The organism is Flagellimonas alvinocaridis, assembly GCF_004916895.1.
In the GTDB taxonomy this organism is placed as follows: Bacteria; Bacteroidota; Bacteroidia; order Flavobacteriales; family Flavobacteriaceae; genus Flagellimonas; species Flagellimonas alvinocaridis.
On sequence record NZ_SNTZ01000002.1, the window covers coordinates 230,687 to 287,173 of the forward strand.

The window sequence follows — 56,487 nt, forward strand, 5'->3', positions numbered from 1 at the left end:
TGGGGCAGTAGGAATGGCATCTTCTTTTGGGGTGAGCGACAGGGTTATTGGGATAACGGTGGTTTCTGTAGGTACCAGCATCCCAGAACTGGCGGCTTCTGTAATTGCAGTGTTGAAAAAGGAAAAAGCTATTTCGTTGGGGAATTTGATAGGGTCCAATATTTTTAACCTTTTGGCGGTTTTGGGGATTACTTCGATAATCACCCCAATAACTGTTGTGGACCAAGGCCTGCTCTCAAGTGATATTTTTTGGATGTTGGGTATATCCTTTCTGATACTTCCCTTGGTATTTTTTCCTAGAGGCTTACGACTTGGATGGCGGGACGGTCTAGTGCTTCTTGCCTTTTATGCGTCTTTTGTATACATCACCATAAATTAAAAAACCGCCCCATGGGGCGGTTTTTATATAGTCAACAATTAATCTATGCATTATGGGGCATGCTACATTATACCTTGGCTGATTTTACCGTGGTGATAATTCTGGCAGCTACTCTATATGGATCCGCATTGGAAGCAGGTCTTCTATCTTCCAACCATCCTTTCCATCCCTTTTCAACGGTTAGGATTGGAATACGAATGGAGGCTCCTCTATCTGAAACTCCGTAGCTGAAATCGTGGATGGAAGCTGTTTCGTGCTTTCCAGTCAATCGTTGGTCGTTGAACTCACCGTAAACGGCAATGTGCTCAGAAGCAACTGGTCTAAAGGCTTCACATATTTTTTCATACACTTCTTTGGAACCACAGGTTCTTAGTGTGCTGTTAGAGAAGTTGGCGTGCATACCGGAACCGTTCCAATCTCCTTTAATGGGTTTTGGGTGGTATTCAATATAGTAATCATACTCTTCGGTCAATCTGTCCAATAAATAACGGGCTATCCAAATTTGGTCTCCGGCATTTTTGGCGCCTTTGGCAAAAATCTGGAATTCCCACTGGCCACAGGCTACTTCTTGGTTGATACCTTCAAAGTTTAGGCCAGCTTCTATACAAAGATCCGCATGTCTTTCAACAATTTCCCTGCCATGAGTGTTTTTTCCACCAACAGAGCAATAGTAAAGACCTTGCGGTCCAGGGTAACCTCCAACAGGGAAGCCTAGAGGAAGTTGGGTGTGGGTATCCATAATAAAATATTCTTGTTCGAAACCGAACCAGAAATCATCGTTCTCATCATCAATGGTGTTCCTTGAGTTAGAAACGTGAGGTGTACCATCAGAGTTCAATACCTCAGCCATTACCAAATAACCATTCTTTCGAGCTGGGTCAGGGTAAATGGCCACAGGCTTCAATAAACAGTCAGATGAACCACCTTCTGCTTGCTGGGTAGAACTCCCATCAAAAGACCAAATGGGGCAATCTTCCAATTTCCCGCTAAAATCGTCCTCAATTTTAGTTTTGCTTCTCATGTTGGCCGTTGGCTCATAACCATCCAACCAGATGTACTCTAATTTAGATTTGCTCATAATCGTGCTAGTTATTTGTTCTCAAATTTATGATTGACAAAAATATATTTTTCATCCGAGAATATATCTTTTGCAGGGTTAAAATGACAAAATCAACGATAAAATTTTTGTTGCCCCTGTTTTTGAGGGGGTAATATGAAAAAAAAGTATTTTTCGTCCGTAAAATTATTAAATTGTTAATTGTAGCTTTGCATATTAAATCGCTTACCGATGCCAAAAATGAGATTCAATGCTCTGACAGAGAGCAGAAAAAGGGAACACATTACCATTGATGAAGCTGGGAAACGTTCCGAACTGTTCGGAAAGAATGTGTTCAACGAGGATAAGATGCTCCAATTTTTGACCAAGGAGGCTTTTGACAATGTAAAGTCGGCCATCTTTCAAGGGAATAAAATTGATAGAAAAATAGCTGACCAAGTGGCCGAAGGGATGAAAGCTTGGGCGTTGTCCATGGGAGCTACGCATTACACACATTGGTTTCAACCCTTGACGGGTGCTACGGCAGAGAAACACGATGCTTTCTTTGATATTTTGCCTGATGGAAGAGCCATGGAAAAGTTTGGTGGTGCCCAATTGGTACAGCAAGAACCTGATGCGTCCAGCTTTCCCAGTGGAGGAATCCGAAACACTTTTGAGGCTCGTGGATATACGGCGTGGGACCCAACATCGCCGGCATTTATTTATAAAACAACCCTCTGTATTCCAACCATTTTTGTGGCGTATACGGGAGAGGCCCTAGATAATAAGGCGCCGCTCTTGAGGGCGTTGCATGCCATTGACCAAGCGGCAACGGATGTTGCACAGTATTTTGACAAAAACGTACGCAAGGTCTATGCTACCCTAGGTTGGGAGCAGGAGTACTTTTTAATGGACAAAGCGCTGGTTCAATCCCGATTGGACTTGGTAATGGCGGGTCGTACCCTTGTGGGCAATCTCGCGGCTAAAGGACAACAATTGGATGACCATTATTTTGGAGTGATACCGCCAAGGGTGCTAAGTTTTATGAGTGACTTGGAAAAACAATGCACTAAATTGGGTATTCCAGTAAAGACACGTCATAACGAAGTGGCACCAAACCAGTTCGAGCTGGCTCCTGTATTTGAGGAAGCCAATCTTTCTGTTGATCATAATTTATTGCTGATGGATGTCATGGAAGAGATTGCGGACAGACATGATTTTAGGGTGCTTTTTCATGAGAAGCCATTTGAAGGTATCAACGGTTCTGGAAAACATAACAACTGGTCATTGGCAACAGATACAGGGGTGAATCTGCTAAGCCCGGGTACCACACCGATGAAAAACCTTCAGTTTTTAACATTTTTCGTGAACACCATCAAGGCGGTGGACTCGTATGAAGAATTGTTGCGTGCCTCCATTGCATCGGCCAGTAATGATCACAGATTGGGGGCCAACGAAGCACCGCCTTCCATACTTTCCATTTTCATTGGCAAACAGCTGAGCGATGTGTTGGACGAATTGGAAGGGGTTTCCAAAGGAAAACTGTCGCCAGAGGAAAAAACAGAACTCAAGCTAAATGTGGTAGGGAAGATTCCAGAGATACTTTTGGACAATACGGACCGTAATCGTACTTCCCCCTTTGCTTTTACAGGGAATAAATTTGAGATGAGAGGTGTAGGTTCCAAGACCAATTGCGCCAAACCCATGACCATACTCAATACCATTGTGGCTAAACAGCTCACCGAATTTAAAAAGGAGGTGGATGCGCTTATCGATAAAAAGAACCTTAAAAAGGATGAGGCAGTTTTCAATGTTTTAAGGGAATACATAAAAACCTCCAAGCGTATTCGTTTTGAAGGTGACGGGTATGGAATAGAATGGCAGGAAGAGGCCAGAAGGAGAAAATTGAGCAATAACAAGAACACTCCGCAGGCATTGCAAGTAATTACTTCCAAGGAAAGCATTTCCCTGTTCAAGGATATGGGAGTTATGAGCGAGGTGGAACTCAAAGCCCACCAAGAGGTGGAATTGGGAGCCTATATATTTCATATTCAAATAGAAGGGCGGGTGTTGGGTGAAATGGTCTACAACCATATCATACCGGCTGCCATTAGGTATCAGAACGTTTTGTTGGAAAACGTTTCCGGATTAAAAGAAGTCTATGGTGCTGCCCATAAGAAGGTGGCGGAGACTCAGCTGAATATTTTGGAGCAGATTGGTGAGCACATCATGGAAATCAAAAAATTGACAGACGAAATGACCGATGCCAGAAAACGGGCCAACGGACTTTCCACCGCACATAAAAAAGCACAAGCATATTGTGACAATGTGAAACCTTATTTTGATGTTATTCGTGCACAGTCCGATAAACTTGAAAAACTTATTGCGGACGATTTATGGCCATTTACCAAGTACAGGGAACTATTGTTTGGAAAATAGGAAAGAAGGAAAACAGACCTAGCGATTAATTCGTGGCTTTCCGTTATTTTTGCCCAAAGCTTAAAAATGTCATCTGAAACCAGTAAAAGATATGCGCAGCGAGGAGTTTCGGCCTCTAAGGAAGATGTGCACAATGCCATTAAGAACATTGACAAAGGCCTTTTTCCACAGGCGTTCTGCAAAATAGTCCCTGATTATTTAACAGGAAGTGAAAAACACTGCTTGGTAATGCATGCCGATGGTGCCGGGACCAAATCTTCCCTGGCTTATATGTATTGGAAGGAAACCGGTGATATTTCGGTTTGGAAAGGGATTGCCCAAGATGCCTTGATCATGAATGTGGACGACCTTATCTGCGTAGGGGCCACAGATAACATTATGTTGTCTTCCACCATAGGAAGAAACAAAAACCTGATTCCCGGAGAAGTCATTTCGGCTATAATCAATGGAACAGAAGAGCTTATTTCTGATTTGGACAAGCATGGAATCTCCATCCGTTCCACAGGTGGTGAAACAGCGGATGTTGGCGATTTGGTCCGAACCATTATTGTCGATTCCACAGTAACCGCCCGGATGGAACGTTCCAAAGTCATAGATAATGCCAATATTGAGGCGGGAGATGTTATTGTAGGGCTAGCCTCTTTTGGGAAAGCCACTTATGAAAATGAATATAATGGCGGAATGGGAAGCAACGGGCTTACCTCGGCCCGCCATGATGTTTTTGGAAAATATTTGGCCCAAAAATATCCGGAGAGCTATGATGCGTCTGTTCCAGATGACTTGGTGTACTCTGGACAGGTGAAATTAACGGACACGGTGCCCAATTCTCCATTGGATGCTGGAAAATTGGTACTTTCTCCCACAAGAACCTATGCGCCAATCATCAAAAAAGTTTTGGAAAAATATACTGCCGAGCAAGTTCACGGTATGGTGCATTGCAGCGGTGGGGCACAGACGAAGATTCTCCACTTTGTGGATAACCTTCATATCATTAAGGACAATATGTTTGCCGTACCTCCGCTTTTCAAACTGATCCAGGAGCAGTCCGGGACCGATTGGAAGGAAATGTACCAAGTGTTCAATTGTGGGCACCGGATGGAGTTGTATGTAAATCCTAAAGTAGCTGAGGATATTATTTCCATTGCAAAACAATTTGATGTAGATGCTCAGGTCATTGGTAGGGTTGAGGCATCGGAAGACAAGAGACTTACCATTCAAAGCACGTACGGAAAGTTTGAATATTAGGCATACGAATCAGCTTAATTTCACGTTCTTTTTATAAACCTCATGCTATGGAAAGGAAGGAATTTCTAAGAAGTTTAGGGGCAGGTGCTGCATTTGCCTTAACTTTTCCCTGTTTACAAGGGTGTTCAAAAGATGGAGAACTGGAAACCTTTCCAGTATCCGAAGGTGTGGACTTTACCATAGATTTGACTTCCGCGGAAGCGGCACCGTTGGCAAACAATGGCGGTTACATTTCGGTGAAATCATCGGCCAACCTAACCTATTTGGATATTGTCGTGGCCAGAAACCTTCAAGGGGAATTAATAGCGGCCAGTAAGATTTGTAGTCACCAAGGAACCGAAGAAATACGATTTATTTCTGAAGACGGTGGTGTTTTTCATTGCAGCACACATCAATCCCGATTTGCACAAGACGGGACTTCCTTGAACTTGAGTACAACCAGCAACCCCCTTAAAATATTCAATACCGAACTCGACGGCTCCATACTTCGGGTTTTTGAGTAAGTAGTTTTATTATAAGTCCCAAATCATGAAACAGTTCCTCATAATTATATTCCTACTTGTTTTTGGAAGCCTGCAGGCCCAAGAATGGCAAAGTAGTTTTGATAAGGCTGTTGGTTTGGCAAATAAAGAAAACAAACCTATCATTTTAGTGTTTTCGGGTTCCGATTGGTGTGCTCCTTGCATACGACTGGAAAAGAATATTTGGCAGTCCGAAGAATTTAAGTTGTATGCCAGCGAACATTATGTACTCTATAAAGCGGATTTCCCAAGGAAGAAAAAAAATGAACTCCCTTTGGAATTGTCGGAAACCAACGCAGCTCTTGCTCAAAAGTTTAACCCTAAGGGCCACTTTCCGTTAGTTGTTGTTTTGAATAAAGACCAGTCAGTCTTGGGTAAAACCGGGTTCAATGTCAAAGCATCGCCCAAAAAATACATATCCATATTGAACGGCTTTATCCCATGAGAAAATTGTGTGTCCTTTTGTTCAGTTTTTCTTGTCTGCTGTCCATTGGGCAGTTGGAGCGAAGGGATATTACGGTTAAAAAGACCATGAAATTGATGGGTACCCGGTTCGAGATTACCGTGGTGGCCCCAAACGAGGAAATAGGCTATTTGGATATTGATGAGGCTGTTTCGGAAATTGAACGGATCGAGAAAATAATATCTTCTTGGGACCCCAATTCCGAAACTTCAAAAATTAATCAGAATGCGGGAATAAAACCCGTTAAAGTAAGTCCGGAACTCTATGGGCTTATTGAGCGATCCATAAAAATTTCGGAGATAACGGATGGGGCATTTGATATTTCCTATGCTTCCATGGATAATATTTGGAAGTTTGACGGTAGTATGGACAGTATCCCATCAGAAAAGGCAATTCAAAGTTCCATAACCAAGATTGGGTATCAAAAAATACTATTGAATCCCGATGAGCGGTCGGTTTTTTTAAAGGATCCTGGAATGCGCATCAGTTTTGGTGCCATTGGGAAAGGGTATGCTGCAGATCGGGCCAAGGAGCTTTTGTCCTCCAAAGGGGTGAAAGGAGGGATTATAAATGCTTCCGGCGACCTTACCACTTGGGGAACCAAGGTGACTGGGGAGAAATGGTTGGTGGGTATTGCCAATCCGTTGAGCAAGGACAAGGTGTTCAGTTGGATGCCCATTATAGAGTCTTCGGTGGCCACTTCGGGCAATTATGAAAAGTTTATCATGTTCAAAGGAAAAAAATATTCCCATATCATTGACCCAAGAACCGGATATCCCACAACAGGAATCAACAGTGTGTCCATTTTTGCCAAACAGGCCGAACTTTGTGATGCTTTGGCAACAGCTGTCTTTATCATGGGAAAGGATAGCGGAATCCACATGATCAATCAAATAGATGGAGTTGAGGCCGTTGTGGTGGATTCCAATAACAAAATACACAAGAGTTCTGGAATCATTTTCGATACGAATCCCTAAATTTAACTATGGCTAAGCTTGCTTTTTTCTTTTTGTTGTTGATTTGTTCCAGCTCCTGTGTAGTAGTTCGGGAATACGATAAGGTATACTTGAGCGATGCCGAAATGCAATTGAGCGCACGGCCTTGCGAACGTTTTGAAACGAATTTCCATATCTATCGGGAAGCTTCTTCGGGAGCCAACGGAGGAAAAACAGGCGGCGGTTGTGGATGCAATTAAAGTGACGATGACCAAAATCTGCGGTGGTTTACCCAAAAGTTTGCCCACTTTCTTTTTGCTATTGTTGGGTATCTCCACGGTAATGGCACAACAAGACAATACTACTTACAAAAGGCGGGTGTTGGAGACCAGTGAGGTTGATTTGCTGTTTAGTTATTATAATCAGGATGGTAATAATGCCGCGGTAACAGGAGGAGAAGGTACCGAAGAACTCACCGATGCCACCTCGAGCATTGTACTACGCATGCCCTTGAACGAAGATGATGTGTTAACGGTAGATGTTGGGTTGTCTGCCTATACGTCTGCTTCATCCAGTAATGTGAATCCACTGGATGGCGGGGTCAATGTTACCCCTTTTGATGCATCAACAGGGGAATCGCGTAAAGATGTATTGGCCTATATCAACCCTAGTTACCAGCATACTTCGGAAGACCGGAACACTATTTGGAGTGCCAATGCGTATTTTTCATCGGAATACGACTATTTCTCAATTGGTTTTGGAGGGAGCTATACCCGATTGTTCAATGAAAAGAACACAGAGTTGAGTCTGGGCGGAAATGTTTTTTTGGATAAGTGGAATGCTATTTACCCCATTGAGCTACGACCAGGGTTTTTTGATGATAGGGTAGAGGGGAATGGTTCCTATGCTCCCACTTTTACTGAATTTGATAAGGAAAGTCGGAACTCCTACTCGCTTTCTTTGAGTTTTTCCCAAATTTTAGGGAAAAAGTTACAGGGAGCCCTTTTTATGGATGTGGTTTCCCAGAGCGGTTTGTTGAGTACACCTTTTCAAAGAGTTTATTTTGGGAATGCTTCCGATTTTTTTATTGATGATTTCCAATTGGCGGATGATGTGGAACAGTTGCCGGACAGCAGATTGAAGCTTCCGTTTGGAGGGAGGCTCAATTATTATGTGAACGATTTTTTGGTGCTCCGGTCCTACTATCGCTTTTACTGGGATGATTGGGGTATTACTTCGCATACGGCCAATCTGGAACTTCCCTTTAAGTTATCGGATAAGTTTACGCTCTATCCTGCGTATCGCTATTACACCCAAACGGCGGCGGATTATTTCTATTCAAAGGAAGCCGCCCTCTCCACCTTTGAATTTTATACTTCGGACTACGATTTGTCCAAATATGATGCCCATCAGTATGGAGCGGGAATCCAATACAAAGACATCTTTGCCAATACCAAGGTGTTCAGTTTCGGATTGAAGACTATAGACCTGCGCTTTAGTCAGTATGATCGAAGCGATGGTCTCAATGCATTCATTGTTACTTTGGGGACCACTTTTGTAGGGAACTGATACACTTCTTGGAAATACAATCCAACCAAAAATCGTAAATTCGCAATCTTAACGAGGATGGATCTATGCTAGACAAGCTCAACATTGTAAAACAGCGTTTTGATGAGGTTTCGGACTTGATCATTCAGCCTGATGTCATTGCCGATCAGAAGCGGTACATTAAGCTGAACAAGGAATACAAGGACCTGAAAGTACTCGCGGATAAACGTGAAGAGTATATCAACCTTACCAACAATATTGAAGAGGCTGAGGAAATCATCGCAGATGGAAATGATGCCGAAATGGTGGAAATGGCCAAGATGCAGTTGGAGGAGGCCAAAGGGGCTTTGCCCAAGTTGGAAGAAGAGATAAAGTTCTTGCTCATCCCAAAAGATCCGGAAGATGCCAAAGATGTGGTCATGGAGATCAGGGCAGGCACTGGAGGCGATGAGGCCAGCATCTTTGCGGGAGACCTGTACCGGATGTATGCCAAATATTGCGAATCCAAAGGGTGGCGTACCAATATTATCGATTTAAGTGAAGGAACCAGTGGGGGATATAAGGAAATCCATTTTGAGGTTTCCGGGGAAGATGTGTATGGTACCTTAAAGTTTGAGGCAGGGGTACATCGGGTACAACGCGTACCACAGACCGAAACCCAAGGTAGGGTGCATACCAGTGCGGCTACGGTGATGGTGATTCCCGAAGCCGAGGATTTTGATGTGCAGATAGACCCAAAAGATGTCCGGATTGATTATTTCTGTTCTTCAGGTCCAGGTGGACAGTCGGTAAACACTACCTATTCCGCAGTTAGGTTGACGCACATCCCCACAGGGTTGGTGGCGCAGTGTCAGGATGAGAAGTCCCAGCACAAGAATAAAGATAAGGCCTTTAAGGTGCTTCGATCTAGATTGTATGACATGGAGTTGGCCAAAAAACAAGCCGAGGATGCCGCTAAAAGAAATTCCCAGGTAAGTAGTGGTGACCGTTCGGCAAAGATCAGAACATACAATTATCCCCAAGGCAGGGTAACAGACCATAGAATTGGCCTTACCCTTTACGATTTGCAGAATATCATCAATGGAGATATCCAAAGAATAATTGATGAGTTGATGCTAGTGGAAAACACCGAGAAATTAAAAGAAGCTTCGGAAATTTTTTAACGGTTAGAAGCAAGGCGAGAATACCTGTCCATGAAAATAGAGCACTTAATTTCACAGATCCATCAAAAGAAATCCTTTCTATGCGTTGGATTGGATACAGATCTAGATAAGATTCCCCAACACCTGCTCAAAGAGGAGGATCCCATTTTCGCATTCAATAAGGCCATCATAGATGCTACCCATACATACTGTGTGGCCTATAAGCCCAACATTGCATTCTATGAAGCGTATGGTCTCCAAGGTTGGAAATCCTTGGAAAGGACCATGGGCTATTTAAATGAGATGCATCCTGAAGTTTTTACCATTGCCGATGCCAAGCGGGGAGATATTGGAAATACATCCACAAGATATGCCAAGGCCTTTTTTGAAACCTTGAATTTTGATTCGATTACCATTGCACCATATATGGGCCGTGATTCCGTGGAGCCATTTTTGGATTTCGAGAATAAGCACGTCATATTGTTGGCATTGACATCCAATCAAGGGGCTTTTGATTTTCAGACCAAGAAAATTGGAGATAAAGAACTTTATAAAGAAGTTTTGGAGATATCTAAAACGTATAAAAATTCAGAAAGGTTGATGTATGTAGTGGGGGCTACAAAAGCCACTTATCTAGAGGGAATTCGGAAAATAGTACCGGAAAGTTTTTTGTTGGTGCCAGGAGTAGGGGCACAAGGAGGAAGCTTACAGGAAGTCTGCCAATACGGAATGACCCAAGAGGTTGGGCTATTGGTCAACTCTTCCCGAGGAATACTGTATGCTTCCCAAGGGTTGGATTTTGCAGATGTTGCTGCAAACAAAGCTAAAGCCATTCAAATGGAAATGGCCATTGAATTGGAAAAACTGCTTCAAAAGTCTTAGCTCAAAGCTTCCAATATCTTTTTGATGCCTTGGGCCTTTCTTCTGAAAAATTCACCCAAATGAGTATCCATGGATGATACATTGGCTGCTTTTTCAAGAAAGTTGTTGTATCTGAACTCCAAAATGGAGATTGCCTGATTTCCGCTAGTGATCGGGGTCACAGTTCCGACTCTACAATACTGATTGTTCATATTACAAGATTTGTTATAACAAAGATACGTCCAAAACGGCTCAGTGGATTATACGATGTGGCGGTATACGTCTATAAATCAGGTACTTTATCTAAAATTTAACATTGCGGGATGTTTTGTTCACACCCCTTTACATTTTTTAAGGAATTAATTAACGTACCTTTAGGAGAGCCACTTGAACATTTTTGGAATACAAAAGACTGCCTTATGCGGAGATTGGTGCTGTCCTTTATCTTGTTGTCCACTTTTTATCTAAATGCCCAAAAAACTGCTGGGTGTAATTGCTGTTCAAATGATCAAAAAGCTTTTGATTTTTGGGTGGGCGAATGGACGGTTACTAATTTCGCCGATGGTACTCCTGCAGGTAAGAGTAGTATTAACAGGGAAGAAAATGGATGTGTGATTCGTGAGAATTGGGTCAGTGCCAACCCGGGATATACTGGTACCAGCATCAACTTTTTCAACATAGCCGATCAGCAATGGGAACAGTTATGGGTGGACAATACCGGTACGCACCTAAAATTAAAAGGAAACAAGGTCGGCAATCAAATGATTCTTACTTCAGAAGAGTTTATGAAAGATGATGGTAAAATGTATAGAAACCGAATCATCTGGACCAAAAATATGGATGGTACCGTGCGGCAACTTTGGGAGGTTTTACAAGGGGACGATCTTGTATCCACGGCATTCGATGGACTTTACAGAAAGAATTAGCATGGTCGCTTAGGGGTATAAAAAAACCGGTGCATGCACCGGTTTTAAAACTAACTAACTCAAAAAAATGCTAACTCAGATAATTATAATTCTTTGCAAAATTCCCGCTTAACCGTGGGATAAAGGTTAAATTAACTTTAGGAATTTGTTATAAATGTCTCATTTTATTGAAATTATAACGACAATAAATTTCTATTATTGTGTAATTCGAAAAAAATTATGATTAATCTTGCAAAGCAAATACCTTTTTTAACAAATCGGTGGTCCTAGAGGAAATTTTTGTCCGAATTTCCTTCTCTTCCACGGCAATCATGGTATATACTCCAGACAAGGCTTGGGTGGTAGTGTAGTCGGTTAAATCTGGGTTTACGTTGTTGGTAAGCGGCAAATTGTTGTACTTGGTAATGATGTTGCTCCAGATTTGGTCAGCCCCCACTTTTTGAAAAGAATTTTTGATGATAGGATTAAACTTTTCGTACAATTTTGTTTTGGTTGAACCTTCCAAGTACTGTGTGGCGGCATTGTCGCTTCCCAATAGAATCTGTCTGGCATCATTAAAGGTGATTCCCTTAACGGCCTCCACAAAAATAGGAGTGGCTTCACCCACGGCATCCTCTGCCGCACGGTTGATGATTCTTAAACCTTCATCGGCCAGATTGCCAAGACCCACATCGCGAAGGGTTTTGTCTACCTTCTGAAGCTCTTGGGGTAAAAGGATTTTTACCAGTTCATTCTTAAAAAAGCCATTCTCAAGGGCCAACTTGTCCACTTGTTTTTCAATACCCATGTTTAGGGCTTCCCTAAGACCTTGGGCAATTTCTGCGTTTCCAATTCCTGTGGTTCCTTGGGGCAATTGGTTTACTACTTGTTGCAGTTCGGTGCATCCCACAAACTGAAATAGGAGAATGCATAGCAGTGTTCGTTTCATGGTATTTTTTTTATAGTTATGGAGTGAAAATATAGAATATTAGCCCTTAACAAGGTTTGTGGGATGCAATTTTTAAGAAAAAATCACCGTCTTGTTGTTGTAGACCATGGTTTTTCGGGCTACGTGCAACTGTACGGCACGGGAAAGTACAATACGTTCCAAATCTTTACCCTTGGCAATAAAATCTTTTATGGAATGCGAGTGGGAAACAGCCGTAACATCCTGTTCAATAATAGGGCCGGCATCCAAATCTTCAGTTACATAATGACTAGTGGCCCCAATAATTTTCACACCACGTTCAAAAGCGGCATGGTAAGGTTTAGCTCCTACAAAGGCTGGCAAAAAGGAATGGTGGATGTTAATGATTTTTTGAGGATAGGTATCAATCAATCTTGGGGATATAATCTGCATGTAACGTGCCAATACGATAAAATCCACTTGGTGTTCCTTTAATAGTTTGAGCTGTTCGGCTTCGGCATTCTCCTTGGTTTCCTTGGTGACAGGAACATGGTAAAACGGAATCTTGAACTGTTCCGCCACATAGGCCAAATCTTGGTGGTTGCTCAGGATAAAAGGAATATCAACCAATAATTCTCCGGATTTGAAACGGCTCAATAAGTCATAAAGGCAATGGTTGTACTTGGATACAAAGATGGCCATTTTTGGTTTGTAGCCTTCAAGATAGGCATCCCACTCCATATTGAATTCCTTGGCAAGCGTAGCGTCAAATTCTGTCTTGAAACCATCCAAAACAATTTCTTTTTCAAACTCACTTTGCAAACGCATAAAGAAAACCCCCGCTTGTTTGTCCACATGCTGATCCAAATACACAACGTTTCCTTCTTGCTGATGGATAAAAGTGGTTACTGATCGTATAATACCGGATTGGTCAGGACAATGGATAAGTATAGTGAGCTTCATGGACGAATTTAGACCGATAAAATTATAACATTCAGAAAAAGCAGACCAAAGGACCAAAGTTTTTTGTAATATTCTAAGTGAAATCGATTTTGATTTGCATTTTCTGTAAATTGCATGGCGGAAAAAGACCTTTTATTGATAATGGAACAAATCAAACCCTATTCGCCTAAAAATAAAATCAGGATTGTAACTGCAGCTTCGCTTTTTGATGGGCATGATGCAGCCATTAATATCATGAGGCGTATTATCCAATCCACTGGTGTCGAGGTGATTCACTTGGGGCATGATAGAAGTGTGGCCGAAGTGGTAGATTGTGCCATTCAGGAAGATGCCAATGCCATCGCCATGACTTCATATCAAGGTGGGCATAATGAGTACTTCAGATATATGTTTGATTTGCTCCAGGAAAGGGGGGCTGGCCATATCAAGATTTTTGGAGGTGGTGGAGGTGTGATACTTCCCGAGGAAATAAAAGAATTAATGACCTATGGAATAGAGCGCATCTATTCACCTGATGATGGTCGCCATATGGGATTGCAGGGGATGATCAATGATTTGGTGCAGCGCTGCGATGCCCAAGTCCCGGATTTAATACTTCCCAAAGGGAAAAAGGTCGGAAAAGTACTGGAAGGGAAAGATGTCAATTCAATTGCTAGATTGATTTCCTTGGCAGAAAACAGACATGACGAGTTTGAAAAATATAAAGATGAAATACTGGACGGAGCTACACAAGTCCCCGTTTTGGGAATAACTGGAACAGGAGGTGCTGGGAAATCCAGTTTGGTAGACGAGCTGGTCCGCCGCTTTTTGACGGATTTTCCCGAGAAGCATGTGGGCATTATTTCTGTGGACCCATCCAAACGAAAAACCGGTGGAGCACTTTTGGGGGATAGGATCCGGATGAACGCCATAAATAACGAACGGGTATATATGCGGTCGTTGGCCACCAGACAGTCGAATTTGGCCCTTTCCAAACATGTATCGGAAGCCGTTCAGGTTCTTAAGGCCGCAAAGTATGATTTAATTGTTTTGGAAACCTCCGGAATAGGTCAGTCAGATACCGAGATTTTGGAACATAGCGATGTGTCTCTTTATGTGATGACTCCGGAATTTGGAGCTGCTACCCAGTTGGAGAAGATAGATATGTTGGACTTTGCGGATGTGGTGGCCATAAATAAGTTCGATAAAAGGGGAGCTTTGGATGCCCTTCGCGACGTAAAAAAGCAATACGCGCGAAACCATAGGCTATGGCATGCCAAGGAAGAGAACCTTCCCATTTTTGGGACCATTGCTTCGCAATTCAATGATCCTGGGATGAACAATCTTTACAAAAAGGTTATGGATACTTTGGTGGAAAAGGCAGGTTCCAAATTGGTTTCAAATTTTGAGGTGACCCAAGAAATGGCCGAAAAAATATATGTAATTCCACCATCCCGCACCCGGTACCTCTCAGAAATATCCGAGAATAATAGGTCTTATGATCTTAAGGCAATCAATCAAGCCAAGGTCGCCCAAAAGCTGTACGGTATTTTTCTCACCTTGGCCAGTATTTTGGATATGGACCAAAGTAAAGCCGAGGAACTTTTTTTGGGTAAATCAGGTCTTAATGAGGATAATGTTCTTTCCCATTTAACAAGTGCCGATGAAAAGAGCTTATTGAATATATTGATCAAAGAGTTTGATAAGGTGAAGATGCACCTCCTGCCACAGCATTGGGAATCGATTTTAAAATGGCGGGATACGGTTGCCCAATATAAATCCGAGGTCTACTCCTTTAAAGTGCGGAATAGAGAGGTGAAGATAAAAACCCATACCCAATCACTTTCCCATAGTCAAATCCCAAAAGTGGCCTTGCCCAAATACAAGGCATGGGGTGATATTCTCAGTTGGATTTTGCAAGAGAACGTGCCAGGAGAGTTTCCATATACTGCTGGACTGTATCCTTTCAAGCGGGAAGGGGAGGACCCTACAAGAATGTTTGCAGGGGAAGGTGGCCCGGAACGTACCAACAGAAGGTTCCATTATGTAAGTTTGGATATGCCTGCAAAGCGTCTCTCCACAGCTTTTGATTCTGTGACATTGTATGGAAATGATCCTGACCACAGGCCAGATATTTATGGGAAAATTGGCAATGCCGGAGTGTCCATTTGTTGTTTAGATGATGCCAAGAAACTCTATTCCGGGTTTGATTTGAGCAATCCCATGACTTCTGTGAGTATGACCATCAATGGGCCGGCTCCGATGTTATTGGGCTTTTTCATGAATGCTGCCATTGATCAAAACTGTGAGAAGTACATCAAGGAAAAAGGACTCGAAAAAGAGGTAGAGAAGAAGATTGAGGACATCTTCAAAAAGAAAGAAACAGCCCGTCCCACGTACTTGGGAGACCTTCCCGAAGGGAACAGCGGGTTGGGGTTGATGCTTTTAGGGGTCACTGGAGATCAGGTGTTGCCCAAAGAGGTGTATGAAAAAATCAAGAAGGATACCCTGAGCCAAGTTAGGGGAACGGTACAGGCAGATATTTTAAAGGAGGACCAAGCGCAGAATACCTGTATTTTTTCAACCGAATTTGCCCTGAGGTTGATGGGGGATGTGCAGGAATATTTCATTGACCATCAAGTGCGTAATTTTTACTCGGTCTCTATTTCAGGATACCATATAGCCGAGGCCGGTGCCAATCCCATCACACAATTGGCTTTTACCCTCTCCAATGGGTTCACTTATGTGGAATATTATTTGAGCAGGGGAATGGACATTGATAAGTTTGGTCCCAATCTATCGTTTTTCTTTTCCAATGGGGTGGATCCCGAATATGCTGTGATAGGAAGGGTGGCCCGAAGGATTTGGGCCAAGGCACTCAAGGAAAAATATGGGGCCAACCCTAGGGCCCAAATGTTGAAGTACCATATACAAACTTCGGGAAGGAGCTTGCATGCCCAAGAAATTGATTTCAACGATATTAGAACTACGCTGCAAGCGCTCTACGCCATTTATGACAATTGTAATTCTTTGCATACCAACGCCTATGATGAAGCCATAACCACTCCTACCGAAGAATCTGTCCGAAGGGCCATGGCCATACAATTGATCATCAATAAGGAATTGGGATTGGCCAAAAATGAGAATCCACTTCAAGGGTCTTTCATCATCGAGGAGTTGACAGATTTAGTGGAAGAGGCAGTATTGTTGGAGTTTGATAGAATTACGGAACGGGGCGGAGTATTGGGCGCCATGGAGACCATGTACCAACGTTCCAAGATTCAAGAGGAAAGTCTTCATTATGAAACCTTGAAACATTCCGGGGAATATCCCATTATTGGGGTGAATACTTTTTTAAGTTCTAAGGGATCCCCCACCATTTTACCGGCTGAAGTGATTAGGGCAACGGAAGAAGAGAAGAAAAACCAAATTGATACTTTGAACAACCTCCACACAAGGGAACGTGGTGCGGCAGAAAAGCATTTGTTGGTGCTACAACAGGTCGCAGTTCAAAATGGAAATATTTTTGAAAAACTAATGGAAGTCACCAAATACTGTTCTTTGGGGCAAATCACAAAAGCCTTGTTTCAAGTGGGAGGACAATACCGACGTAATATGTAAAAAGGGAAAACTAGTCGTTTCTATTGTGAAAAGACTTTCGCCACTTTTTAAAGGAAACCCTAAAAATTTTAATTTCCTTCCGAAGCAGGTTTAGATATTCCTTTTCCTTTACACCATCACGTTCCAAACCATTGCAATAGGCTAAAATATTGCGGGTCATAATGTTGATGTAGCTAAGACTTCGCATCCGAACGGAATAGGAATTGCTCAAAGCAGCTTGCTCCACTTCTTTGGTAATGAGCAGTGCATCGTTTTTAAGGGATTGGGAAATGTCATCCCGAAAATTATCGATCTTACGCAACGATAGAATTTCCTTATTATAGGAAAAATACGAAGCCACAGCTTCGCTCAAATCTCGCAAAGCCAAAGAATTACGGTAGACAACCAGTGAATTTAGAGAACTCTTCTCCATGTTTTCATAGCAATTTTGTCCTATAAAATTACGCACGAATTAAAAATTGTTACTTTGTTTTCAAAAGAGAAAAAGTTATTTTACCTTTAAATATAAATTTTGAAAGCTATTTTTCTTTACATATGAAGGTCGATGAACTTAATTGGCAAATCTTGGGGTATTTGCAGCGAAATGCCAGGGAATCTTTTGCCAATATTGGGCGTAAAGTTGGTCTTACACCGCCGGCGGTTGCAGAGCGTGTAAAAAAGATGGAGGACTTGGGAATCATTGAGGGCTATGGTGCCAATATCTCTTACGTTTTGGCGGGTCATCAGCTTAAGGCAATTATTATGTTGAGGGCCTTTATGGGAAAACTGAAGCCTTTTTTGGACAAGGTGAAGTCATTTCAAGAGGTGGTAAACTGTTATCGGATTACCGGGAACGAGAACATTATCATGGAAGTGGTGCTTCGGGACCAGGCCCATTTGGAAAAATTTATTGACGAACTTATTGTGTACGGAGAATGTAGAACCCATATAGTATTAAGTAATGTTGTGGCCCATGCCCCAATAAAGAATGGCAAGTTGATCAAGTAAATTCCGATTAATGCATGGGTAATTGGAGTTCTTAACCTTTTTTGGCTAGATTTTTGTTGCAATAGAACTATGAAAAAACCATACTTATTACTTTTTCTCTCAGGTATTCTGCTGACCTCTCTTTCAGCCCAAACCATAACCTTAAAAAAGGGGGAAATCATTGAGTCAATCCCGGCAAACGATTCCATTTCAAGTACTTTTTCGCTCTATCTTCCCACATATTTTACTACAGACAAGCAATGGCCTTTGTTGATGGTATTCAATTTGGAAGGTAAAGAAAAACAAGCCATGTCCATGTTTTTATCATCCGCTGAAGAGGAAGGCTATGTCTTGGCTGCGCCTAGGGTGTTAGATAGTATTTCATTGACCAATAATATGTTGGCAACGGCAGGTTCACTGGAAAGTATAACAGGCATGTTGCCTATTCAAAATGGGAGATTGTATGCGGCAGGTACAGATTCTGGAGGACGTTTTGCCAGTTTGGTGCCCACTTTTATCAAACAAGTAAAGGGGGTGATTTCCATAAGCGCATCACTCGCCAATACAGACTTACTAAATATAAAGGAACCCTTCCATTTCATTGGGATGGTCAACAAGAACCATTTTAATTACCCAACACTATTGTCGGATGAGAAAATATTGGACGCCTATAAATTTCCCAACCATATATTGTTGTTCGAAGAAAAAAGCGATTGGCCAGAAAAAGAATACCTGAAAAAAGGAATGCAGTTGTTCACTCTGCAGGCCATGGGAAGAAAATGGATACCCAGGGATTCTGCTTATGTGGAAGCAGCTTTTCAAGAAGATTTGGAGAAGATAAACAGTCTTAAAAACTCTGGAAACTTTCTTGTGGCCGAGCAGTATTTAGGTGAAATGATGGGCATGTACGGGGCGCTGAAAAATTTGGATTCACTTCGGAAAGTACAAAAGGAACTAAGAAAGAATAAGCAGTTTAGGGCCATGAGACGTGCCGAAAATGCCGCTTTTTTGAAGGAAACACTTTTAAAGGAAGACTATCAGTATTATATGGAAGAGGATTTGCTTACCCATAATTTTAAGAATTTGGGTTGGTGGAACTATCAAATGACCGAGATAAACAAGTTTATCACAAGTTCCAACCCCTACGACGTGGAAATGGGAAACCGTTTGTTGGGTTTTGTGAATGCATTGGCAGCAGACAACATTGAAATGGTCCAGACGAATGATGTTGTAGACCAAGATGCCCTTGCTTTTTTATATATGCTAAAAACGATCACGGAACCCAATAACTTCGAATTTTACCTCAAGACTATTTCCTTAAGCGCTAAGAACGAGGATTTTGGGACTTCTCTCTTCTACTTGGAGGAGGCTTTGAAAAAAGGATTCAAGGATAAAGAGAAGTTGTATGGATTGGAGCATACGGCCCTATTAAGGATAACCCCTGAGTTTAACACCTTGGTCTCCAAATATCTAAAAGACGCCCTTTACGATATTATTGAGGAAGAATAAGTTTTGGAACATCGTCAAGTTTCCAATCAATGACCAACCCGCCTGCTATGGATTCGGCAATTTCCTTTCCATATAGAAATTCGCATAGGTAGAGAGCCGCTTCAAAACTTTTTGCCCCACCTGCCGAGGTAATGAACTTTCCATCATGGACAAACAAAACGCTATCCTTGACATTGAGATGGGGGAACATTTCCCTGTACTTCCCAATATCACTTGGGAAAGTTGTGGAAACCACACTATCCAAAACTCCCGATTTGGCCAATACAAAGGCTCCATCACAATGCGAGGTCACAAATAGGGCTACCTTGCTCACCTTACGCACAAAATTTAGCATTGTGGTATCTTTCAAGTCCGTATCCAAGTGATGCTCTGCGCTTGGAACCACCAAAATATCAATTTTGGGCAATGCGTCCTGGGTGTAGTCAAAATCGGGAAGTATACGTATGCCCTCGAACGAGGTTATCGGTTTCAAAGTGTTGGCTACAGAAAAAGTGTTCATGGCCTTGATCCCTTTTCTGAACTGTGTATGCTGAAATATATCGAAAGGCGCCGTGAACTCCGTATTGTACACTCCATCCATGATCAAAAATCCCACATTGTATCGGTCAGGGTCCAAAGTTGGTAATATCCGCTGTTCTACCTGTTGGATTTCCTCTATTGATTTTTTCTCCGAACAAGCGGATAGAAAAACCAAGGTGGCTAAAAAGAATACTTTGTTCATCATAGTGGCGCTAAGTTACCATTAAGAATGATTTCCACTACTTTTGTTGTAAAATTGAGTGAATGAAATACGTGTTGACCCTAGTTGTGTTGATTATTTTGTCATGTGGCAATGGTAAGAAATATCATGACCAAGAGGAAAAGGTATCTTCCAAATCATCTTTGGTGGAGGATATATTAAAATTTCAGAAAGAGACAAACGAAAGTTTTATGGACCCTGAAACCTCTCCACTCCCGGATAGATATCGCAAGGATTTTGAAGGACTGGATTTTTTTGAGCCTGACACTACCTATGTGGTCAAGGCAAAGTTTGTGTTGACTCCCGACGCCGTACCATTTTTGTTGCCCACCACCACAGATAGGAAAAGCCGAGAGGTGGTTTATGGAATTGCCCACTTTACCCTGAATGGAAGTGAACACCAGTTGGAAGTCTACCAAAGTCTGGATTTAATGGATGACGAGGAGTATGAAGATTATCTGTTCCTCCCTTTTTTAGATGAAACCAACGGGGCAGAAACCTATGGGGGAGGACGTTATATAGACTTGTCCATTCCGGAAGGGGATACTCTTGTGATTGATTTCAACAAGGCATACAATCCGTATTGTGTATATAACAAAAAGTACTCCTGCCCTCTCGTGCCAAGGCAAAATTATTTGAGAACTATGGTGAGAGCAGGAGTGAAAAACTTCAATAAAGACTAAAAAAGCCTTAATCCTAGTGGAGTAAGGCTTTCTCTTGGATAATTTTCCTTGGGATTAAAAGGAATATATCGCAGCAAAAAGCACAGAGGCCAAGCTAGCTGTAGGGGCTCTGTCATTATCTATAAAAACATCTTCGGAAGCACTGTCCAAACGAATTTCAGGTTTTAGTATCAAATCGCCAACAGTGGCACTCCCTGTAAGTGTTAAGGCAAACACACTGGCATCACCATCCGCATCAAATTGATCTCCGATTGCGCCAAAGAAATCACCTTCCATGAAATATTCGCCGCGAAGGCCAATTGAAAAGTTTTCCGAGGTTTTATATTGTGGATAAAGGGCAACGCCTGTAAAAGTTCCGCCATCGTCTTCTTGACTAAAGTGGGCGGCGTTTATACCCAGAAAGAATTCTTCGGAGACATCAAAGCCTCCCGTGAAGTCTACTTCAAATCCACCTTGGCTGTACAAGAAATTCAAAAACTGACCGGAATATCCCAACTGGGCTCCAACAGCGTAATCCCCGGTTCCATTCAATTCGGTCAAATCCGTGGGGTTCATTACAGCCAACATGGCAGACCAATCACTTCCCAAATCAAAATCAGCCTTTAAGCCTGTATGGCTAAACGGGCCGTAGGAAAATAGATAAGATGTACTGTAATTAAAATTGGCAGCAGGAGAAATTACTTCATACCCTAAAAAGGTGTTGAAATTACCAAAGGTAAGTGTGACAGCATCGCTGACATTCCAGTATACATACAATTGGTTGACGATATCTCCTGTGGCGGAATACATCGGCGAGGCAAAAATAGCATCGGTTCCCCTGGGTCCAAAGACCAAATCGGCCACAAATCCTACCTTTTCTCCTTCATAGTTGGCGATGACGTTGGCCATACCCAGGGAGAATCCATCCAAATTGGCAAATGATGAACCTGGGGCAATGGCTTCCTCGCCATTTGGAGCTGTAATGTTTGATCTATAATAGGCGTCAACAGTACCACTAAAATTGAATTTCGGCTTTTCTTCTTCTTGGGCAAACACACCCATAGAGATTAGCGCCAGTGCTGGAAAAGCGATTTTTTTTACGTAATTTGCATTCGTAATCTTTCTCATCTTGGAATCGTTTTAGATGCCCTTCTTGCGAGGGGCATACGGTTATTTAAATAGAGTTAGTTTGAAGATTATGTAACGGAGCGTTCTGCCAAACGCTCCGTTTTTTTGTTTGAGCTAGTTAGTTAGTTGTTTTGGGAGGAAATGTGTTCCGGGTATGCCTCCATTCCGTGTTCGTGAAGGTCCAAGCCTTCTATTTCTTCTTTTTCGGAAACCCTAAGACCTATGGTCTTCTTTAAAATGAACAGTACAATGAATGATGCTGCTCCAGCCCAAAGGATATATGCCAGTGAACCGTAGGTTTGCACCCATAATAGTTTGGCACCGCCTCCATAGAACAATCCGCCATCCAAGGCAAAGAATCCAATAAGTACTGTGCCCAAAAAGCCACATACACCATGTACTGAAATAGCTCCTACTGGGTCATCAATTTTCAATTTCTTGTCAATGAATTCAATAGACGAGACCACTACAATGCCACAAATAAGTCCAATGAAAAGAGCTCCAAAAGTGTTTACGGCACCACAACCTGCAGTAATGCCTACCAAACCGGCCAAAGCACCGTTCAAAGTCATGGAGATATCCGCCTTTCCGTATCTGGCCCAGCTAAAGAAGAGAGCCGCTATAGCTCCCATGGCTGCAGCAATATTGGTGTTGATGATAACGCCGACTGCACCAACAGTGTTCTCTCCTCCCCAAGCCAATTGGGAACCACCGTTGAAACCAAACCATCCCAACCATAAAATAAACACACCTAGGGCGCCAAAGGCCATATTGTGACCGGGGATAACTTTTACTTTGCCATCTACGTATTTTCCAATTCGGGGACCTACCAAAATAGCGGCCACTAAAGCTGCTGCACCTCCAACGGCATGAACCACAGAAGAGCCCGCAAAATCGATGAATCCGGCAGTGTTCAACCAAGCATCATCATCAAATGGCCAATACCAGCTACCGGATATGGGGTAGATAAGGGTGGTGAGTACGGCTGAAAAGATAAGGTAGGTCGAAAATTTGGTCCTACCGGCTATGGCACCAGATACAATGGTAGCAGCTGTAGCACAGAAAACGGTTTGGAAGAATAAGTTGTGCCAATCCGTTGCACTAAAAAAGAAATATCCTTGATCGGAAGGGCTTGATCTAAAAAAGCCTCCGCCTACAAGGTCGCTGCCGTACATAATGGCATAACCTACTGCCCAGAACATAATGGAGCCTATTGAAAGGTCCATAAAATTTTTCATTATAATATTGCCCGAGTTTTTACTGCGGGTAAATCCAATTTCCACTAGGGTGAATCCTGCCTGCATAAAGAAAACCAAAATGGCTGCAATGGTAATCCATAATGCACCCATGTCACCATTAATGGTTTCAATGGCTTTATCTATTGCTTCTTGTCCTTGTACAATCATAATCTAAGTTTTTTTGAGTTTTTGGCTGTTTGTTTAGTTAATTCCTGCGCTACCGCTTTCCTTGGTTCGTATCCTGTAAGCTTCTATCATGTCTGATACAAAGATTTTTCCATCACCTACGTTTCCAGTACTAGCGGTATCCAATAGGACATTAATGGTCCTTTCCAAAAAATCATCCGAAACCACAATGACCAGATACCTTCGTTGTATATCACTGGTACTATAGGATATGCCTCGGTATACATGTCCCTGTTTCTCGTTTCCAACTCCAGTCACATCCCAGTAACTGAAGAAGTTGACCTCAATCTGATGTAGGGCTTTTTTCACCTCATCAAATTTTGATTTTCTAATAATTGCCTCGACTTTTTTCATAATAATACGGTTAATTGATTTCCCAAATATATGTTAAACCATATAAGACCATATATCTTTAGGGGGTATAGGTCCAATTTTTATTAAAATAAAAAATCACCCCCTAAAATTTTAGGGGTATGCTATTTTAATTATGTTTTTTATGGAATATTGATGAATATGTTTTTTCCAGAAAGGATAAAACGCAAGATTTTGATGCGCAAACGAAAGAGCTGGCGACTAATTGTTAAAAATTTAACAAAATGAAGAGGCGTTTCAGGAATTATAACTTACTCGCCGAACTTGGAGAGCCATAATCCTAAGACAACGGCAAAAATGCCGATAACAATGCTGGAAATTAGATAGATGGAAAAATGAAGCAATTCACTGTTCTTGAGAAGAAAGTGTTTTTCAAAAGCAAAAGCGGAAAAAGTAGTGAAACCTCCGCAAAAGCCCGTTGCCAAAAATAGTGTGGAATTTTGGGATAATAGATTGCTTTTGGCGGATAAGCCCAAAATAAGGCCAATAAGGAGGCAACCAATTATATTTACCAAAAAAGTACCAAAGAAAAAATTTGGGAACAAGGGGTTCAAGGGTTTTGAAATGGCATACCTAAGAACGCTGCCAAATCCACCCCCTAAAAAAACAAGAATGGCCTGTTTCATACCCAAATGTACAAACTATACTGCTTTTTTGTACTCGGTTTCAGAAGACTCTTGGGGGAAGAACTTTGTAATAGTGGTCTCTGAAATTTTTTGAATCGGTTTTTTAAATCCTTTTCTACTTTTAGTGGCACTGAAAATTAAAAAAAGGCCATTGATTGCGAGCAAAACAAAAAATAGGCTAAAAAAAGTTGTCATTTATTTCTGCTAAACAATTGTTAAACAAAAGTACGTTTTTTCCTATAGGTTTGGATTATTTAGCGCTATAAAAGTTGTCAACCTCTCGTTTTTTGTGGGGAATCTAATTCTTATGTTAATTTTTAAGAAAGTTCTTGATCAAGAATAGGATAGCAATAAAAGTCATAAAAGAAATCAGCACCCATTTAACGCCTTTATAATTTTTCTTATGTAATTTTTTGTCCTTTCTATATGTGAAAGAGATGATTGCCACAAATGCTATGATAAAAAGTAGCGCAAAAATTAACTGTCCTGAGCTGAACATATTTTTTATTTTTATGCAAAGCTAAATCAAATCGAGTATAATGAAAAGTAAAATAAAGGCGGTGGAGTTGTTCCACAATTCTTTTGGTCTAGGTGTTTCAACCAAGCCAAAGGCAAATTTGGGAAAAGAGAAAAACTTATTGAGGTTTAATCTTATGGATGAGGAGAACCAAGAGTATTTGGAGGCGGCCAATGATGGTGATTTAATTGAAGTGGCTGATGCCTTGGGAGACATGCTTTACATTCTGTGCGGAACCATCTTGGAGCATGGCATGCAATATAAGATTGAAGAGGTTTTTGAAGAAATTCAACGAAGTAACATGAGCAAGTTGGGATCGGATGGAAAACCTATATATAGGGAGGATGGAAAAGTGATGAAGGGGCCAAATTATTTTAAACCAGATATTCAATCCATTATGGACAAATAAAAAAGGCACCTTTAGGTGCCCTTTTTATTAACTTATGAAACTGGATATCGCCAACCGAACTTGTCTTCGGCTCTATTGTATTGAATGTCTGTTATTCTTTTCTTCAGGCGTGAAGCAAAGCTGTCCTTTAGTTCTGGAAGCTCGTAATCTTCTCCCTTATAACCAAAGGCACCTATGGGTGAAACCACTGCAGCCGTACCCGCACCGAACATTTCTTTCAAGGAACCGTTTTTGGCAGCTTCCACTATTTCATGGACAGAGACTTTCCTGACCTCGGTTTTTATTCCTTCGTCCTTAGCAATGTCCAAGATGCTTTTCCGGGTAATACCGTCAAGAATACGGTCATTGGTAGGGGCTGTGAGAAGGGTGTCTCCAATACGTACAAAAACGTTCATGGCACCAGCTTCCTCAATAAATTCGTGAGTGTTGTCGTCGGTCCAGATGACCTGTTGATATCCTTTTTCCGCAGCCAGTTGGGTCGGGTAAAACTGTCCGGCATAGTTACCCCCTGCCTTGGCATAGCCCACTCCACCATTTGCGGCTCGTGAATAGGTTTCCTCAATCAAAACCTTTACACTCCCAGAAAAATAGGTTCCGGAGGGTGCACAGGCTATGATGAATTTATAGGCATTGGCAGGTGAGGCGTGAAAACCGGTGCCAGAAGCAAATATAAAAGGTCTAATATATAAGGAACTGCCCGGAGTGGTAGGAACCCAATCTTTTTCCAATTGCAATAAGGCCGTAAGTCCCTCCATAAAATAAGCCTCGGGAAGTTGGGGAATTGCCAATCGCTTTGCGGATTTGTTCAAACGTTTATGGTTTTCCAAAGGACGGAACAACCATATTTTTTCATTGTCGTCCTTGTACGCCTTCATACCTTCAAAAATAGATTGCCCATAGTGAAATATCTTTGCTGAAGGATCCAGGGTAATGGGTTGGTAAGGAACAATTTTTGGAGTTTTCCATTCGCCATCAACGTAATCGCAGACCAACATGTGATCTGTGTAAATGCTTCCAAAAGAAAGATTTTCAAAATCCACCTCATGGATTTTGGATGTTTTTGCCTTTTCTACTGAGATATTGTTCATTACAGCTTCCATATCATTAACATTAGGAAGGTTAAAATTAGCTATTTATTGTTACTTTTAGGAGTTTCAAAATTCTAATTTCTGTTCTTTGTTCAGAATGGTTCAAATATTGGATAAAATGAGGTCTTTTAACATTTTTTATGCTGTTTTGCTATTGTTTGCAACCCAATTGATATTTGCCCAGGAGCAAGTCAAGAAAGAATACTATGGAAAAAAGTTCACTGTTTTGGAGAAACCCGGAAGGAATGGGGCTGTTTTTGAAAACCTATCGCTAAAGGATTCTGTCCAAACCCAATTGGTGGGTGAGATCAAGGAAGTATGCCAAGTAAAGGGGTGTTGGATGAAGGTTAAAATCAATACAGATGACGAAGTCTTCGTACGGTTTAAGGACTATGGTTTTTTTGTGCCGACCGATGCTTCGGATAAAAAGGTATACATGGACGGGATTGCTTTTTTGGAAGAAATGTCCGTGGACGACCAAAAACATTATGCCAAGGACAGTGGTGCTTCGCAAGAAGAAATTGATAAGATCGTGGAGCCCAAGCGCATACTTAGGTATGAGGCAGCAGGGGTTCTCATTGAAGAATAAGATTGAAAAGAAAGATCATTACTACAGGAGATGGCTCAAAGACCATCCAAATAGAGGAATGGGATGAGCAGTACCACTCCAAACATGGTGCCGTACAGGAAGCTTATCACGTTTTTATTGAACACGGTTTGCGGTTGTTCAAAAACTCAAAAATCAATTTATTGGAGATTGGTTTTGGTACTGGATTGAATGCCTTTATTACTTTGTTGGAAGCCGAAAAACTAGGTTTGACCATAAATTATGTTGGTGTGGAAGCCTATCCGGTTTCCTTAAAAGAAGTTGCCGAATTGGGGTATGGTACAAGGTTGAATGCCTTGGGCCATCAACAATTGTTCGAGAAAATGCATCAGCTCCCTTGGGAGGAAAATCTCCAGATTTCTAAAAGTTTTTCGATCAACAAGCAACAAAAAGATTTTAAGGAAATAAATGATAAGGAAGAATACGACCTTATCTATTTTGATGCGTTTGGGGCCAGGGTACAACCAGAGCTTTGGACCGAAGAGATTTTTAAGATAATGTATGAATCTCTTAAAAAAGGAGGTGTTCTGGTCACGTACGCCGCCAAAGGTAGCGTAAGACGCGCCATGCAAACTGTTGGGTTTACCGTAGAGCGGCTGCCCGGCCCACCCGGAAAACGCGAAATGCTCAGAGCAAGGAAAATCTAATTGACGTCAACCAGTTGTTAAGATCGTGGCTAGAGTTTATCATAAATTTGCTTAAAGTAGGGCTATTTGTGTTAAACCTAAATTAATACCTCATAAACAGTCTTTTAAACCTGTAAATTTGTGGAAAAATGGAGGTATGAAGGTGCTGATTACAGGTGCTACGGGTTTAGTTGGACAAGCAATCGTGAAAGTTTTGCATGAGAAGGAAATTGCTGTCAACTATTTAACTACCCAAAAGCGCAAAATAGTACAGTCTGAAACGTACAACGGTTTTTATTGGAATCCAAGTAAAGGCAAAATAGATTCAGCTTGTTTTAAGGGAGTCGATGCCATAATCAATCTGGCAGGGACCAGTATTGCCAAACGTTGGACCCCAATACACAAAAAGAAGATTCTTTCCAGTAGAATCAATAGCCTACAAACATTGTACAATGCATTGGAAAAAGAGGATACATCGACTATTGAGTTATTGATTTCCGCATCTGCCATTGGTATATATCCAAATTCCCTTTCGCAATTCTACAATGAACAGGAGTCTAAGGTGGATAATAGTTTTGTTGGTGAGGTGGCCCAGAAATGGGAGGCAAAAGCCGATACATTCAAGAACTTGGGAATTGAGGTTTCAAAAGTTCGTATCGGGATTGTATTGTCCACCCAAGGTGGAGCTTTGCCCCAGATGGCCAAACCTGTTAAAAAATACGCAGGAGCTCCAGTGGGTAGTGGAGATCAATGGCAATCTTGGGTACATATTGATGATTTGGCGCAAATGTTTGTGTTTATCTTGGAGAATAACCTCAATGGAGTGTATAATGGTGTGGCGCCCAATCCGGTAACCAATGCCAAAATGACCAAGGAGTTGGCGCGGGCATTGGACTATCCACTTTGGCTTCCAAATGTGCCCAAGGTATTGCTTAAGATGCTTTTGGGTGAAATGTCTTATCTTCTATTGGCAAGCCATAGGGTGAGTTCCAAAAAGATGGAAAATGAAGGGTTCGATTTTCAATATCCCAATATTTGTTTGGCATTACAAGACCTTTATTCCGAAAAGAACAGCAAGGCATCATTGGATCCTGTTTCTGAGGAGTTGGTCTAATAGCATAACTTTTAGTGTAAGTCTAAATCCGCTTTAGCGGATTTTTTTAGGTTTTGTTGTGACATTTTGACATTTTCGAGCAATTGGCAGTACTTTTGCCACTTCAAAAAGAGAATAAAATAGACATATATGAGCAAGAAAAGTAAGGTTGAGGAAATGGAAGGGTACCAAGAAGAGGCCCAAACTGTTGAAAATCCTGAGCTGAACGATGAGAATATGGATAATGCTGGGGACAAAGGAGAAAATGTGGAAGCTTCGGAGGAAGACAAACTACGTGGGGAGTTGGCCAAGGAGAAAGATAAGTTTTTAAGACTTTTTGCCGAGTTCGAAAACTTTAAAAAGAGAACTTCCAAAGAACGCATGGATCTTTTTAAGACGGCGGGCCAAGAAGTTATGGTATCTCTATTGCCCGTTTTGGATGATTTTGATCGTGCCTTGAAAGAACTTTCCAAATCTGAGGACAAAGAAATGTTCAAAGGCGTGGAGCTTATCAACAATAAGTTTAAGGAAACGCTTAAAAATAAGGGCTTGGAACAGATAGAGGTTGGCGAAGGCGATACTTTTGATGCTGAAGTCCACGATGCCATAACCCAAATCCCGGCACCCAACAAAAAATTGAAAGGTAAAATCATAGATGTGGTTGAAAAAGGCTTTAAGCTTGGAGACCGTATCATTCGACACCCCAAGGTGGTCGTTGGCAACTAACTAGCAGTGTATGAAGGAGGACTATTACGAAATATTAGGTGTTTCCAAAGGAGCATCCGCCGCAGAAATAAAAAAGGCTTACAGAAAGAAAGCTATTGAATTTCACCCGGACAAGAACCCTGGGGATGCCAAGGCAGAGGAGATGTTCAAGAAAGCGGCCGAAGCCTATGAGGTTTTGAGCGATCAGGACAAGCGCGCAAAGTACGATCAGTTTGGCCATGCAGCCTTTGATGGTAGCGCTGGATTTGGCGGAGGAGGTATGAACATGGATGATATTTTCAGTCAGTTTGGAGATATCTTTGGAAGTGCATTTGGTGGTGGATTTAGTGGTTTCAGTGGATTTGGCGGTGGCGGACAGCGTAGGGTCAAGGGAAGTAATCTGCGTATTCGGGTAAAACTTACCTTGGAAGAGGTTGCCAACGGGGTAGAGAAGAAAGTTAAGGTGAGACGAAAGGTGCAGGCCGATGGGGTCACCTACAAAACCTGTCCCACTTGTAACGGTTCTGGGCAAATCACCAAGATTACCAATACCATTTTGGGTAGAATGCAGACCGCTACCACCTGTAATACCTGTGGCGGTTCTGGTCAAACCATAGACAAACGTCCTGCTGGGGCTGATGCCCAAGGACTTAAAGTAGAAGAGGAGACCATTTCCATTAAAATTCCGCCAGGGGTTGAAGACGGTATGCAATTAAAGGTGTCCGGAAAAGGAAACGGGGCGCCTGGAAATGGAATCCCAGGAGATTTATTGGTAGCGATAGAGACCATTGAACACGATACGCTCAAAAGGGAAGGGGATAACCTTCACTACGATTTATACATCAGTATTTCGGAAGCCGTACTGGGCAGTTCCAAGGAAATAGATGCTATTGGAGGCAAAGTGCGAATAAAATTGGAACCTGGAATCCAATCCGGTAAGATTTTGAGATTGAGGGGGAAAGGAATCAACAGCATTAATGGTTATGGTAGTGGCGATTTGTTGGTGCACGTCAATGTATGGACTCCGAAGGAACTAAATAAGGAACAGCGGGAGTTTTTTGAACGAATGCAAAATGACGAAAATTTTGTGCCAAAGCCTGAAAAATCGGACAAATCCTTTTTTGAAAAGGTAAAAGATATGTTCTCATAAGAAGAAAAAACTTGCTGTTTAAATAAAAAACGTATATTTGAAACTGATGTTGGGTGACCAATATCTAATTTTCTTTTTCATAGCAATTTTTTTCCCATCCTTGAAATTTTTAAGGGTGGGTTTTTGTTTTAAGGGGATTTGATCGTATTGGGCAAATACATATCTTTGAAAAAATAGAATGCATGGAGAACATCCTTGTTGCCAAAAATGTTTCCAAAACATATGGAAACTATACCGCATTGAGCAACATTTCACTCAATATACCCAAAAATTGCATCTACGGTCTTTTGGGACCCAACGGTGCGGGTAAAACCTCTTTCATCCGGATAATTAATCAGATTACCCATCAGGATTCTGGGGAAATTTTGTTCGATGGTGAACCATTGGCACAACATCATATAGCACATATAGGGTACTTGCCAGAGGAGCGCGGTCTATACAAGAGCATGAAGGTAGGGGAGCAAGCCCTTTATCTGGCCCAATTAAAGGGGCTATCCAAAAGTGAGGCCAAGGAAAAATTAAAGTATTGGTTTGACCGTCTAAATATTGGCGACTGGTGGAACAAGAAAATCCAGGAACTGTCAAAGGGAATGGCACAGAAGATTCAATTTATTGTAACTGTTCTTCACGACCCAAAATTGTTGATTTTTGATGAACCTTTCAGCGGGTTTGACCCCATAAATGCCAATATCATCAAAGATGAGATTCTTCAACTCAAGGAAAAAGGAACCTCGATCATCTTTTCTACCCACAGAATGGAATCTGTTGAAGAACTATGTGAATATATCGCCCTGATTCATAAATCGGAAAAAATCCTTGACGGAAAACTCTCTGACATAAAGAAAGCATACAAAAACAACATTTTCAATGTAGGGCTGCAGACCCAGGAAAATGCAGAAAAGTTGATCCAGGAACTGAACGAAAAGTACCATATACTGTCCTCGGGTTTCGATAATGTGGAAAAACAATTGGATTTTAAAGTACAATTGCCCTCTTCCCATACTGCCGAAATACTTTCCGAACTATCCAAAATGGCCAATGTGAACCGTTTTGAGGAAACCATTCCGTCGGCCAATGATATTTTTATACAAACCGTAAACAACAAGGACAATGATAGGTAAATTAGGACTGATCATAAGGCGGGAGTACTTGGCGAAGGTGAGGAACAGGACCTTTATTGTCATGACCATACTAAGCCCACTCTTGATTGTGGGGATGATCATATTGATAGCCTACCTTACCAAGATAAATGATAATGAAAAGAGAGTCATTTCCATTCTTAATGAGAGTGCTTTTTTTCAACAGGAGTTTAAGCCCACAGAGCATATCTCCTATATTCATTTGGATGGGTTGAGTTTGGATGAAGCCAAAGACTCCATAAGTGCTTTGGGGTATTACGGACTATTGCACCTCCCTTATGGCGAGGATGGGGAACAAGTGGCGGAATCTGCCCATTTGTACACAAAGGACAATCCAAGCACACAGATTACGCAGCACTTGGAAGGCATTTTTCAAAGAAAGTTACGGCAAGAAAGATTGAAAAAACTAGGGGTTTCACAAGATCAGTTTTCACTGGTGGAACAGCCTTTTGACCTTCAACTGGCTACTTTTGATGGTGAAAAGAGTGTGAAGGGCATCAATGAAATTAAAGCTTTCATTGGTGGCGGCTTTGGTTATGCCATTATGATGTTCATTATTATTTATGGTGGTTTTGTAATGCGGAGCGTAATAGAAGAAAAGACCAGCAGGATCATTGAGGTGATTATTTCCTCCGTAAAACCCTTCCAATTGATGCTGGGCAAGATCATAGGTACATCTTTGGCGGGAATTACCCAGTTTACCATCTGGTTGATATCCGCTTCGATATTACTGTTCTTGGCGGTAGTGTTGTTGGGTATAGACCTTGGAGCCATGGCAGGCAATACCAATATGCCGCCAGGTGCAATGAATGAAATGTCCCAATTGGCAACCATGGACAGCGAGATGATGATTTATACAAAGGAAATATTGGATATTCCATGGGGGTTGTTGATAGTTTCTTTTTTTATCTACTTTATTTTGGGATACCTGATTTACAGTTCAATATATGCTGCCATTGGGGCCGCAGTGGACAATGAGACCGATACCCAACAATTTATTTTCCCCATTATTTTGCCACTCATGTTGGCCATTTATGTGGGGTTCTTCTCTGTTTTTAGCAATCCGCATGGACCCATTGCGGTTGGCTTTTCATTGTTTCCACTGACCTCGCCAATTGTCATGTTGATGCGATTACCTGGTGGAATTGGGGAAGGTGGTGTACCTTTATGGCAATTGTTGGCATCCATAGCTTTGTTGGTGGTTACTTTTCTGGGAATTGTATCCCTTGCCGCGAAAATTTATAGAGTTGGGATATTGATGTACGGTAAAAAGCCAACCTACAAAGAATTGATCAAATGGTTACGATATTAAACGAACATGCAAACTGATAATGAGATAAAGGAAATCATCCAAGAAGATATATGGGGTTCCATCAAGGAGTTCCTCAATCTTGGATTTCATATTGGTGAGGGAGAAAAATCCATTAACCTGACCTTGGGACTTCTTCTCTTACTGACCATTACCATTATTGTGGCCAAGTTTGTCTTAAAGTGGGTCAGATATTTGCTCACCCATAAGATGGAGCGGGAAGACAAGCAAAAGTTTTCAAGTGTCTTCAAGTTCACCAATTATGTAATTTATCTGGTGGTGATCTTGGTCACTTTGAGTGGTGCCGGGATAGATATTACGTTGATCATCACCGCATCGGCTGCGCTCTTTGTAGGTTTGGGATTGGCACTTCAGGAATTGTTCAAAGACATTCTTGGGGGTATTTTCATTATAGTGGACAAGTCTCTTCAGGTTGGTGATATTGTTGAGGTTCAAGGTAAGGTGGGCAAGATATTCGAAATAAAGCTCAGGACTACAAGGGCCATTACCAGAGATGATAAGGTAGTTATCATTCCAAACCACAAGTTCATCAGTGATATCATGTTCAACTATACCCAAAATCATCGTACCACACGTGAGAGGGTAAGTGTTGGGGTGGCGTATGGAAGTAATGTGGAGTTGGTTACCCAAATTTTGGAACAAGTGGCCGCCGAACAAAAGCAAATCCTTAAAAACCCAAAACCATTTGTGTTGTTTGATGACTTTGGAGACTCGGCCCTTATGTTCTCTATACATTTTTTTACCAACGACAGTTTCAGCGACCCTAGGATCAAAAGCGAAATGAGATATAAAATCAATTCCAAGTTCGCAGAAAACAGCATAAGCATTCCGTTTCCGCAACGAGATGTACATATTATTCAGCAAAAAACTTAAGCAAGATAAAAACCTCAACCTGCAGTTCAATACTTTGGGGGTGCTTGGCGTCCCTAGCCATACTTTGTGGGCCAAAAGCATTCGCCCAAAGCACCGATATTTTCAGAGTGGAATACTTGAATATCCCCGAAAACGATTCTGGAATAAAAACCCAGCGGTATAAGTTCCTCTTTAATCTGCCCATACAGGTTAATGCAAAGAAAGATTACCTTATTACCGGCATGGAATACAACCGCTTTGATGTGGGCTATTCCCAAGACTTTCCATTTGATAAGAGCGAACTGATTCGGTTTCATGTCATTGACATGAATTTGGGATTCATTACCAAATGGAACGAGAATTGGAACTTCGTCTCCATTCTTACCCCAAGAATGGCCTCTAATTTTACCAGTGGGTCCCTCACCGATGATTTTTTCCTGAATGCGACAGCCGCATTTTGGAAAGAACGCCCCAATGCAGACCGGCCATATAGAATAGTTCTGGGGCTCACCTATAACAGTACCACCGGTATCCCTGTTCCGTTACCTTTGATAAATTATTATAGAAAGTTTCATCCAAAGTGGTCTTACACGCTTGGAATACCGCGTTCAAGCTTTAAGCATTACATCAACAAAAAACATTCAGTGGACTTGGCATTGTTCTTGGATGGGTATTTTATAAATGTCCAGAACAATATTGTTTTGCCCAATGATCAAGTTGCATCCAAAATATCATTGACCGCTCTGGTGGGTACGCTGGGATATCAGTACAACCTATCCAAGAACACATCCATTTTTGTTATGGCTGGTCGTTCTTTCGAACAGGAAGGAAAGTTAAGGAATGACGATCAAGGAGATGTTTTTTTGCTGAATGACGAGGCAAATTTTTATATTAGGACTGGCTTCAAAATAGGAATCTTTTAAAAAAAGCGTATGTCAAAAATTCTGGTAATAGAGGACGAATCAGCCATTAGAAGGGTTTTAGTGAAAATTTTAGTCGAGGAAAGTGATTCTTATAGTGTTCAAGAAGCAGAAGATGGACTTAGTGGGATAGAGACCATAAAGAAAGAAGACTTTGATTTGGTCCTTTGTGATATAAAAATGCCAAAAATGGATGGTGTTGAGGTATTGGAGGCCGCAAAAAAAATAAAACCTGAGATTCCTTTCATTATGATTTCTGGGCATGGCGATTTGGATACCGCAGTGAATACAATGCGAATGGGTGCCTTTGACTATATCTCCAAGCCACCAGACTTAAACAGATTGCTTACTACGGTACGGAATGCCTTGGATCGAAAAGAGTTGGTGGTAGAGAATAAAATCCTTAAAAAGAAGGTTTCCAAGAATTATGAGATGGTGGGCAATAGCGAAGAAATTGGAGTCATTAAGGATATGATTGAAAAGGTGGCCCCCACCGATGCACGCGTACTGATCACAGGATCTAATGGTACAGGAAAGGAATTGGTGGCCCATTGGCTACATCAAAAAAGTCCACGGTCCGCAGCACCTTTTATTGAGGTGAACTGTGCTGCTATTCCATCCGAATTGATAGAGAGTGAATTGTTTGGCCATGTAAAAGGCGCCTTTACTTCTGCTGTTAAGGATCGGGCAGGCAAGTTTGAGGCTGCTAACAAAGGCACTATATTTTTGGACGAGATTGGCGATATGAGCTTGTCGGCACAAGCCAAGGTACTTCGAGCGTTGCAAGAAAACAAGATTTCCAGGGTAGGTTCCGATAAGGACATTAAAGTAGATGTTCGCGTGTTGGCAGCTACCAACAAGGATTTAAAAAAGGAGATAGAGGACGGAAAGTTTAGAGAGGACCTTTACCATCGTTTGGCGGTCATCCTAATAAAAGTACCTGCATTGAATGATAGACGGGACGATATTCCTATACTGATAGAACATTTTGCCAAGAAAATAGCATCCGAACAAGGAACAGCTCCCAAGGAGTTTTCAAAAAAGGCCACCGAACTTCTTAAAGGGTATGACTGGACCGGAAATGTTAGGGAGCTACGTAATGTGGTTGAACGTTTGATTATTCTTGGGGGCAAGGAAGTGTCCGAAGAGGACGTTAAGCTCTTTGCCAGTAAATAATCATTCCAAAGCGCCACATTTATCCAAACGTGAAAGTGCATCTTTGGTAAGGTTCTTTACCCGCTGATGGTATTCTTTCTTGTGGGCCGACAATTCGGTGTTGAGCAGGACCAACCTTGATTCCTCATAAATATTGCTCACAAATCGTTGCGCTTCCTCACAATCTACCTCTTGAACCACTTTTTCCAAAGAGGATTCAAACCCTAAAAGGCAATTGTGTACCTGCTGCTTTACCATATTTTCATGCGTCAGGAACATTCCATGTTGGTTTTCCAACGCTTCCTTGGTGTTCATGACCAAAGTAGAGTTACCGTAAGAGCTTATATGCTCTTGTTCAAAAACCCGTAGCACTTTAATGCCGATCAAGGTGTTCTCCAAAGCTCGGTGCAATGATTTTTTGGAAGTCTTTAAAGACTCGGCCTTAGTAGCAGTTTTAAGCTCAGTTAGGGCATTCTCCAGACTTTCAATGGTTCCCTCGCATCCGCAGTCCAAAAAATTGGATCGGGTTTTTTCAATGCCATTCAACGCCTTGTATGCATGGTATTTGGCCATTTCCATGTCTTTGGAAACAACGGCATCCTGTATTTTGCTTTTGATGTATTCAAGGTTGGAATTGGCATATTCACAGGCATTTGTGCCTCTAAATGAAACCATTAAGCATAGGCCAAGTATACCTATGACAAAGACTATAAGTAGGATAATCTTTCTAGTATTCATAACGCATTTGATTTGGGACGTAGCGTCTTTGATTCCCACTAAATTAGGACAGGGGTGAGGCCGTTACGAATAAGATCGATAAAAAAGCAATCTTCATCCATGAGTGGTAAAAGTGTCGATGAATAGCAGTCTTTTTTGGGTTGAAAGAGTGCTCAAAATGGACTATATTCAATCCCATGGAAAAAATCAATACGAATACATATAAAGTAGAAGAAGGGTTTAATTTATCCCAAAGAGCTACATATCAGGATTTTGGAGCGTCAGAAAAAGAGTTGAAAAAGGAACTCAAGTCAATCAGGAAGGATTTAGGAGAGTTCCAAGATACCATGTATGCCCATGGTAAATATGGAGTTTTGGTATGCCTACAGGGCATGGATACCGCAGGAAAGGATAGCTTGATCAGGGAAGTCTTCAAAGACTTTAATGCTCGGGGGGTGGTAGTGCATAGTTTTAAGGTACCCACACCGTTGGAATTGAGACACGACTATCTATGGCGACATTACATTGCACTGCCAGAACGGGGCAAGTTTTCCGTATTCAACAGGACCCATTATGAGAATGTACTGGTCACCAAAGTGCATCCCGAATACATTTTAGGGGAGAATATACCCGGAGTGGAATCGGTTTCCGATATAGATGATGCCTTTTGGGAGAAACGTTACAGACAAATCAATGATTTTGAAAAGCATGTGGCCGAAAATGGGACGGTGATCTTTAAGTTTTTTCTACACCTCTCCAAAGAAGAACAGCGTCAACGTTTATTGCGCAGAATCCATTTAAAGCGAAAAAACTGGAAATTTTCCCCAGGTGACCTTGAAGAGCGCAAACTATGGGATAACTATCAAAAATGTTATGAAGAGGCCTTGAACAAAACCTCCAAGGAACATGCACCTTGGTTTGTGGTTCCGGCAGACAATAAAGAGGCGGCCCGTGTCATTGTGGCATCCGTAATGCTGGAAGCGTTAAAAAAGTACAAAGATATCGAGGAACCCGAGCTCGATGATAAAATAAAGGCTAATTTAGAAACCTTTAAACAAGAACTGGAAAAAGAAACCCCATGAGATTAGTACTGTTTTTAACCCTTTTGCTGGCAAGCACCCCTTTTTTTTCACAATCCGATGACGAAAAGCAAATAAAGGCCATATACGACAAAGCCTTAACTGATGGGCAGGCGTACGAATGGTTGGATTACCTTTCGAACCAGATTGGTGGTCGTTTGTCTGGGTCAGTACAGGCACAACAGGCAGTTGAGTACACCAAAGGCCAGTTGGATTCATTAGGGTTAGATAGAGTATGGTTACAGCCCGTAATGGTACCCAAATGGGTAAGGGGACTCCCGGAGTTTGCTTATATGGAAACCAAACCCGGACTCACTACCAACATGCCCATTTGTGCCTTGGGAGGTTCCGTGGCCACGCCAGATGGTGGCCTAAAGGCCAATATTGTTGAGGTTCAGGGGATAGAAGACCTTCAAAAATTGGGCAAGGATAAAATAGCGGGAAAGATTGTCTTTTACAATCGACCTATGGACCCTACGCTGATAAGCACTTTCGCATCGTATTCTGGTTGTGTGGACCAACGGTATTCCGGTGCGGCCGAGGCGGCCAAGTATGGTGCGCTTGGTGTGATCGTACGTTCCATGAACCTGCGCTCGGATGATTATCCGCATACGGGTTCCATGAGCTATGGCGATACGCCCGTTTCCCAGAGGATTCCTGCGGCGGCCATCAGTACCAACGGGGCCGATTTGTTGAGTACCACCCTAAAACTCAATCCCAACATCAAATTTTATTTTAAGCAGAATTGCAAGCAATACGAGGATGTGCAATCTTATAACGTCATTGGCGAAATCAAGGGAAGTACCTATCCCAATGAGGTAATGGTCGTGGGTGGACATTTGGATTCTTGGGATTTGGGTGATGGTTCCCATGACGATGGTGCCGGTTGCGTACAGAGCATGGACGTCCTTCGATTGTTGAAGAAAACGGGATACAAACCCAAGCGCACCATTCGCGTAGTGCTGTTCATGAATGAGGAAAACGGCCTCCGCGGAGGTAACAAATATGCCGAAGTGGCCTTGAGCAAGAACGAAAACCACGTCTTTGCCTTGGAAAGCGATTCAGGTGGATTTACCCCAAGGGGTTTTTCACTGGATTGTTCCGATGAAAATTTTGACCAGATCCAAAGCTGGAAAAGCTTGTTTGAACCTTATTTAATCCATTTGTTCGTGAAAGGGTTTAGTGGTGCCGACATTGGCCCCATGAAAAACCCCGATATTGTCCTGGCCGGTTTGGTACCCGATTCACAACGGTATTTTGACCATCACCATGCCGAGAACGACACTTTTGAGCACGTGAACAAACGTGAGCTGGAGCTGGGAGCAGCTTCTATGGCCAGTCTGGTGTACCTAATGGATAAATACGGTATTATTCCAGCATCAAAAATAAAGGGATAACCAAGGGTCAACCCTCCAAAATCCGTTCGATTCTTTTGTCGGGAATGAGCCAAATCAAGGCTACAAGGACGAACATAGCTCCTGATACCCATGGTGTAATCCAGGCAAAAGCAATCCCAATAAGGTACAGAATGGGGGAAAGCTTGCCCTTCAGGTCCTTGCCCACGGCTTTTTTCAATACGGAGTCCTCTCCCTGTGTTTTAATGATAGTGTACTGTAGATAGAAATACGCCAGTGCTGCCATCAAAAGGATGACACCATATAGGGCAATAGGGTTTTCCGAAAAATGGTTTTCGCCCATCCACCCTGTTACAAAGGGAACCAAGGAGAGCCAGAACAAAAGATGCAGATTGGCCCAAAGTACCTTTCCCGTGACCTTTTTTACCGTGTGCATCATATGGTGATGGTTGTTCCAATAGATGCCCAAATAGATAAAACTGAGCACATAGCTCAAAAAAACTGGGATCAAAGGAACAAGGTCCGTGAATTCCTCTCCGTGGGGAACCTTGATTTCCAAAACCATGATGGTGATGATGATGGCCAGTACGCCATCGCTGAAAGCTTCCATTCGTCCTTTGGTCATAATAGAGGTATTTAGGGTTGGATCATACGCCTAATATACCAAAATGACCATTTAACCTGTCTTTGAAGTCGACACAAGTTTGGACTTTGTGGTCTTTTTCATTCTTTTGGGGCCGTACCACAACCAAAAACCTGTGATGGTGAACAACAAGAGTGAAGTGCCCATCATACTGGTATACACCAATTTTATCACTCCCGAAGTTCCCAGATAACGGTCCAGAATGGAGCCGTCGTGTACTTTTTCCAAAAAGTCTGAACGGCGCTGGCCAATGGAAAGCACATTGCCCGTGGCACCATCCAACTGTACCTCGTAGTATTCATCCACAAAGACAAACTTTACCATGCCCTTGTCTTTTCGCATATCAATGCGGTCCAGTTCCAAGGAAAGTTGGGGCGAAACGGAGTTGTGCAAGGTATTGCAGGCAACGGTATGTAGGCTGTCCACTGGGAGCCAGTCCCGTAGATCGGTGGAAGTGCCCTTTTGCGACTCGGGAAGGATCATCCCTGCAGTGTTCTTTTTCCAGCCGAGCAACAGGCCGGAGACCGATATGAAAAAGAAGAATACAAATAAAAAGGCACCTGTGGTACGGTGCACTTTTCTAAAAACCCGTAAAATTTTCGCCTGCTTTTTTCTTTTCCCCATACAACTGTAAAATAGGTACAAACAATCCTATAAAAATCGGCAAAATTTATGAGATTTCCAGAAATTTAAGACTTATGGGATTCTACCGCATTTGGGTTCCATAAGCGATACCTGATGAACCGTTCATTGCCCACATGAAGCTCACGTTCCCTTACAAACCCCAAGCGAAGCAAACCTTGTACGCGGGTGCGCGTGGGCGGGAACAATACGGTTACCGAGGGCAGTCCCATCTCCCCAAAAGCCTTTTTAATGATGCCTTTATACAAGCTTTTGCCCAGTCCCCAATAATCCGGATGGAGGACCAAGGCCAGATCGGCCTCCCCATTTTCGGGCTGTAGGCCGCCCCAACCTGCAAACGTGCCATCTACCACAAAGGCCCATGGTCCGTACCCGTGTTCCTGCCACAGTTGTTCCTTGGCGGTGATAAAGGCCTTGCAGTGCTCCTCGGTGAAATTTTCTTTTAGCAAGGGCATTTGGCGGCGGACCAAGGGATGGTTCATCAAGGCAATGAGCTGCGAATTTTCAATTTCGGGGAGGCGTTTGTAGGCTATATGCATGTTTGGGAATAGTTTGGATCCTATGAGGTGGATTGGTCGGGATCCTGCTCCAAAATAACAAGGGAAAGCTTTTTTCTGAACGATAAATCTTTAAAATGTCATATAATTATATGACAGTCAATAAATTAATTTGATTTGTCAAACTTTTGTATGACACAATTTCCATTTCAATAGTTGATATTTGTTTTGTGGACAAAGAAGAGCTAAAAATGAAACTCAGAAAGCGGTTGGTCCAACTCCGGGAAGAAAAGGGGTTGCGGCAAGCCGATTTGGCATATGCTTGTGGTAAAGACCGGCAAGCTTTGGAGAAGATTGAAAATGGGAGGGTAAATCCAACGGTCTACACTTTATATGAAATTGCCCAAGTTCTGGAAGTTCCCTTGCTGGAGCTTTTTAGGTTTTAAGGAGATCATTGCATCACATCAGCCACCAACTTGGTGTCCGTATATTGGGTAAACTTGGTGATCTTTCCGTTTTTCAGGACATACCGATGGGCAAAATCCGCGGTCATGGATTTTCCCGTTTTGCCATAAGTGCCCTTGTACTGTCCAATGGCAAAGACCGATTCGCCTACATCCACATATTCGTCAATGGTTGCGGTCCAAGAGGTCCAGTTCTCCCCAAAATTCTGGAACACGTTTTTGAGAATGGCATCAAACCCAATATGGTGCCCTCCATTGGGAAAGCCCTTCATTTGGATCCATTCAATGTCCAGGGCAAATTTTTCCTTTATGGCGTTGGTATCTCCTTTGGAGAAGTCTTGGTACAAATCCTTTATGGTTTCAATGTTCGATTTCATTCCTTGTAGTATCTCTGCGGTTCGTTTTATAGTTTGATGACGTAGGAGGTCATGCTCTTGATCTTTTCGCCTTTGGCCCCTTTGAACTCATAAAAGTCCGAAAAGGCATACTGCTTTCCGTTCCGCATCACCATGGTCCCGCGTACAGCCCCTTCTTTTCCGTGGCTAAGGATTTGGTCCAAGATCAATTCCGATATGTTTTCGGTGGTCATTTGTTCCAATGCATCGGCAAATTGCTCTTTTCCCTCTATTTTTCCATTCCCAACAATGGTCCAGACGATATCATCCGTTACACTGTCCAGAAGGAATTTCACATTGGCTTTGACAAACGCACTATTGAATTCTTTCAAAAATGCCATTTTGGGAGAGTTTCCGCAGTTGGGCTTCGAGGTGATTTTTGTCATCCGGCAGGTTTTTGGTCTAAGTTCAGGGTTTCCAGTTTCAAAAAAGAGTGATTTGGTTATTTTATTTTTTCCGTCCCACAAACCGCACCACCGAACCAGTTCCCGAGTGGTAAAGTCCTTCGTTGAGCTCAACTTCCTTTTCCACAAGCTCAATGATTTCATAATCCGTAAAATCTTGGAGCAATTCTTCCATGGAGAAGAGGCTTTCCAAGTCCCTAGGGCCGCCCACCTTGGGGTTTTTCTCCCGATAGGGCAGATGTTTTTTCCCAAAAGCCTCAAAAATTACCGTCCCACCCTTGCGTAAATAGGCGCTGAGCAGTTTGTGGTATGTGGACTTAATGGAGGCCGGAAAATGGGCATAGATCAGTACAATGGCATCAAATTGCCCTTCGGTATATGCAAGGTCGGGTAGTTGCCCCACCTCATAGTTCAAGTATACTTTGTTCTTTTCGGCAAGCTGTAATGCTTTTTTCCGTCCTTCCGTACTGATGTCGAATGCGGAAACGGTCCAACCCAATTTGGCGGCATACACGGCATTGCGGCCTTCACCCTCAGCGGCAAAGAGGATGCTCCCAGGCTGAAGCTTTTCCAATTGTTCGCGCAGATACTCATTGGGTTTTTCCCCAAAGGCGTATGCAGTGTTGCTATATCGTGCGTCCCATCGTTTTAACCAAGGGTCTTTCATATTGTATGATTTTAAATTTATGACATGGCATTAGTTTGGTGCTACCGGGGTTACGGTATAGCCCAAAGCCTTTAACTGGGGTATCAACCCACATTCATACATAAGATGGCTTAACCCTACCACAATAAAACAGTTATTGGTTTGTAGTTTGCTCTCTATAGTTTTCATCCATGCCTTGTTTCTATTGGTCAAGATCAAAGTATTGGTGCAAGGACGGTTCCATTGGTAATCAATATCCATTTTGGCGTACCAATCCACTTCTCCACAACCATCTTTATTTTTGGATTTTATTTTGTCCATGATACCTGCAAGTCTTTTTTTATGGACTCTTTTGGGCATGCCTTCCACATCTTTGTTGATAAGATTGATTTGTTCTTCCGTGGTTTCCAATCCCAACAGGGGAATGTTTAGATTTTGGGCCTTGGTGCCTATGTAATCATCCAGGGAAAGATAATTGGCTTCAGTATCTTTTGACAAACAGATTCGTTCTTTAAAATAGCGGTTCAAGAACACGTGAAGCTCGGTCGGCGTCAATTTGTTGAAGTCCATTTTGCTTGATGCAAAAATACGTTGGACCCATTGTAAATCTTCTCTGTCCAAGTACTGATTCCACTTGGTTTCCACTTCACGGTGGTTAATGATATCCTCGGCCATTTGCCCAGGTACATTCAGATTTTCCTTTATTAATAGGTCCGAAGTCGCCAAAAATTCATTGGCTGATGTGAGGGAATCAAAGAACTGTTTTCCAAACGCATGGTGCGTCCCAAACAAATAAGAAGTTTTTTGGGTATTGGGGCTGGTAACCTTAAAGAGGAGCGTTTTTATGGGAAAGACACTTCGGGCTGTACCTTTTTTGCCATATGTGGTGGTAACGCATAGCATGGCGCATAAAAATAAGGCGCTCCAGTTCATTGTATTTGTCATGTATCAAATTTTCGAAAGAATCTTTACTGAGGTTTTGATGGTTGCATATAGGTATAAAAATACTTTCTATTTCCCAAAAAACCATCTATTCAAGGTAATGCTCTTTAAAACCCCTACCTTTGCATCCTTGGAAAATATAACATCCGAATAATTTATAATCAGAAGATATGCAAGACGGAATCTACGCGAAATTCAATACCTCCAAAGGTGAAATATTGGTGAAGCTTACTTATGATAAAACCCCGGGTACTGTGGGTAATTTTGTGGCTTTGGCAGAAGGAAATATGGAAAATTCGGCAAAACCACAAGGTAAACCCTACTATGATGGGTTGAAATTCCACAGAGTTATTGCTGATTTTATGATTCAAGGAGGCTGTCCGGAAGGTACTGGAACTGGAGACCCTGGGTATAAGTTTGATGATGAGTTTCATCCGGAATTGACCCATGAAGGACCGGGGGTACTTTCTATGGCCAATGCTGGTCCTGGTACCAATGGGAGCCAATTTTTTATTACCCATGTGGCCACACCTTGGTTGGACAATAAGCATACAGTTTTCGGACATGTGGAGCATGGACAGGAAGTTGTGGATACCATTGCTCAAGGAGATGCTATTGAAAGTTTGGAAATAGTCAGAGTAGGAGATGCTGCCCAAAATTGGAATGCCATTGAGGCTTTCAGGACTTTTGAGGGTGCCCGTGAAAAACGAATTGCGGAAGCTAAAGCCAAGGCAGAAGCGGAGATGGAGGAGTTGGCTGCTGGTTTTGACAAGACCGACAGCGGACTACGCTATAAAATTATTCAAAAGGGAAGTGGTGCCAAGCCCCAAAAAGGGAGTACCGTTTCAGTACACTACGAAGGCTGTTTGTCCAACGGGCAGGTTTTTGATTCTTCCTATAAAAGAAATCAACCTATTGATTTTAGCCTTGGTGTTGGCCAAGTAATTCCTGGATGGGATGAAGGGATAGGATTGTTGCAGGTAGGTGATAAGGCCAGATTTGTAATACCATCGCACTTGGCGTATGGAAGTGCTGGAGCTGGAGGTGTTATTCCACCAGACGCCACTTTGATATTTGATGTGGAACTGATGGATGTGAAATAACATGAGTTTAATTCAATGATACTGGAAAAGCTTCCTTAAAAAAGGGAGCTTTTTTATTTTGTGCTTTTGCTACTGATCAACAGTACACCAAAGTTGACAACCAGTAATAGAAGTAAAACGGTAAAGAATGTGCCCATATTGGATTTTTGTCTTTTTATTGATAACAATTCAACGTAAGAAAACCCTACTCTATTGCCTTTAATTTTAAAAACTTACTCTATTCTCCGTTGAGAGTCCCTTATTTTAAGAACCCTTTTTGGAACCAATGGCACTTACAATGAGCAATAATGCATTGATGATAAAAAGGATGAGGAGTATCCAAAAAAAAGCGGTCATGGTATTTGTTGTTTAATGGTTATGGGGAACGGTGTTTTAGAGTAGATAGTAAAAAGAAAAGAGGTTGCGTGGAATTTTTAAAAAAATAAAACCCGGACAATTGTCCGGGTTTTTGATCTATAAAAAAGTACGTTTATGCCTTAATCAATAACTTGCACGTTTACGGCGTTTAATCCTTTTTTACCTTGTTGTAGTTCAAATTCTACAACATCACCTTCTCTAATTTCGTCGATCAAACCTGAAACGTGTACAAAGTGATCTGTTTCTGAACCTTCTTCAGTGATAAAACCATAACCTTTTGAATCATTGAAGAATTTTACTGTTCCTTTACTCATAATAAATACTAAAAAAATTAATTGAGCAGCGAAAGTACATTTAATTTATTGATAATTAGGCTTTTTATGCTTTTTTCTTGTAAATAACTATGCTGTTGGGTCTGGAGTTAACCGCAAATAAGGCTTAACTTCTTCAACGCCACGGGAAAAGATTTGTTTGGCCTCTTCGGTGGGTATGGCAGGACTTACCACTACTTTTTCCCCATTTTTCCAGTTAGCAGGAGTGGCCACTTTGTGGTTTGCCGTTAACTGAAGGGAATCCACGACCCTCAGCAACTCGTAAAAGTTTCTTCCTGTTGAAGCGGGATAGGTCAATATTAACTTAACTTTTTTGTCAGACCCAATAATGAATACCGAACGAACGGTAAGGGTGTCGTTGGCATTTGGGTGAATCATATCATATAGGTCGGATACTTTTCTGTCCTCGTCCGCAATAATAGGAAAATTGACTACTGTTTGCTGTGTTTCGTTGATGTCCTTTATCCATTCCTTGTGGGATTCGGCACCATCAACACTCAAAGCCATCATTTTAACATTGCGCTTATCAAATTCGTCCTTAAACTTGGCGGCAGTACCCAACTCTGTTGTACAAACCGGAGTAAAATCGGCAGGGTGGGAGAAAAGAATGCCCCAACCATCACCAAGATAATCGTAAAAGTTCAATGTGCCCTCAGAAGTTACGGCAGTGAAATCAGGAGCGGTATCGCCCAATCGTAGTGTGGCCATTTGTATTTTGTTTTTAGATTAAAAATAATAGTATCCTACAAAATTAGTAGATAAATTAATTGTTGGTTTTTCAGCGCGTTAAAAGTGTATTAAAATTCTATGCTGCACTTATACTTTGTAGTCGTGTGATTTGTGTTTGCATGCAAGAGTTCATTATTTTTGATGTATGGAAAAAGAACAATTGGAACAACTTCGGTATCCCATCGGGCACTATCAGATTCCAGAACCGATCACGCAACAAAATTTGGATGAATGGATTGCTATTTTGGAATATCTTCCCGAGCGCTTGGCAAATATGGTCAATCCACTTTCCGAGGAACAATTGGAGACTCCTTATCGCCCAGATGGTTGGACGGTGAGGCAGTTGATACACCATATTTCGGATAGTCACCATCATAGCTATATTCGATTTAAATGGGCACTTACCGAGGACAATCCGTTGATCAAGCCTTATGATGAGAAAGCTTGGGCAGAATTGTTTGATTCCAAGACCGCTCCCATACAAATGTCCTTGGACCACTTAAAAGTGGTACATGCCAAGCTTGTACATCTTTTAAAAGGCCTTACAGAGGAAGATTTACAATGCAAGTTTACGCACCCCGATGGTAATGAGGAGACAACACTAAAGGAAAACATAGGACGCTATGCATGGCACGGCAGCCATCATTTTGCCCATATTAAAAATCTTTTGGAACGTCAAGGCTGGTAAATCAAAGTTGTTTTGTCAAAATGTACATGGCTTTTTCTGAAGGTTTTGCCCCAATAATGGTAAGTTCACTTTCTCTTTTTATTTTGAAGCCATTTTTAAGGTAAAATTGCAAGGGTTTTCCTTTTTGCATGGTATCTAGCCAAACCACTTTCTTTTTTAGGTCGATGGCTTCTTTTTCGATAAGCTGAAGCACCTTTTTACCCAATCCTTTTCCAGAAAATGCCTTGAGCAGATAGATTTTTTCTGCTTTGAGTGATGTCTCATCAGGAAATTCATCCACCCCTTTGTTCTTCACCAATTTTACGATGCCAACAATATCCTGACCCATTTTTACAAGGTAATTGGTTACGTTGGGGTCCATTAACTCTGCACTTACAATAGTGTTGGTAAAGCCAATGGAAATATAAGGAGTAGGGTCTTCATTTTCCCACAGATGGAGGTAGTGTTCCCGATAAGATTTTTTCCCAACGGAGATATACGTTTCCAGTGTGGAAGCATCCACGGTCTCCAAAACAACAAGATTGTTCATATGTCGCTTTCTCCTCCTTCAGGACCATAGAATAATACCCATGTGGCAAAATCATCAGTAAAATTTTCAAACCGATGTTTCACTCCTGCAGGCACAAACAAGAAATCCCCAACCGAAAAAGTGGTTCTCTTTCCATTGTTCAAAAACTCACCACTTCCAGAAATTACTACATACACCTCGTCCCTGGAATGGGGTTGTTGTAGATCGACTTTTTCTGGTTTGTAAATTTCAACGGACAGACTGCCGTGCTGAAACAAGGTCAAAAAGCGGGAATTTTTGGTCGATAGTTCTTCCAGGGCCTCTTTTGGACTGATTTTCATCTACTTCCATTTAATATTGCAGCCAATACTAGGCTTCTGATCTATGTTTACTTGCTTCCCGGTTAAAATGGCATCCATGGCATCTTGGAGGTCGGACCCGGTGAGTGGCAAGCCATTTCCCGGTCTTGAATCGTCCAATTGTCCTCGGTACACCAATTCCAAACCAGAATTGAAAAGATAAAAGTCAGGCGTGCAGGCTGCGTCGTATGCTTTGGCCACTTCCTGACTTTCATCATAGAGATAAGGAAACGTGTATTCCATTTCCCTGGCATTTTCTTTCATAAGATGCGGGGCATCCTGAGGATAATTAACCACATCGTTGCTGGAAATCGCCACAAAACCAATACCATGGGCTTGGTATTGCTTGCCAAGTTTGGATATCATTGGGTTTACATGAATCACAAAGGGGCAATGATTGCAAATGAACATGACCACGGTTCCTTTTTCTCCTTTCAAATCTGATAAAGAAAGGATTTTATCAGAAACAGTGTCCCTTAATTTGAAATCTGGAGCTTTGGTGCCCAGTGGCAACATATTGCTTGGGGTTCTAGCCATAATTGTTCATTTTTGGATGACTCTTTCCATTAGTGGATGCACTACAACATCCCTTACATCATGTGTCCAAAGAAAATGGCGTTCATCAAAAGCTTGTTGGTGCCATACCAAAATGCCCTGAAGTTGGTGTTGTCTGTAAACAATACCACTCTTCCCTTACCCATTCGTTTTACCTTGAATGGAACACTATTTTTGATGAGTTCTGCATTTTCTTCCGAAATATAACCACTCAACAACGGATTATTGGTGTACTGAATCGGGTTGTCATAGCTGTTCTTTTCTGGGTTCAAATAGATGTTGGTATTTCTGAATAGGGCCAATCTGTCGTTTTTGTAACCATAATTAATGGGATGTGATCTATCCAATATGGCTTCAAAGATGGCGCCACCTGTAACTTGGGCTCCTTGAAAATCCTGTTTTTGATCAAAAGGAATGTTTTTGGCGACCAAAGTATCCTTGCGTAGCTCTAAATCTATGAATTCGTTGCTTTTAAACCAATTGGCCGTGTTTCGGTAGCCAATCACGGTACCCCCGTTCTTTACCCATTCCTTAACCTTTTCGGCACCTTTTTTATCCAATAGATTACTGCCGCCCCAACCAGTTCCTGGAAGAATCAATGCAGTGTACGAATCAAGATCCGCACTGTTGAAATAACGGGTGTCTATTTTTGTGATTTTCATGTCGTAGCGCGTATCGAACAAGTGCCAGATTTCCCCGGCATCGTAGGAACGCGTGCCATCTCCTATCAACAAGGCAACTTTCTGCTTTTTCAGGGCTTCAAAATCATTGCTTCCCAAATCTATGCCTTGGGTATAGCCTGTTGAAACACCATTAATTTTAATGCTACTTTCTTGGGCAATTTTATTCAAAAAGGTATAAAGCCCATCCGAATCCAGTTTTTGATTTTGGACGGGAACCATGATAGAACCATAGTCATAGCGTGTTCCTTCCAAGGTAAAGGGAGACATGGCCGCTTTGGCCCTCAATCCTTTTTCCAAAATTTTGTTCAAGACCTTTGGTGTATAATATTCATGCCACTCGAACACATAGGCGTAGCTGCTCTTTTTGTCAACGCCGCCAGAAGGTTTTTCAAAATCCATAACCTCAGGTCCTGCATTGGACAGGGAACTAAGTTCTGCGTAATCCACATTGAAGGCCAAAGGAAAGGTCCAAGCGGAGATGTCATAAAAAAGACTATCGGTAAAAGTGGTTCGCTTTTCAAACATGGCGTTGATGAGTCTTGGATTCTTTTGGTTCATCGGAACTACATAGCTATGCCCTTTTTTGAAAGTTTTCCCACCAATGGTGGCATCAGAGGCTAATTCGTGAAACTTGATCTTATGTCTCTTAAGAATTTCGGCCAAATGCCAAGTTTTTGAAGCGTCCTTGCTGTCACCAAAAATAATGGCCTTTGTTTTGCTACGGGCGGCTTCATTGCGAAGGTCTGCATAGAACGCTTTCTGATAGTCCAAAATTTTGGTGCGCATATTCTTTGCGGCCTCAATGGTAGATAGCGCAGTAGTAAATTGGTTTCTTATGGTAAATGGGAAGGTTAAAATACCATTTTCGCTCTCTTGGATATGACCTCTTGAGCTGCCTTGTTCAAAAAGAATGCCAATGCTTCCATTTACATCGGGGAAGGTAGACCCCTTGCCGTAATAATAATCATCATAATTCTCTTCGGAGTAGTAGAGTGACCCAATTTTGTCCAAAGCCTTGGCATGGTAGCTTCCAATTTCCTTGGTAAGTTCCTGATTTATTTTTGGTGTCAATGGATGTACCCTTGTAGGTTCCCCGGGTTGAAAGAAAAAGGTGGAGTTAGTGCCCATTTCATGGTGGTCGGTCAAAATATTGGGCAACCATTTGTGAAACGTTTCAATTCGGGCTCTACTCTCTGGCAATTGCACGGGAAGCCAGTCACGGTTCATATCAAACCAATAATGATTTGTACGTCCTCCGGGCCATACTTCATGGTATTCCCTTTCGTTGTTGTCTGGATTTAAGTTCTGGCTTTTGTGGATGTTGGCCCAATAGGCAAAACGTTGTAGCCCATCAGGATTGAAACTGGGATCCATGAGAATGACCATATTGTCTAAAAGAGATTCAATTTCTGGGCCTTGGGCAGCAGCAAGATAATAGGCGTAAGCCAATCCCGCATTGGAACCACTGGGTTCGTTTCCGTGAATGGAAAACCCTTGGTAGACCACAATGGGCATATTGGCGGTGTCTGTATTGGCATTTCCTTCGGAAAGAGCCACATGCTGTTGCCGAATGGTCTCTATATTTTGATGATTTTTTGGTGAAGTCACCGTGAGCAGGAGTAACGGTCTTCCCTCAAAAGTTGTTCCCCGATTTTCAATGGTGATTCTGTCGCTGGAAGCGGCAAGGGTCTGCATGTAGAACATCAATTTGTCGTGGGTCACGTGCCATTCCCCAACTTCATGGCCAATGACATCCACTGGTTTTGGGATTGTACAATCATAAGAAATGTCATCGGGCAAATAATAGTCCAAAGTAACTTCTTGGGCATTAAGGGTAAAACTTGCAAAAATGGCAAGGAAAAGGAAGTTGAAATTTTTCATTGGTTTCTTCTTGAATTAGTCATAGGTTAAAAATAAAAAAACGACCTACATTGTGAAGGTCGTTTTAATGTTTTTTTAGGATGATATCCCAATTAAATGTCATCAAAATCAACATCGGTAAAACTACCTGGGGCAGTTCCATTTTCACTAATGTCGTTTTCTTCTTTTTTAAAATCCTTTTGATGACGTTCGGAAATTACCTCTTGGCCCTTTTCGTCAATGATGTAATCCATCATTTCTTCCATAATTTCCTTGAAAGCGGTAAAATCTTCTTTGTACAGATAGATTTTGTGCTTTTTGTAGTGGAAGGAGCCATCATCATGGGTAAATTTTTTACTTTCCGTAATGGTTAAGTAATAATCACCGGCCTTTGTGCTTCTTACATCAAAAAAGTAAGTTCTTCTCCCGGCCCGTAAGACTTTGGAGTAAATTTCTTCCTGATCCATGATATCTTTCTCGCCCATGTGGTCTGTTGTTGTAATTAGTTGCTTTGTTGTATAATTCTACCAAAAATGTAAAAAAAAAGCTAATTCAGCAACTTTTTTATTATTCTTTCCCTGAAAGCTGGTTGATATAGAGTTCTTTATAATAACCATCAACATTGTTCAATTGATCATGGGTGCCTTCTTGAATAATCTTGCCATTTTCCAACACAATAATCTTATCGGCATTCTTGGCAGATGATACCCTATGACTTACTATCAGGGTGGTCTTGTTTTGGGATGCCCGTTTGAGATTGTTCAGGATTTCTTCCTCAGTTTCGGTATCCACGGCGGACAAGCAGTCATCAAAAAGATAAATTTGGGGGTCTTTGAGCAACGCCCGCGCTATGGAGACCCGTTGCTTCTGTCCACCACTAAGGGTTATACCCCGCTCACCTAGTATAGTATTGTATTTCTTGGCAAAACCCTCAATGTTTTCATGCACAACGGCTTTCTTCGCCACAGCTACAATCTCATCAAATGAAGCATTTTCATCACCAAAGCGGATGTTGTTCTCTATGGTGTCCGAAAAGAGGAAAGCATCCTGCGGTACGGCACCAATAGAACTCCTTAGACTGTTCAGGTTCAGCTTTTGAACGGGAATACCATCTACCAAAACCTCGCCCGAAGAGGTGTCGTACAAGCGGGCCACCAAATCCAGGATAGTGGATTTTCCAGATCCCGTTTTTCCTAAAAAAGCAACGGTTTCCCCAGCTTTTATTGTAAAGGATACATTGTCCAAGGCAGTAATGTTGGTGTCATCATAGGTGAAGGACACATTCCTGAACTCAATATCCCCTTTGATAGGTGTAGACGCTACAACCTCATTTTTAATGGTGGGTTGTATGGTTAAAAATTCATTGATCCGTTTTTGTGAGGCTTCAGCTCTTTGGATGATGGAAGTGAGCCATCCCACAATGGCGACAGGCCATGTTAGCATGTTTACATATAGGATAAACTCAGCAATAATTCCAAAAGATTCTATTTGCCCATTTATATATTGCATGCCACCCACGTAGATAACAATGGTGTTGCTAATACCAATGAGCAGCACCATCAAGGGGAAAAACCAAGCGTTTACTTTGGCCAAGGCCATGCTAGTGTCCTTTCCTTCTGTGGCCAAATCCCTAAGTTCTTGGTTGATCCGTGGTTCTATGCTATAAGCTTTGATCACGGAAACCCCTGAAAAGGATTCTTGGGTAAAGGTGGACAGGGTTGACAGGAATTCTTGGACCTTGGTACTTCTTTTATGGATGATTTTACTGATCTGATAAATCAAAACCGATAAAACAGGTAAAGGCAACAAAGTATAAGCAGCCAAGGTTGGCGCTTTTATGAACATTAATGGGATCAAACAGGCAAAAAGCGTGAAGGTCTGGATGCCATACATAATGGCAGGTCCGCCGTACATGCGCACTTGGTTGATATCCTCGCTGATACGGTTCATGAGGTCCCCGACACGATTCTTTTTGTAAAAATCAAGGTTCAGGATTTGATAGTGATCAAACACCTCGTTCTTTAGGTCATATTCAATATACCGGGATACATTAATGATGGTCTGCCGCATCAAAAAAGTGAACAGAGCGGAAAGTAAAGCCGCTCCAACTACAATCAATATGTAATGGAACAAAGATTGCTTTGCTTCGGAAAGTGTAATGGTATTTCCAGTGTACTTTTCAACAATTTGGATGGAATTGTTCACGTAATGGGGTAAGACCAAAGAGAACAATCTAGCAATGATGGTGATCAACACCCCCATCAATAACTTAAACCAATATTTTTTGAAGTATTTATTAAGGTGTTTCAGTTCCTTCATAAGAGGGAAGGTGGTTTTTAGAACGTCTGATGATTGACAATCGAACAAAGATATACCATTGGCCCGAAAATAAATGTTATAAAACTGATAAGAAAACAACTTTGGTAGGCCACATTGAAATATAAGACTATTTTTGCGCTGTGAAAGCCAATCAATGACTTTAAAAGTTCTTTAAAAATGCTTACCAGAAGGCATATCAGAGTAAAAGTGATGCAGTGCATCTACGCACTGGTCCAATCCAAGGACGACTCCTTGCAGAAACAGGAAAAATTCCTAAGAGTTAGTATTGAAAATATGTACGTGCTCTATTTGCTGATTCTAAGCCTTTTGGCCGAATTACAGCGTTTGGCGGCCAAACATGCCAGTCATGCTTCCAAAAAGTACCTTGCCACTGAGGAAGATAAGTATCCCGATCGGGAAAAGTTTGTGAAGAACAGGTTATTGCTTCAAATTGCTGAAAATGAACTCCTGAAAGACGAACTTTCCAAAAGAAAATTGAACAACTGGTACTTGAACGATGAGTATGTAAAGATTCTGTACAAAGAGGTCGTTTCCAGTGAGATATACAAAGAATACATGACCAATGGAAAGGATGGATATGAAGACGATAGGGAAGTGGTGGCACAGCTTTTTAAGGAAATAATTGCCCCGAATGAGAAGATTTATGAATATTTTGAGGATGATAAACTCACTTGGGTCGATGATTTCCCCATTGTGAACACTTTTTTGTCCAAACGACTTCGAAAAGCAACCGAAGCTTCAGGGAATCGTTTTTTTCTACCCTCCTTGCTCAAAGACCAACAGGATATGATTTTTGCAAATGACCTTTTGACCAAGACTTTGCTCAATGATGCCAAATGGGAAAAGGAAATTGAGGGGAAAACTCCCAATTGGGACAATGACCGTATAGCCGAAATAGATCTGATCATCTTAAAAATGGCCATCTGTGAGTTGCTCAACTTTCCTTCCATTCCGGAGAAAGTAACCTTAAACGAGTATTTGGAGATCGCCAAGGAGTATTCCACACCAAAGAGCAGTATTTTCATAAATGGGGTTTTGGACAAGTTGGCCAAAGAGTATAAATCTGACGGAAGACTACAAAAAATAGGTAGAGGATTACAATAAACAATATTTGAGTATTTTTGGAAAAACAAATTTTTATCATGAAAAGAATAACAACAGTTTTTAGTTTGATCATGGTTGTTGCCATGATCAGTGTTTCCTGCAAAGACAAGGCATCCAACAAAATAGTTGCCGACAATGTGGAAAATGCAACTTCAAGGGACGAAGCTCAAAAACAGCTTCCCGTAATGAGCTTTGAAAAGGCTGAGCACGATTTTGGTGCCATAACCCAAGGAACTCCACAAGAGACTACTTTCAAGTTTACCAATACCGGAAATGCCCCCTTGATCATCACCGATGCAAGAAGTAGCTGTGGTTGTACTGTGCCGGAATATCCAAAGAACAGCCCGATTGCTCCTGGGGATTCAGGCGAATTGGTAGTAAAATTCAACGGTTCAGGACAAAATCAGGTGACCAAGAACATTACCGTTACAGCCAACACAGAAAAAGGCACTGAAACCTTAAGGATCAAAGCCTTTGTTAATCCTAAGGAAGCGGCTCCTGCCGGTCCTGTTAAATAGATAAATTACCTTAATGGAAAGTTTAGGACAGTTTTTACCTCTGATATTGATTTTTGCCGTGGCGTATTTCTTCATGATTCGTCCGCAGGTCAAACGTCAGAAGGATGAGAAGAAATTTACTTCGGAGTTGAAAAAAGGAGACCGCATCATCACAAAAAGTGGGCTTCACGGCAAAATCGTGGAATTGAACGACAAGGATTTCTCCTGTGTCATTGAAACCATGGCAGGCCGTCTAAAGTTTGATCGTTCCGCCATTTCCATGGAAATGAGTAGAAAATTGAACACTACTCCGGATAAAAAATAGTTTCTCAAGAAATTAAAAGTAAAACGTCCCTCACAATTCAGTTTGTGGGGGACGTTTTTTTGTATCTTATTCAAAATTTGAAAAATGGGTACAAGAAGACAATTCATAAGACAAGGGTCGTTATATACGGTTGGTTTGGGAACTTCCTTGTTTTTTCCCACAGAGATTTTGGCCACTATCCGAAAGACCATCAGCCCCAATGATAAAATTCATGTGGGACTTATAGGTTGCAATGGTATGGGATTTGCCAACCTTACCTCAATTTTAAAGAATAGTGAGGTTGAAGTAGTGGCACTATGCGATGTGGATGAGAATGTGCTTCGTGCCAAGACCGCAAATTTGGAAAAGGCCAACATCAAAAAACCAAAATGGTATTCGGATTATCGCAAGATGTTGGAAGATAAAGACATCCATATTGTCATTATTGGAACTCCTGATCATTGGCATTGTCTTCAATTGGTTGATGCAGTGGATGCCGGAAAAGATGTCTATTGCGAAAAGCCCATTGCCAATTCCATAGCTGAGTGCGAAGCCATGTTGTCTGCTGTTGATACCAGCGACCGAATGGTGCAGATAGGACAGTGGCAGAGAAGCCAACCCCACTTTGTGGATGCTATAAACTATGTGCATTCGGGGAAATTGGGTCAGATACGTTTGGTAAAGACCTGGGCCTACCAAGGTTGGATGAAATCCATTCCCAAAGTGGCCAACAGTACCGTTCCGGCAGGGGTGGACTATAAGATGTGGTTGGGCCCTGCACAAGACCGTCCTTTTAATAAAAATCGCTTCCATTTTGATTTTAGATGGTTTTGGGACTATGCAGGAGGTTTAATGACCGATTGGGGTGTGCATTTAATTGATTATGCCCTGTATGGTATGAAGGCAGCCACGCCAAAGTCCGTGATGGCCATGGGAGGGAAGTTCGCCTACCCTGATGATGCCGCTGAGACTCCGGATACATTGCAAACGGTGTATGAGTTCGATGGCTTTTCACTTTTGTGGGAACATGCCAACGGTATAGATGGTGGTAACTACGGCAGAAACCATGGTGTAGCCTTTATTGGCAACAATGGCACCTTGGTGTTGGATCGCGGAGGATGGGAAGTCATCCCTGAGAAAAATCGACCTAACTGGAGTGAGGATTTGGGACCTAAAATAGAGCCGGTGCCCCTACAGACCGTAGATGCGAATGGCTTGGATTTACATACAGTAAATTTCTTGGAAGCCATTAAGAAAAGGGACAAGACTATTCTTAATGCTCCTATTAAGGTAGGTTACGATGCCGCGGTTGTTAGCCATATG

At 41.9% G+C, this 56,487-nt stretch carries 62 protein-coding genes (2 of these 62 only partly in view); 35 read left to right on the forward strand and 27 right to left on the reverse strand.

Annotated elements, in window-relative coordinates; genetic code table 11:
* Positions 1-379 carry the final stretch of a calcium/sodium antiporter gene (locus EZV76_RS06310; protein ID WP_136565751.1) on the forward strand. It extends 560 nt beyond the left edge of the window, so 379 of the gene's 939 nt are visible here — the last part of the coding sequence; its start codon lies beyond the left edge, outside the window; it ends in the stop codon at positions 377-379.
* A 67-nt stretch (positions 380-446) separates the two neighbouring features.
* Here EZV76_RS06310 and EZV76_RS06315 read toward each other — a convergent pair whose 3' ends face one another.
* Positions 447-1,457 (reverse strand): glutamine synthetase beta-grasp domain-containing protein, encoded by a 1,011-nt coding sequence (locus tag EZV76_RS06315; RefSeq protein ID WP_136565752.1) that lies wholly within the window; start codon positions 1,455-1,457, stop codon positions 447-449.
* Positions 1,458-1,667: 210 nt separating this feature from the next.
* Between EZV76_RS06315 and EZV76_RS06320 the strand changes: the two genes are divergently transcribed.
* The 9 genes from EZV76_RS06320 to pyrF all read left to right on the forward strand — a co-directional run bounded on the left by EZV76_RS06320 (position 1,668) and on the right by pyrF (position 10,590).
* On the forward strand, positions 1,668-3,854 hold the full coding sequence (locus EZV76_RS06320) for a glutamine synthetase III family protein (RefSeq protein ID WP_136565753.1): 2,187 nt from the start codon (positions 1,668-1,670) through the stop codon (positions 3,852-3,854).
* Positions 3,855-3,920: 66 nt separating this feature from the next.
* Positions 3,921-5,099 (forward strand): AIR synthase related protein, encoded by a 1,179-nt coding sequence (locus EZV76_RS06325; protein WP_136565754.1) that lies wholly within the window; start codon positions 3,921-3,923, stop codon positions 5,097-5,099.
* Positions 5,100-5,146: 47 nt separating this feature from the next.
* On the forward strand, positions 5,147-5,602 hold the full coding sequence (locus EZV76_RS06330; protein ID WP_136565755.1) for a QcrA and Rieske domain-containing protein: 456 nt from the start codon (positions 5,147-5,149) through the stop codon (positions 5,600-5,602).
* Between the two features lie 25 nt (positions 5,603-5,627).
* A complete protein-coding gene (locus EZV76_RS06335; RefSeq protein ID WP_136565756.1) occupies positions 5,628-6,065 on the forward strand; it encodes a thioredoxin family protein in 438 nt (145 codons plus the stop codon).
* Positions 6,062-7,060, forward strand: a complete 999-nt coding sequence (locus tag EZV76_RS06340; RefSeq protein ID WP_136565757.1) for an FAD:protein FMN transferase — start codon at positions 6,062-6,064, stop codon at positions 7,058-7,060. The genes EZV76_RS06335 and EZV76_RS06340 overlap by 4 nt, the downstream gene beginning before the upstream one ends.
* An 8-nt stretch (positions 7,061-7,068) precedes the next feature.
* Positions 7,069-7,278, forward strand: a complete 210-nt coding sequence (locus EZV76_RS06345; RefSeq protein WP_136565758.1) for a DUF4266 domain-containing protein — start codon at positions 7,069-7,071, stop codon at positions 7,276-7,278.
* Positions 7,279-7,360: 82 nt separating this feature from the next.
* The gene (locus tag EZV76_RS06350; RefSeq protein ID WP_201741837.1) at positions 7,361-8,587 is read left to right on the forward strand and encodes a DUF3570 domain-containing protein; all 1,227 of its coding nucleotides are present in this window, start codon (positions 7,361-7,363) and stop codon (positions 8,585-8,587) included.
* A gap of 65 nt (positions 8,588-8,652) precedes the next feature.
* On the forward strand, positions 8,653-9,729 hold the full coding sequence (gene prfA / locus EZV76_RS06355) for a peptide chain release factor 1 (RefSeq protein ID WP_136565759.1): 1,077 nt from the start codon (positions 8,653-8,655) through the stop codon (positions 9,727-9,729).
* Positions 9,730-9,759: 30 nt separating this feature from the next.
* A complete protein-coding gene (gene pyrF / locus EZV76_RS06360; RefSeq protein WP_136565760.1) occupies positions 9,760-10,590 on the forward strand; it encodes an orotidine-5'-phosphate decarboxylase in 831 nt (276 codons plus the stop codon).
* Here the strand turns inward: pyrF and EZV76_RS06365 are convergent.
* The gene (locus EZV76_RS06365; RefSeq protein ID WP_136565761.1) at positions 10,587-10,781 is read right to left on the reverse strand and encodes a hypothetical protein; all 195 of its coding nucleotides are present in this window, start codon (positions 10,779-10,781) and stop codon (positions 10,587-10,589) included. The two genes, pyrF and EZV76_RS06365, sit on opposite strands and share 4 nt — an antisense overlap.
* A gap of 207 nt (positions 10,782-10,988) precedes the next feature.
* Between EZV76_RS06365 and EZV76_RS06370 the strand changes: the two genes are divergently transcribed.
* Positions 10,989-11,495 (forward strand): hypothetical protein, encoded by a 507-nt coding sequence (locus tag EZV76_RS06370; RefSeq protein WP_136565762.1) that lies wholly within the window; start codon positions 10,989-10,991, stop codon positions 11,493-11,495.
* Between the two features lie 223 nt (positions 11,496-11,718).
* Here EZV76_RS06370 and EZV76_RS06375 read toward each other — a convergent pair whose 3' ends face one another.
* Positions 11,719-12,423 carry a DUF4197 domain-containing protein gene (locus EZV76_RS06375; protein WP_136565763.1) on the reverse strand — a complete coding sequence of 235 codons (705 nt, stop codon included), beginning with the start codon at positions 12,421-12,423 and terminating at the stop codon, positions 11,719-11,721.
* Between the two features lie 72 nt (positions 12,424-12,495).
* Positions 12,496-13,344, reverse strand: coding sequence for a formyltetrahydrofolate deformylase (gene purU / locus EZV76_RS06380; RefSeq protein ID WP_136565764.1), 849 nt, complete (start codon positions 13,342-13,344; stop codon positions 12,496-12,498).
* 141 nt (positions 13,345-13,485) lie between these two features.
* Between purU and EZV76_RS06385 the strand changes: the two genes are divergently transcribed.
* Entirely contained in the window at positions 13,486-16,944 is a 3,459-nt protein-coding gene (locus tag EZV76_RS06385; RefSeq protein WP_136565765.1) for a methylmalonyl-CoA mutase family protein, read from the forward strand.
* A 10-nt stretch (positions 16,945-16,954) separates the two neighbouring features.
* Here the strand turns inward: EZV76_RS06385 and EZV76_RS06390 are convergent, their stop codons facing one another.
* The gene (locus EZV76_RS06390; protein ID WP_136565766.1) at positions 16,955-17,356 is read right to left on the reverse strand and encodes a hypothetical protein; all 402 of its coding nucleotides are present in this window, start codon (positions 17,354-17,356) and stop codon (positions 16,955-16,957) included.
* 122 nt (positions 17,357-17,478) lie between these two features.
* Between EZV76_RS06390 and EZV76_RS06395 the strand changes: the two genes are divergently transcribed.
* Together EZV76_RS06395 and EZV76_RS06400 are read left to right on the forward strand one after the other, a co-directional pair.
* On the forward strand, positions 17,479-17,931 hold the full coding sequence (locus EZV76_RS06395; protein ID WP_136565767.1) for an Lrp/AsnC family transcriptional regulator: 453 nt from the start codon (positions 17,479-17,481) through the stop codon (positions 17,929-17,931).
* A 69-nt stretch (positions 17,932-18,000) separates the two neighbouring features.
* Positions 18,001-19,419, forward strand: a complete 1,419-nt coding sequence (locus tag EZV76_RS06400) for an alpha/beta hydrolase (RefSeq protein WP_136565768.1) — start codon at positions 18,001-18,003, stop codon at positions 19,417-19,419.
* Here EZV76_RS06400 and EZV76_RS06405 read toward each other — a convergent pair.
* The gene (locus EZV76_RS06405; RefSeq protein WP_136565769.1) at positions 19,403-20,143 is read right to left on the reverse strand and encodes a DJ-1/PfpI family protein; all 741 of its coding nucleotides are present in this window, start codon (positions 20,141-20,143) and stop codon (positions 19,403-19,405) included. The genes EZV76_RS06400 and EZV76_RS06405 overlap by 17 nt on opposite strands.
* A 59-nt stretch (positions 20,144-20,202) precedes the next feature.
* On the opposite strand from EZV76_RS06405, the gene EZV76_RS06410 reads away from it, so the two are divergent.
* Positions 20,203-20,841, forward strand: coding sequence for a DUF1684 domain-containing protein (locus EZV76_RS06410; RefSeq protein ID WP_136565770.1), 639 nt, complete (start codon positions 20,203-20,205; stop codon positions 20,839-20,841).
* A 54-nt stretch (positions 20,842-20,895) separates the two neighbouring features.
* Here the strand turns inward: EZV76_RS06410 and EZV76_RS06415 are convergent, their stop codons facing one another.
* The 4 genes from EZV76_RS06415 to crcB form a co-directional block, all read right to left on the reverse strand.
* Positions 20,896-21,948: an outer membrane beta-barrel protein gene (locus EZV76_RS06415; protein WP_136565771.1), complete on the reverse strand. Its 1,053-nt coding sequence runs from the start codon at positions 21,946-21,948 to the stop codon at positions 20,896-20,898.
* Positions 21,949-22,070: 122 nt separating this feature from the next.
* Positions 22,071-23,354, reverse strand: a complete 1,284-nt coding sequence (locus tag EZV76_RS06420) for an ammonium transporter (RefSeq protein ID WP_136565772.1) — start codon at positions 23,352-23,354, stop codon at positions 22,071-22,073.
* A gap of 33 nt (positions 23,355-23,387) precedes the next feature.
* Positions 23,388-23,726 (reverse strand): P-II family nitrogen regulator, encoded by a 339-nt coding sequence (locus EZV76_RS06425; protein ID WP_072877242.1) that lies wholly within the window; start codon positions 23,724-23,726, stop codon positions 23,388-23,390.
* A gap of 269 nt (positions 23,727-23,995) precedes the next feature.
* Entirely contained in the window at positions 23,996-24,370 is a 375-nt protein-coding gene (gene crcB, locus EZV76_RS06430) for a fluoride efflux transporter CrcB (RefSeq protein WP_136565773.1), read from the reverse strand.
* 539 nt (positions 24,371-24,909) lie between these two features.
* Between crcB and EZV76_RS06445 the strand changes: the two genes are divergently transcribed.
* Entirely contained in the window at positions 24,910-25,296 is a 387-nt protein-coding gene (locus tag EZV76_RS06445) for a pyrophosphohydrolase domain-containing protein (protein ID WP_136565776.1), read from the forward strand.
* A gap of 32 nt (positions 25,297-25,328) precedes the next feature.
* Here EZV76_RS06445 and EZV76_RS06450 read toward each other — a convergent pair whose 3' ends face one another.
* Entirely contained in the window at positions 25,329-26,396 is a 1,068-nt protein-coding gene (locus tag EZV76_RS06450) for a branched-chain amino acid aminotransferase (protein ID WP_136565777.1), read from the reverse strand.
* 106 nt (positions 26,397-26,502) lie between these two features.
* Here EZV76_RS06450 and EZV76_RS06455 point away from each other — a divergent pair, with 106 nt between their 5' ends.
* From EZV76_RS06455 to EZV76_RS06500, 10 genes are all read left to right on the forward strand, one after another.
* Complete coding sequence (locus tag EZV76_RS06455; protein WP_136565778.1) at positions 26,503-26,973, forward strand: DUF4920 domain-containing protein; 471 nt, start codon at positions 26,503-26,505, stop codon at positions 26,971-26,973.
* Between the two features lie 2 nt (positions 26,974-26,975).
* Positions 26,976-27,638: a tRNA (5-methylaminomethyl-2-thiouridine)(34)-methyltransferase MnmC2 gene (gene mnmC2, locus EZV76_RS06460; RefSeq protein WP_136565779.1), complete on the forward strand. Its 663-nt coding sequence runs from the start codon at positions 26,976-26,978 to the stop codon at positions 27,636-27,638.
* Between the two features lie 136 nt (positions 27,639-27,774).
* Positions 27,775-28,731 carry a TIGR01777 family oxidoreductase gene (locus tag EZV76_RS06465; protein WP_136565780.1) on the forward strand — a complete coding sequence of 319 codons (957 nt, stop codon included), beginning with the start codon at positions 27,775-27,777 and terminating at the stop codon, positions 28,729-28,731.
* A gap of 129 nt (positions 28,732-28,860) precedes the next feature.
* Entirely contained in the window at positions 28,861-29,436 is a 576-nt protein-coding gene (locus EZV76_RS06470; RefSeq protein WP_136565781.1) for a nucleotide exchange factor GrpE, read from the forward strand.
* A 10-nt stretch (positions 29,437-29,446) separates the two neighbouring features.
* Positions 29,447-30,565: a molecular chaperone DnaJ gene (gene dnaJ, locus EZV76_RS06475; RefSeq protein ID WP_136565782.1), complete on the forward strand. Its 1,119-nt coding sequence runs from the start codon at positions 29,447-29,449 to the stop codon at positions 30,563-30,565.
* Positions 30,566-30,747: 182 nt separating this feature from the next.
* On the forward strand, positions 30,748-31,686 hold the full coding sequence (locus EZV76_RS06480; RefSeq protein WP_136565783.1) for an ABC transporter ATP-binding protein: 939 nt from the start codon (positions 30,748-30,750) through the stop codon (positions 31,684-31,686).
* Positions 31,679-33,016: an ABC transporter permease gene (locus EZV76_RS06485; protein ID WP_201741838.1), complete on the forward strand. Its 1,338-nt coding sequence runs from the start codon at positions 31,679-31,681 to the stop codon at positions 33,014-33,016. The genes EZV76_RS06480 and EZV76_RS06485 overlap by 8 nt, the downstream gene beginning before the upstream one ends.
* A gap of 6 nt (positions 33,017-33,022) precedes the next feature.
* Positions 33,023-33,907, forward strand: a complete 885-nt coding sequence (locus tag EZV76_RS06490) for a mechanosensitive ion channel family protein (RefSeq protein WP_136565785.1) — start codon at positions 33,023-33,025, stop codon at positions 33,905-33,907.
* A gap of 44 nt (positions 33,908-33,951) precedes the next feature.
* The gene (locus tag EZV76_RS06495; RefSeq protein WP_236640869.1) at positions 33,952-34,809 is read left to right on the forward strand and encodes a DUF6268 family outer membrane beta-barrel protein; all 858 of its coding nucleotides are present in this window, start codon (positions 33,952-33,954) and stop codon (positions 34,807-34,809) included.
* 9 nt (positions 34,810-34,818) lie between these two features.
* Positions 34,819-35,982, forward strand: coding sequence for a sigma-54-dependent transcriptional regulator (locus tag EZV76_RS06500; RefSeq protein ID WP_136565787.1), 1,164 nt, complete (start codon positions 34,819-34,821; stop codon positions 35,980-35,982).
* Here the strand turns inward: EZV76_RS06500 and EZV76_RS06505 are convergent, their stop codons facing one another.
* Positions 35,983-36,699, reverse strand: a complete 717-nt coding sequence (locus EZV76_RS06505) for a hypothetical protein (RefSeq protein WP_136565788.1) — start codon at positions 36,697-36,699, stop codon at positions 35,983-35,985.
* Between the two features lie 176 nt (positions 36,700-36,875).
* On the opposite strand from EZV76_RS06505, the gene EZV76_RS06510 reads away from it, so the two are divergent.
* Both EZV76_RS06510 and EZV76_RS06515 read left to right on the forward strand, forming a co-directional pair.
* Positions 36,876-37,760 (forward strand): PPK2 family polyphosphate kinase, encoded by an 885-nt coding sequence (locus EZV76_RS06510; RefSeq protein ID WP_136565789.1) that lies wholly within the window; start codon positions 36,876-36,878, stop codon positions 37,758-37,760.
* A complete protein-coding gene (locus EZV76_RS06515) occupies positions 37,757-39,154 on the forward strand; it encodes a M20/M25/M40 family metallo-hydrolase (RefSeq protein ID WP_136565790.1) in 1,398 nt (465 codons plus the stop codon). Before EZV76_RS06510 ends, EZV76_RS06515 begins: the two co-directional genes overlap by 4 nt.
* Positions 39,155-39,161: 7 nt before the next feature.
* Here EZV76_RS06515 and EZV76_RS06520 read toward each other — a convergent pair whose 3' ends face one another.
* The 3 genes from EZV76_RS06520 to EZV76_RS06530 form a co-directional block, all read right to left on the reverse strand.
* Positions 39,162-39,737, reverse strand: a complete 576-nt coding sequence (locus tag EZV76_RS06520; RefSeq protein ID WP_136565791.1) for a TMEM175 family protein — start codon at positions 39,735-39,737, stop codon at positions 39,162-39,164.
* A 51-nt stretch (positions 39,738-39,788) separates the two neighbouring features.
* Positions 39,789-40,379 carry a PepSY domain-containing protein gene (locus EZV76_RS06525; protein WP_136565792.1) on the reverse strand — a complete coding sequence of 197 codons (591 nt, stop codon included), beginning with the start codon at positions 40,377-40,379 and terminating at the stop codon, positions 39,789-39,791.
* Between the two features lie 65 nt (positions 40,380-40,444).
* A complete protein-coding gene (locus EZV76_RS06530) occupies positions 40,445-40,936 on the reverse strand; it encodes a GNAT family N-acetyltransferase (protein WP_136565793.1) in 492 nt (163 codons plus the stop codon).
* Positions 40,937-41,145: 209 nt separating this feature from the next.
* On the opposite strand from EZV76_RS06530, the gene EZV76_RS06535 reads away from it, so the two are divergent.
* Positions 41,146-41,340, forward strand: coding sequence for a helix-turn-helix transcriptional regulator (locus tag EZV76_RS06535; RefSeq protein ID WP_236640870.1), 195 nt, complete (start codon positions 41,146-41,148; stop codon positions 41,338-41,340).
* A gap of 5 nt (positions 41,341-41,345) precedes the next feature.
* Here the strand turns inward: EZV76_RS06535 and EZV76_RS06540 are convergent, their stop codons facing one another.
* The 4 genes from EZV76_RS06540 to EZV76_RS06555 form a co-directional block, all read right to left on the reverse strand.
* Positions 41,346-41,735, reverse strand: a complete 390-nt coding sequence (locus EZV76_RS06540) for a nuclear transport factor 2 family protein (protein WP_136565794.1) — start codon at positions 41,733-41,735, stop codon at positions 41,346-41,348.
* Positions 41,736-41,761: 26 nt separating this feature from the next.
* On the reverse strand, positions 41,762-42,139 hold the full coding sequence (locus EZV76_RS06545) for a nuclear transport factor 2 family protein (protein ID WP_136565795.1): 378 nt from the start codon (positions 42,137-42,139) through the stop codon (positions 41,762-41,764).
* A gap of 61 nt (positions 42,140-42,200) precedes the next feature.
* Positions 42,201-42,824, reverse strand: a complete 624-nt coding sequence (locus tag EZV76_RS06550; protein ID WP_136565796.1) for a class I SAM-dependent methyltransferase — start codon at positions 42,822-42,824, stop codon at positions 42,201-42,203.
* A 30-nt stretch (positions 42,825-42,854) separates the two neighbouring features.
* Positions 42,855-43,748: a TraB/GumN family protein gene (locus tag EZV76_RS06555; protein ID WP_201741831.1), complete on the reverse strand. Its 894-nt coding sequence runs from the start codon at positions 43,746-43,748 to the stop codon at positions 42,855-42,857.
* A 167-nt stretch (positions 43,749-43,915) separates the two neighbouring features.
* On the opposite strand from EZV76_RS06555, the gene EZV76_RS06560 reads away from it, so the two are divergent.
* A complete protein-coding gene (locus tag EZV76_RS06560) occupies positions 43,916-44,848 on the forward strand; it encodes a peptidylprolyl isomerase (RefSeq protein WP_136565797.1) in 933 nt (310 codons plus the stop codon).
* Between the two features lie 476 nt (positions 44,849-45,324).
* Here EZV76_RS06560 and EZV76_RS06565 read toward each other — a convergent pair whose 3' ends face one another.
* Positions 45,325-45,519, reverse strand: a complete 195-nt coding sequence (locus EZV76_RS06565) for a cold-shock protein (protein ID WP_136565798.1) — start codon at positions 45,517-45,519, stop codon at positions 45,325-45,327.
* A gap of 87 nt (positions 45,520-45,606) precedes the next feature.
* Entirely contained in the window at positions 45,607-46,245 is a 639-nt protein-coding gene (locus tag EZV76_RS06570; protein ID WP_136565799.1) for a peroxiredoxin, read from the reverse strand.
* 166 nt (positions 46,246-46,411) lie between these two features.
* On the opposite strand from EZV76_RS06570, the gene EZV76_RS06575 reads away from it, so the two are divergent.
* Positions 46,412-46,954 carry a YfiT family bacillithiol transferase gene (locus EZV76_RS06575; RefSeq protein ID WP_136565800.1) on the forward strand — a complete coding sequence of 181 codons (543 nt, stop codon included), beginning with the start codon at positions 46,412-46,414 and terminating at the stop codon, positions 46,952-46,954.
* A 1-nt stretch (position 46,955) separates the two neighbouring features.
* Here the strand turns inward: EZV76_RS06575 and EZV76_RS06580 are convergent, their stop codons facing one another.
* From EZV76_RS06580 to EZV76_RS06605, 6 genes are all read right to left on the reverse strand, one after another.
* Complete coding sequence (locus EZV76_RS06580) at positions 46,956-47,483, reverse strand: GNAT family N-acetyltransferase (RefSeq protein WP_136565801.1); 528 nt, start codon at positions 47,481-47,483, stop codon at positions 46,956-46,958.
* A complete protein-coding gene (locus tag EZV76_RS06585) occupies positions 47,480-47,803 on the reverse strand; it encodes a cupin domain-containing protein (protein WP_136565802.1) in 324 nt (107 codons plus the stop codon). The genes EZV76_RS06580 and EZV76_RS06585 overlap by 4 nt, the downstream gene beginning before the upstream one ends.
* Positions 47,804-48,358, reverse strand: coding sequence for a thioredoxin family protein (locus EZV76_RS06590; RefSeq protein WP_136565803.1), 555 nt, complete (start codon positions 48,356-48,358; stop codon positions 47,804-47,806).
* Between the two features lie 53 nt (positions 48,359-48,411).
* Complete coding sequence (locus tag EZV76_RS06595; protein WP_136565804.1) at positions 48,412-50,940, reverse strand: M14 family metallopeptidase; 2,529 nt, start codon at positions 50,938-50,940, stop codon at positions 48,412-48,414.
* A gap of 92 nt (positions 50,941-51,032) precedes the next feature.
* Entirely contained in the window at positions 51,033-51,404 is a 372-nt protein-coding gene (locus EZV76_RS06600) for a PUR family DNA/RNA-binding protein (protein WP_136565805.1), read from the reverse strand.
* An 82-nt stretch (positions 51,405-51,486) separates the two neighbouring features.
* A complete protein-coding gene (locus EZV76_RS06605; RefSeq protein WP_136565806.1) occupies positions 51,487-53,238 on the reverse strand; it encodes an ABC transporter ATP-binding protein in 1,752 nt (583 codons plus the stop codon).
* Between the two features lie 177 nt (positions 53,239-53,415).
* Between EZV76_RS06605 and nusB the strand changes: the two genes are divergently transcribed.
* The 4 genes from nusB to EZV76_RS06625 form a co-directional block, all read left to right on the forward strand.
* A complete protein-coding gene (gene nusB / locus EZV76_RS06610) occupies positions 53,416-54,363 on the forward strand; it encodes a transcription antitermination factor NusB (RefSeq protein WP_136565807.1) in 948 nt (315 codons plus the stop codon).
* A 38-nt stretch (positions 54,364-54,401) separates the two neighbouring features.
* Positions 54,402-54,881, forward strand: a complete 480-nt coding sequence (locus tag EZV76_RS06615; protein ID WP_136565808.1) for a DUF1573 domain-containing protein — start codon at positions 54,402-54,404, stop codon at positions 54,879-54,881.
* 13 nt (positions 54,882-54,894) lie between these two features.
* Positions 54,895-55,185 carry a preprotein translocase subunit YajC gene (gene yajC, locus EZV76_RS06620; RefSeq protein WP_136565809.1) on the forward strand — a complete coding sequence of 97 codons (291 nt, stop codon included), beginning with the start codon at positions 54,895-54,897 and terminating at the stop codon, positions 55,183-55,185.
* 84 nt (positions 55,186-55,269) lie between these two features.
* On the forward strand, positions 55,270-56,487 hold the 5' portion of the coding sequence (locus EZV76_RS06625) for a Gfo/Idh/MocA family protein (RefSeq protein WP_136565810.1). The gene runs 129 nt beyond the window's last position; only the first 1,218 of its 1,347 coding nucleotides appear in the window; it begins with the start codon at positions 55,270-55,272; its stop codon lies beyond the right edge, outside the window.

Bases quoted from the DNA above. Each gene is read 5' to 3' on its own strand.
- EZV76_RS06505 (WP_136565788.1), bottom strand. From the start codon at position 36,699: ATGAATACTAGAAAGATTATCCTACTTATAGTCTTTGTCATAGGTATA.
- EZV76_RS06405 (WP_136565769.1), bottom strand. From the start codon at position 20,143: ATGATGAACAAAGTATTCTTTTTAGCCACCTTGGTTTTTCTATCCGCT.
- EZV76_RS06450 (WP_136565777.1), bottom strand. From the start codon at position 26,396: ATGGAAGCTGTAATGAACAATATCTCAGTAGAAAAGGCAAAAACATCC.
- EZV76_RS06365 (WP_136565761.1), bottom strand. From the start codon at position 10,781: ATGAACAATCAGTATTGTAGAGTCGGAACTGTGACCCCGATCACTAGC.
- EZV76_RS06480 (WP_136565783.1), top strand. From the start codon at position 30,748: ATGGAGAACATCCTTGTTGCCAAAAATGTTTCCAAAACATATGGAAAC.
- EZV76_RS06535 (WP_236640870.1), top strand. From the start codon at position 41,146: ATGAAACTCAGAAAGCGGTTGGTCCAACTCCGGGAAGAAAAGGGGTTG.
- yajC (WP_136565809.1), top strand. From the start codon at position 54,895: ATGGAAAGTTTAGGACAGTTTTTACCTCTGATATTGATTTTTGCCGTG.
- EZV76_RS06425 (WP_072877242.1), bottom strand. From the start codon at position 23,726: ATGAAAAAAGTCGAGGCAATTATTAGAAAATCAAAATTTGATGAGGTG.
- EZV76_RS06540 (WP_136565794.1), bottom strand. From the start codon at position 41,735: ATGAAATCGAACATTGAAACCATAAAGGATTTGTACCAAGACTTCTCC.
- EZV76_RS06520 (WP_136565791.1), bottom strand. From the start codon at position 39,737: ATGACCAAAGGACGAATGGAAGCTTTCAGCGATGGCGTACTGGCCATC.
- EZV76_RS06410 (WP_136565770.1), top strand. From the start codon at position 20,203: ATGAAATACGTGTTGACCCTAGTTGTGTTGATTATTTTGTCATGTGGC.
- EZV76_RS06420 (WP_136565772.1), bottom strand. From the start codon at position 23,354: ATGATTGTACAAGGACAAGAAGCAATAGATAAAGCCATTGAAACCATT.
- EZV76_RS06585 (WP_136565802.1), bottom strand. From the start codon at position 47,803: ATGAAAATCAGTCCAAAAGAGGCCCTGGAAGAACTATCGACCAAAAAT.
- EZV76_RS06490 (WP_136565785.1), top strand. From the start codon at position 33,023: ATGCAAACTGATAATGAGATAAAGGAAATCATCCAAGAAGATATATGG.
- EZV76_RS06390 (WP_136565766.1), bottom strand. From the start codon at position 17,356: ATGGAGAAGAGTTCTCTAAATTCACTGGTTGTCTACCGTAATTCTTTG.
- EZV76_RS06370 (WP_136565762.1), top strand. From the start codon at position 10,989: ATGCGGAGATTGGTGCTGTCCTTTATCTTGTTGTCCACTTTTTATCTA.
- EZV76_RS06375 (WP_136565763.1), bottom strand. From the start codon at position 12,423: ATGAAACGAACACTGCTATGCATTCTCCTATTTCAGTTTGTGGGATGC.
- purU (WP_136565764.1), bottom strand. From the start codon at position 13,344: ATGAAGCTCACTATACTTATCCATTGTCCTGACCAATCCGGTATTATA.
- pyrF (WP_136565760.1), top strand. From the start codon at position 9,760: ATGAAAATAGAGCACTTAATTTCACAGATCCATCAAAAGAAATCCTTT.
- EZV76_RS06455 (WP_136565778.1), top strand. From the start codon at position 26,503: ATGAGGTCTTTTAACATTTTTTATGCTGTTTTGCTATTGTTTGCAACC.
- EZV76_RS06545 (WP_136565795.1), bottom strand. From the start codon at position 42,139: ATGACAAAAATCACCTCGAAGCCCAACTGCGGAAACTCTCCCAAAATG.
- EZV76_RS06470 (WP_136565781.1), top strand. From the start codon at position 28,861: ATGAGCAAGAAAAGTAAGGTTGAGGAAATGGAAGGGTACCAAGAAGAG.
- EZV76_RS06385 (WP_136565765.1), top strand. From the start codon at position 13,486: ATGGAACAAATCAAACCCTATTCGCCTAAAAATAAAATCAGGATTGTA.
- EZV76_RS06515 (WP_136565790.1), top strand. From the start codon at position 37,757: ATGAGATTAGTACTGTTTTTAACCCTTTTGCTGGCAAGCACCCCTTTT.
- EZV76_RS06575 (WP_136565800.1), top strand. From the start codon at position 46,412: ATGGAAAAAGAACAATTGGAACAACTTCGGTATCCCATCGGGCACTAT.
- EZV76_RS06325 (WP_136565754.1), top strand. From the start codon at position 3,921: ATGTCATCTGAAACCAGTAAAAGATATGCGCAGCGAGGAGTTTCGGCC.
- EZV76_RS06340 (WP_136565757.1), top strand. From the start codon at position 6,062: ATGAGAAAATTGTGTGTCCTTTTGTTCAGTTTTTCTTGTCTGCTGTCC.
- EZV76_RS06335 (WP_136565756.1), top strand. From the start codon at position 5,628: ATGAAACAGTTCCTCATAATTATATTCCTACTTGTTTTTGGAAGCCTG.
- dnaJ (WP_136565782.1), top strand. From the start codon at position 29,447: ATGAAGGAGGACTATTACGAAATATTAGGTGTTTCCAAAGGAGCATCC.
- EZV76_RS06615 (WP_136565808.1), top strand. From the start codon at position 54,402: ATGAAAAGAATAACAACAGTTTTTAGTTTGATCATGGTTGTTGCCATG.
- EZV76_RS06580 (WP_136565801.1), bottom strand. From the start codon at position 47,483: ATGAACAATCTTGTTGTTTTGGAGACCGTGGATGCTTCCACACTGGAA.
- EZV76_RS06500 (WP_136565787.1), top strand. From the start codon at position 34,819: ATGTCAAAAATTCTGGTAATAGAGGACGAATCAGCCATTAGAAGGGTT.
- EZV76_RS06415 (WP_136565771.1), bottom strand. From the start codon at position 21,948: ATGAGAAAGATTACGAATGCAAATTACGTAAAAAAAATCGCTTTTCCA.
- EZV76_RS06525 (WP_136565792.1), bottom strand. From the start codon at position 40,379: ATGGGGAAAAGAAAAAAGCAGGCGAAAATTTTACGGGTTTTTAGAAAA.
- EZV76_RS06550 (WP_136565796.1), bottom strand. From the start codon at position 42,824: ATGAAAGACCCTTGGTTAAAACGATGGGACGCACGATATAGCAACACT.
- EZV76_RS06555 (WP_201741831.1), bottom strand. From the start codon at position 43,748: ATGACAAATACAATGAACTGGAGCGCCTTATTTTTATGCGCCATGCTA.
- EZV76_RS06350 (WP_201741837.1), top strand. From the start codon at position 7,361: ATGGCACAACAAGACAATACTACTTACAAAAGGCGGGTGTTGGAGACC.
- EZV76_RS06345 (WP_136565758.1), top strand. From the start codon at position 7,069: ATGGCTAAGCTTGCTTTTTTCTTTTTGTTGTTGATTTGTTCCAGCTCC.
- EZV76_RS06395 (WP_136565767.1), top strand. From the start codon at position 17,479: ATGAAGGTCGATGAACTTAATTGGCAAATCTTGGGGTATTTGCAGCGA.
- EZV76_RS06465 (WP_136565780.1), top strand. From the start codon at position 27,775: ATGAAGGTGCTGATTACAGGTGCTACGGGTTTAGTTGGACAAGCAATC.
- EZV76_RS06600 (WP_136565805.1), bottom strand. From the start codon at position 51,404: ATGGGCGAGAAAGATATCATGGATCAGGAAGAAATTTACTCCAAAGTC.
- nusB (WP_136565807.1), top strand. From the start codon at position 53,416: ATGCTTACCAGAAGGCATATCAGAGTAAAAGTGATGCAGTGCATCTAC.
- EZV76_RS06565 (WP_136565798.1), bottom strand. From the start codon at position 45,519: ATGAGTAAAGGAACAGTAAAATTCTTCAATGATTCAAAAGGTTATGGT.
- EZV76_RS06605 (WP_136565806.1), bottom strand. From the start codon at position 53,238: ATGAAGGAACTGAAACACCTTAATAAATACTTCAAAAAATATTGGTTT.
- EZV76_RS06320 (WP_136565753.1), top strand. From the start codon at position 1,668: ATGCCAAAAATGAGATTCAATGCTCTGACAGAGAGCAGAAAAAGGGAA.
- EZV76_RS06530 (WP_136565793.1), bottom strand. From the start codon at position 40,936: ATGCATATAGCCTACAAACGCCTCCCCGAAATTGAAAATTCGCAGCTC.
- EZV76_RS06315 (WP_136565752.1), bottom strand. From the start codon at position 1,457: ATGAGCAAATCTAAATTAGAGTACATCTGGTTGGATGGTTATGAGCCA.
- EZV76_RS06560 (WP_136565797.1), top strand. From the start codon at position 43,916: ATGCAAGACGGAATCTACGCGAAATTCAATACCTCCAAAGGTGAAATA.
- EZV76_RS06330 (WP_136565755.1), top strand. From the start codon at position 5,147: ATGGAAAGGAAGGAATTTCTAAGAAGTTTAGGGGCAGGTGCTGCATTT.
- EZV76_RS06570 (WP_136565799.1), bottom strand. From the start codon at position 46,245: ATGGCCACACTACGATTGGGCGATACCGCTCCTGATTTCACTGCCGTA.
- EZV76_RS06445 (WP_136565776.1), top strand. From the start codon at position 24,910: ATGAAAAGTAAAATAAAGGCGGTGGAGTTGTTCCACAATTCTTTTGGT.
- EZV76_RS06400 (WP_136565768.1), top strand. From the start codon at position 18,001: ATGAAAAAACCATACTTATTACTTTTTCTCTCAGGTATTCTGCTGACC.
- EZV76_RS06590 (WP_136565803.1), bottom strand. From the start codon at position 48,358: ATGGCTAGAACCCCAAGCAATATGTTGCCACTGGGCACCAAAGCTCCA.
- EZV76_RS06595 (WP_136565804.1), bottom strand. From the start codon at position 50,940: ATGAAAAATTTCAACTTCCTTTTCCTTGCCATTTTTGCAAGTTTTACC.
- prfA (WP_136565759.1), top strand. From the start codon at position 8,653: ATGCTAGACAAGCTCAACATTGTAAAACAGCGTTTTGATGAGGTTTCG.
- EZV76_RS06510 (WP_136565789.1), top strand. From the start codon at position 36,876: ATGGAAAAAATCAATACGAATACATATAAAGTAGAAGAAGGGTTTAAT.
- crcB (WP_136565773.1), bottom strand. From the start codon at position 24,370: ATGAAACAGGCCATTCTTGTTTTTTTAGGGGGTGGATTTGGCAGCGTT.